Genomic DNA, 56,910 nt, shown 5'->3' with positions numbered 1-56,910 from the left:
CCACGGTCATGAAGAAGATCGACGCCGATGTGCGCGCCGGCGGCAAGAACCTGCAGGGGTGGGCGAACGCCGCGGGCGTGTCCGCTGCCGAGTTCGCGGAGGCCTGGAAGGGCAGCCCGGCGCAGGCGATCGACATGCTCGTGAGTGGCCTCGGCGAGGCTGGAGCCGCGGGCGAGGACATGAATGCGACCCTCGCCGACCTCGGGGTGAAGGGCATCAGGGAATCCGACACCCTGATCCGTCTCGCTGGCGCCTCTGGGCTCGTCGGCGAGGCTGTGGCCGCCGGCAACGAGGCGTGGGAAGCTAACTCCGCCCTGATCGCGGAGGCATCGAAGCGGTATGAGACCGCGGAGTCGAAGATCCGGATCGCGTGGAACCGGATCAAGGACACTGCGATCACCGCCGGCGGAGCGATCCTCCCTGCCGTGGCCGGGATCGCCGGAGCGGTCGCTGACACCGCGGATTTCTTCGCGCAGCTCCCCGCCCCGGTGCAGAAGGCCATGGGCCTGATCTCCGGGGTCGGCGGTGCCGCGGCGGTCGCCGCCGGCAGCTTCCTCATGCTCGCGCCCCGCGTGGTCGACACATGGGACGCGGCCCGACGCTTGTCCGGAAGCGTCCCCGCCCTGAGCCGCGGCATGGACGCGTTCGCGGCCGGGGCGGAGAAAGCGGCAGGCAAAGTCGGCGGCCTGGGCAAGGCGCTCGGTGGCATCGCCACCGCCGGCGCCGTGGGCATCGGCATCGGCTCCCTCGTGTCGACGGGTGAGCTCGCCGAGGTTGACTCGGTCACCGCGGCGCTGATCAACCTCTCCGGAGAGGCGGAGGCTGCCGCGCTCGGCATCGAGCAGCTGGATTCCGCGTTCATGGGCAAGGGCAACTGGTTCGACGGGCTGGACGTCAGCGGAATCGAAGAAGCCTTCCGGATCATCGGGAACCCCGACGTCGGTGACAACGTCGACCAGATCACCTCGAAGATCTTGACCTTCGGCACTCGAGGCTCCACGAACATGGAGTTCGTCCGGAAGAACTTCGAGCAGCTGGACGACCAGCTGGCCACGATGGCCAACGGCGGCAGCGCGGCCGCGGCCGCCCAGTCCTTCGAGCTGATCGCACAGAAGGCGGAGGCCGCGGGGGTGCCCTCCGAGCGGCTCGCCGAGATCTTCCCCAGCTACACCGCGGCCATGACGAAGGCCGCCGCTGAGGGCAGGGACCTGGCTATGAGCGTCGAGGACCTGGGTGAGGCGGCTGACGACGCGACGGGCGGCATGGATGCCGTGGCGGAGGCATCCGGGCGCATGTCCCGTGTGGACGAGTCGTCAATGGCGGGCATCACGGCGGCCATGGGTGCCCTGGCGGACGAGTCTCTGGAGGCGTCGGAGAAGCTGGACGCGGTGCTTGACAGCCTCATGGCTATGGGCATCGTGGAGCAGACCGCGATCCAGGCGACGATGGGCTACAAGGAGGCCCTGGACGGGCTGTCCGGCGCGTACGAGGAGAACGGGCGGACCCTGGACATCAACACCGAAGCTGGGCGCGCCAACATGAACGCGATCCTCGGTGTCGCGGCGGCTGGCCGTGAGCTGGTGGACGCGAACGCCCGGGCGGGCGAGTCGCAGGGTGTGCTCCGCGAGAACCTGCTGGGCACCTACCAGGACCTCGTGCGTGCTGCGGAAGGCTTCGGTGCGACGGCCGGTGAGGCCGACCGGCTGGCCCGGCAGCTCCTCGGCATCCCGGAAGGTGTGGACATCCACACTGCGATGGACGACGCAGCATACCTGGTGGCGTCGGCCACAGGCGAGGCCGTGGAGGCCCTCCCGAACCATGTAGGTGTGACGGTGGCCGTCTCGGAGGAAGGCACGGCCGGGTCCGTGCAGGAGCGCATCAACGGCGTGACCGGGAAGACCGAGACGATCTTCGTCACGGACGACGGGTCCATCGTGGATGTGCAGCAGCGAATCGTGAACGTGGCCGGCATCGAACGCACCGTGTGGGTGGATGACGCCGGGACGATCTACGGCACTCAGCAGGAGATCGACGCGATCCGGGACACGGACGTGCTGGCTGAGGTGAAGGCCGTGACGGGGCGGGCCGAGACGGACATCACCCACACAGCGCGGGACAGGGTGACGTCGGTGTCTGCGCTGGCGGATGTCTGGGCGGCGGAGGAGAAGCTGGGAAAGCTGGCCAGGCCGCGGTCGATGTCGATCACCGCGAACGTGGTGGCCGGAATCGGCGGGCGCCTGCTGAAGACGGCCCTGGCCGCGGGTGGCCGTGTCCCGGCCCTCGCTTCCGGTGGCCGGCTCCCGCACACGGGGCTGGGCACGGATCAGATTCTCGGGATCAGCTCGAAGGGGGTGCCGACGGCGTGGGTGGATGACCGGGAGTGGGTCATCAACCGCAAGAGCTCGGACCGGTACGACCGGGTCCTCGGCCTCATCAACCGGGACGACCCGAGCATCCATCACCTGCGGGGGCTCGCAGACGGTGGCAGGCAGGGCCGTGAGTGGTCGGCCGCCTCCCTAGCCCCCCGGGTCACGGTGCAGCCTCCTGCCTCGGTCCAGGTGATCGATTACGAGCGGCTCGGGCAGGTCGCGGCGCGTGCGGCGGCGTCACTGCCGGTGCACGTGGTCCTTGATGGCCGGAAGGTCGGTGCCGGGGTCCGCATGGCGGACTGGACATGAGCGAGATAGGAGGCCCCGGGTGGGTGCATGGATCGGCGACGTCGGTGGTCTCGTGGAGGTGCGGTGTGCCTCGGACGTGGCGATGTCCAGGCCTGACCAGTGGGTAACCACTGAGGCCCTGGACGGGACGGTGGCGGCGCAGCTGCTGCCGCGTCGCCGCCGATCCTGGCAGGTCGGGATCGGGACGGCACGCCCGGAACAGCTGGGCACGCTGGCAATGGTCCCAGCGCGCACGGGGGCCGGGTTGTGGTTCTACGACGAGCTCGCGCTGGTGTCGAACATGCTCACCCCGGAGGCGTCGCTCACGGAGCCGGGGCAGTTCAGTGCCGGGTCTGTGCAAGGACCGGAGGCTGGGGTCTTCGACGGCGCGGACGGGCACCGGCCGCTCTCGCGTGTGGTGCACACCTCCCCGACGGCGGCGGTGATTGCCCCGGTGGGGGTGACCCACCCGGTGCTGGGCGTGGTGACGTGTGCGGTCCCGCAGGACCGGCCGGTCACCGTGTCGGTCTATCTGACCCCATGGGAGGGGCGCGCGGGCGTGCTCCGTGTCGAGGAGCTGGACATGCGCGGGACCGTCATCGCCACATGGGGTTCCCAGACGGCGGGCGCCACGGCCCTGCAGCGGGTGCACCGGACGATCCGTACGGGCATGACGACGGTGGCCCTGCGGGTCTCCGTGCGGGAAGCGCTTGCGTGGGCGTCGCCGGCGGTCACGATGACGGACACCCTCATGCCGTGGGCTGAGGGGCGTGGGGCACGACAGGTGGTGATCCACCGGCCGTCAGATCAGGTGCAGAGAGCGGCGACAAGCCTGTGGGACCGCCGTTCGACGGCGGACTACATGGTCCAGGAGGTGGGTTGACGTGCTGACCAGCATCCCCGGGTACGTGCCGGCCCCGGTCCTGACCCGGCCGTCGGCGTGGATCGTGTGGCGCCGCCGTGTCGTACAGGCGGTGTCGTTCACGGTGTCCCGTGCTGGGTCGTCTGGTGGTGTGGCGGAGGACGGCGGATGGGCAGACGTGGCGCAGGCGTCCGCCACGCTGCAGTTCCAGGCGACGGATCGGCCTGTAATCTCTGGTGCCCTGTCCATGCCGACAGCGGGCCGGGACATCCCGACGCTGGGCGACCCGTGCGACGTGTATCTCGGGGACGACCGGGGCACCCGCCGAGTGCTCAGCGGCGTGATTGGCATGGTCCGTGGTGACGCGGCGTCCCCGGTGATCGAGGTGACGGTCACGGACCGTGCGAAGCGCCTGACCCGGCGCATCACGGTCCCCCCGATGATCCACCGGCACCCGGTGCCGCTGGCCGGGCACGCCCCCGCCCTGCAGGGCGCCCATCAGGTGCATGTGCTGGACCGTGTGGCGCGCTGGTGCGGCTGGTGGGCGACCCCGCAGCGTGAGGCGGACGCGGTGTTGTCGGTGCCGGGTGTGGGGTCTCTCGCCCCGGAGACGGGGGTGCTGGTGCACGGGTCCACCTCTACCGGGGACGGCGCGGTCGCACACTCTGCGGCCCCCTGGGGTGCCGCGGTCATGCGGGCGAATGCGTCGTTCGAGCCGGTGGTAGGCGCGAACCTCGGGCGCGCCCTGTACGTGCGGTTGCTGGTCGCCGGGGAGCAGACCAGCGCCTCGGTCACCGTCCCCCTGCGGTTCTCGGGCGGGGAGACGATCACGATCCGTGTGGGCGAGTCCTCCCTGACCGTGGCCTACGACAACGGGGCCGGTGTCACCGCACAGGTCCCGTGGCCCCTCCCGCCCCCCGCCGGGGCGCAGGGCGAGCGGGACGTGGCTGTCTGGATCGACTCGACCGGCGAGGTCTGGGCGCAGGCAGACGGGCGCCAGGCACGCCTGATCCAGTGGACAAACCTCGTGCCCCGCGTATCCTCCCTGACCAGTGTGGGCCTTGTGACCGGCGACCGCGGCGCACTCATGGCTGGCGGCCTGCAGGTCGGCCACGCGACCGCGCCCCGCCAGCTCACCGGGGACTTCAAGCGCACCCATCTGATCCAGACCTCCGCCTCGGAGGGCGCCCTCCTCGCGGTCCCCTCACTGGTCGGCACCACGGGCCTGGAGCTGCTCAAGGACTGGGCACGGTGCACCCGGTCCGCGGTGTGGATCGACGAGGACGGGCGTCTGCGATGCCGTCACCGGTCCCGTTTGCTCGTGCAGGGATCGAGCACCCGCGTGGTGGGTGCCCGGCATGTGACCGGGGTGCAGTGGGGCACTGGATGGGCGACGGTCGCGGACCGTGTGGAAGTCGCGTGGCGGCGGCCCACGGTGCAGGCAACCGCACACCCCACGATTCTGGTGCATGCCGAGTCCGTGCGTCTGGAGCCTCGGCAGGTGACCGAGGAGCTCCTGTCCCCGCCGGACGGTGAGGACTGGGTGCGCGTGGACACGGCGATCAAGGTGTTGTCCTACGTCGACAGCGCCTCTGGTGCCGCGGACCGTAGCCAGTTCAACAGCCGCCGTGACTCGTGGGTGGCCGGCGTCGTGGACAATGCTGCGGCCGCGGTCACGGAGAACTGGATCGCCGGCGCCTCGAACGTGGCCGCGACGGTGGAGCAGCTCGACCCGGACACGTGGAAGATCGCCCTCACCGCCGGGAGCCTGACCTCGACGCAGGCCCTCGACCTGCATGTCCCGGCTGAGGGCGACTTCACCGCTGGGTCGTCCCGGTGGAACGCCGCCCGGATGGTCAACGCTGCAATCCGTGGCACGGACGGGGTGCTGATCCGGGCGAAGGGCCGCACCCAGTGGGCTGACCAGACCGCGACGGCCGGCCCGGCGGTGGCGAAGCTCGCCGAGCATCAGCACGAGGCGGGCTGGTGGGTGCAGTCGCAGGCGGATGCGGACCGTCTGGCCGCCGACCTGTTGGCCTTCATGTCCCAGCAGGCCCCTGTGATCTACGACCTGCGCATGGTCGTCCCCGACGTGCGCCTGGAGCGGTACGACGTGCTCACCGTGCAGATCGGCGGCTGGGAGGCCCGCGCCTTGGTCCTGGAGATCACGGATGAGGGCACCCTGGACGCCCCGTGGGTGCAGACGCTCTCCCTGCAGATCATCCCCTGATTGATTGGAGGCCCTTGTGGCTACTACCCCTGGCGGCATCCCCCACTCGAAGACCGGCGCGATGATGGGCCTGGTGTCCGCGCGTGCGGTGGACGCCCTACGACCGTACGGAGTGGCCGCATGACGACCCTGATTCTCGACTGGTCGGCTCTGCTGGATCGCCCGGAGACGGGCACGGTCACGGTGGTCCGGAAGGGCTACGAGGCCGCCCCGGAGACTCTGCGGACCCCGTGGAGTACGTGTCTGCGCGTGGACGGAAGGGCCACCCTCGACGTGGACGGCGGAAGCGTAGTGGACGTGACGTGGACCCCGGATGGGGCCACGAGATCTTACCAGCGGACGGTCTTGGTCCCCGCCGAGGGTGAGCACCTGGCGCACCTGCTGGAGCGGGTGGACAAGGCCACCCTGGACCCGCTCCCCGAGGCGGATGCGGTGTCGGCGGCGGAGGCTCTGGCCCGGGCCGAGGGGGCGGCTGCGCGGGCGGGACGGTCCGCTGATGTGGCTGTGGTGTCGGCGGGGCTGGCGGAAGCGGCGGCGGATGCCGCTGTGGTGTCTGCCGGGTCCGCCGAGGATGCGGCGTCCCGTGCGGAGGCTGCCGCACGCCCTGGCCTGATTGTGACCCAGGATCTGGACCTGAACTTGAGGCTGTCCCCTAACCGCGGGGCAGCTGTTTCTCTTGACGCCGAGGCTGGTGTCGTGGTGATGGAGGTGTCCCTGTGACAGAGGCGTATCGTGCAGCAGCAGTGGACGAGCAGGGCCGGATCCTGTCGGCCCGGACTCGGGCTGATGTGGAGGCGCTGGCCCGTGGTGCAGTGGAGGGCCCGGTAGGTGAGGCCGTGTCGGCGGCGGAGGCGGCGATGGTGGCCCGTGATGGGGCGGTGTCGGCGGCGTCGTCGGCGGCGGACTCGGCTGTTGAGGCGGGGTCGGCGGCTGATCGTGCTGTGGGTGCGGCGGACCGGCTGAATGCGGACGCCCGCACCTTTGGTGATGCTGTGCGGTCCGGTGAGTTCAAGGGCGAGAAGGGCGACGTCGGCCCGGCCCCGGACGTCTCCTGGGCGGGGGACCGTCTCACGGTGGGCGGCCAGACCGGCCCGGCCCTGACCGGCCCCCAGGGTGACCGAGGCCCCCAGGGCCTCCAGGGCATCCAGGGTCCCCAGGGCGACCGGGGGCCGCAGGGCCTCAAGGGCGACACGGGCGCGCCCGGCCCGGCGAACACGCTGACCATCGGCACGGTCACGAGCGGGACGACGGCGGGGGCGACGCTCACGGGGGAGGCCCCCGCACAGACGCTCTCCCTGGTGCTCCCGCAGGGCCCGCAGGGCGACCGGGGGCCGCAGGGCCCGCCCGGCGTCGTGTCCAGCGCGTCGGCCTACCTCCTCGTCGGCCCGGGCCGCCCGGACCAGCCGTCCACCACGGCCGGCGTCATCACCGGCGGCGAGCCCGTGGGTGCGGAGTACCGCTCCACGGACGGCGCGGGCGTCGGCGCTGACGTGTGGATCAAGACCTCACGCGGGTGGGTGGTATCTCTCGGCGATACCGGGTGGCGCGGGATGATCGCGGCCACCACGGGAATGTTCCTTAACGTCCGACGCACGCCGGACGGCGTGCGAGTCCACGGCGGATTTCTGTTCTCCGGCGGTGGCACTAAGCCCGCGATCAACACGAAGACGGTGTTGCTGGACGGCATCTACACAGGCGGGCTACTCCCCAACGGATTCCGGCCCGATACCCCGACGCAGGCGAGTACCCGCTCTATCGCATCCCTGTCCGCCGTCGTCCGATCCCGCTCCGACACGGACCCGGCATCAAGCCTGGGGGTGCTGTACGTCGATACGGACAACGGCGACGCCCGCGCCAACGGCAGGGTGGTGATGAAGACCATCGGGGGGGGGTTCGGCGGGGCCATCGTCGAATACCCGACCGCCGAGCCGTGGCCCACCACGCTCCCCGGCACCCCCGCCTGACCCCGACCCCGAGAGGAGGGCCACCATGCCCGCCACCCTGCCAGACCTGACCGACACCGAGACCTGGATGGACGATGACCTCGACGCGCTCCGCGTCGCCGTCCTCGCCGAGCAAGAGCGCCGCCACCGCGCCGCCCAGGCCCCCGCCCAGGCCCCCGCCCAGGTCGCCGACCTGGTGCGCTCCGCCGTCGCCGCCGGGGCAGACCCCGACGCACTCGTCACCGCCGCCCAAGACGCCGCCACCACCTGACCCAACCGCCACACGGCCCCCGCCACCACCGGCGGGGGCCGTCGTCGTCCCCAGCTCGCCCCGTCCACGCCCATGAAGGAGCCCCCTGTGCCTCAACGACTCCTCGACGCGATCTCCCGCGCCTCTTCCCCTGGCCGGCGCCGGCTGGGCCACCGCGGTTCCGCGCTGCTCTCGCTCGGCACCCTCTGGATCGGAATGGGCGTCCTGACGATCCTCGCCCCGGCCCCGCCGGGCATCCACATGCTCGCCCTGGCCCCCACCGTGCGCGGCACCGTGTGGATCCTCACCGGGGCCGCCGCGATCATCATGGCCACCCGCCGCCAAGGCCACGACGCCTGGGGCTTCCTCGCGCTCATGGCCATGGCCGCCTACAGGGCCACCGCCCACATCGCCGCCGTCCTCACCGAGCTCCTCGCCCCCACTCCCGACGGCGACCTCCCCCGCGCGGTCTTCGGTGCCATCGTCTGGGCCACGATCGCCCGTCTCATCGTGCTCATCGCTGGCTGGCCCGAGCCCGTCCGCGCCATCACCCGCGCCGATGTGGAAGCCGCCCTCACCGGCGAGATCCCCACCACGCCCAACCCCGAGGAGGCGCCACCCCGTGGATGACCTCATCCTCGAGCATCTCCCCGAGCCCCTCCGCGTCGCCGTCGCCATCGCCGTCGCTGCCCTCACCCTCACCGGCCTCGGCATCGGCGCACTCCGCTCCTGGGCCGAAGCCCGCAGCCTCAAGACGCCGTCCCCTGCCACGGACACGCCCCCCGCTGACGCGTCCGCCCTCGAGGCCATGGCCAAGGCATTCCAGGCTATGGCATCCCGCGCCGACGACCTCGAGGCCCGCGTCATCACCGCAGAGAAGGCCGCCACCGAGGCGCGACACGCCGCCGAGGGTGCTCAAGCTCGCGCCGAGGCCGCGCAGGCCCAGGTTGAGACCATCCGCGCCCGCCTCGCCGTGCTCGTCGTTGTGTTCACCGATCAGGTCGCTCACATCATCGACTGGATCGACCGCGGGGCCCGCCCGCCTCGGCCGGACGACGTCATCGACTCCCTGCGTGCCCACATCGTCGAGGTCGCCCGCTGGGACGACGACGGCGGCCACTCCTGACCACTACCCCCCCCATCCCACGTCCCGAGGAGGACACCATGGCCTACGAGTACATCACCGCTCACGACTCCCCGAACGTCACGCCCGCTGCGCGGTCGCGCGCGGTGTTCGGCCGGGACCGCAAGGTCGAGTCCATCACCCTCCATCACTGGGGCGTCCTCGGTCAGCGCTTCGAGAGTGTCGTCGGCTGGCTCACGAACCCCGCGGCCGGCACGTCCGCGCACTACGTCGTCCAGGGCGGCCGCGTGGCCTGCATCGTGGACCCCGACGACGTCGCCTGGCACGCCGGCAACGCCCGCGGCAACGCGACCAGTATCGGGATCGAGTGCCGGCCGGAGGCCACGGACGCCGACTACGCCACCGTGGCCGAGCTGATCCGTGACCTCCGCGCGACCTACGGCGACCTGCCCCTGGTCCCGCACTCTCAGTGGCGGGCGACCGCGTGTCCGGGCCGCTGGGATCTGGCCCGCCTGGACCGGCTCGCCCGCGGGCAGGCCCAGCCCCGGCCGGCTCCCGCTGCAGCGGCCGGCACCTACGCGGCCGTCCTCGGGGACTCCCTGTGGTCGGTGTGGTCGAAGCGGGCGAAGGGACGGCTGACGTTCTCTCAGTTCCTCGGCCTGAACGGGAGGGACACCACGAGCGTGCTGCGGGTGGGCGAGACCCTGAAGCTGGGTGGGGTGCCGGCATCGACTCCGGCGCCGGTCGCCCCGGCCCCGGGTGGGCCGCGGTCGGCGGCCGCCACGCACAACGGCCAGCGGATCGCCTACCACGTGTGGGCGCCGTCGTCGCCGCGGGGCTCGTGGTGTACCTCCACGGGGACAACAAACCGTCCGAGACGTCTACGCCCGGCGGCACGCAGGTGGCCGCCATGGCCAAGGCCGCCACGGCGGCCGGGTACGCGTTCGCCCTGGCCGTGTCCCCGACGTCGACCTGGTGGATGCGCGGCACCGCGGACCAGTCCGTGCGCACGGTCGCCCCGCAGACCGCCGCGCTGCGGTCCTTCCTGCCGGCGCTGGCAGCGGAGGTCGGGGTGCGTGCCTCGGAGCTCGTGATCGTCGGGCACTCCGGTGGGGCGGAGGCGATCACCCTGCACCTGGCGCGCACCGGCGTCGCGTGGGCGGGCGGCCGGGCCCGGTTCGTGGCCATCGGGGGCGGCACCCCGAACGCGTCGCACATCATCGACACCCCGGCCGCGTTCCGGGCGGCCTCGCCCATCCTCTTCGCGGGCTCCTCCACCGGGGACGGTGTCGGGGCGACCACGGCCGCCGGCGGCGCGTGGTCTGCGTGGCGCTCTGCGCAGCGGGGCGTGGCCGCCTACCGGCGCGCCGGCCACAAGGCCCGCCTCTGGGACACCGGCGCCCCGAGCCACAACAGCTACGACTTCGCCGGAATCATCGCCCAGGCCCTGAAGGAGATGCCGTGACCCAGACCCCTGCCCCCCTGCGCCGCACGGTCGGGCCCGTCACGGGGGCCGCGACCGCCGGCGGTGTGATCGGCGTGGCCATCGCGCAGATCATCACGCACATCTGGCCCGAGCTGGACCCGATCCAGGACCCGATCGCGGTGCTGCTGACCGCGGCTCTCGCCCTCGTTGGCGGGTGGCTGGTGCCCCCACAGCGCCCGGGCCTCGTCCAGCCGACCCCGGACCCCGACGTCTGGGCCGGGCACGGCCCGGAGGCCCCCGGCGAGACCGTGGCCGTCCCTTCACCGCCGGCTGCTGGTCAGCCCGGCTGACCTCCTCCCCGACGCGAACGCCCCCCTTCCCGGCTCACGCTGGGAGGGGGGCGTTTCGTCGTGTCCGGAGTCAGCGGGCAGCGCCCGCGTCCTCGACCCGGACCGGCACAGGACCGGCACGGACCCTCTGTGCCCCGCATGATCACTAGGGGTAGGACAGAACCCGGCTTACAGCCGATCCGTCCCGCCCCTCTGCCCCGCTCAGAACCCTTCGGCCTCGCTCATGCGCTCGAAGCGCAGCTCCACCACATGCTCGCGGTCGATGCGGTCCGTGAGCCGGTAGCCATAGCTCTCCCCAAGGGACACCACATGGGCCAGAGTGGGGCGGCGGCGGTCACGCGGCCACTCCAGGACGGCGGTGTCCTGCCCCGTGAACGTCCGCTCCCGCAGGCGCAGCTCCACGGCCGAGGCGCGCGTGCGCTGCCGGCCGCTGGAGCGCACCCCCACCACCACGGCCACCACCAGCAGGGCCAGGACGAACGGGAACACGACGCCGAAGACGTTCATGGTGCTCAAGGGCGGCTCCTCACAGGCGGACGGAACAGGGTGGTCCGGGCGTGCCCCAGGCCGCACGGCGCCCAGGGCACGATCCTCTCTGCCACCACTGTGCCAGGTCCGCGCGCGCCGGGGTGCAGGCCAGGTTCCCGGGCCGGCGTCGTGAGCCTCGGCCCCGCAGGTAGCTACGCTGGCCCGGTGCTGATCCTGCTCCCGCCCTCCGAGGGCAAGACCGCCCCGCGCTCGGGCCGTACCCTCGACCTCGACTCCCTCGCCCTGGCCGAGGACGGCGCCATCACCGCCGCCCGCCGCGACCTGATCGACCGCCTCGCCGCGCTCTCCGCCGGCCCCGACGCCCTGGACCTGCTCGGCGTGGGCCCCTCCCTCGCCGGCGAGGTCACCGCCAACACGGCGCTCACCACCGCCCCCACCGCACCGGGCCACCGGGTGTTCACGGGCGTGCTCTTCGAGGCCCTGGACCACGCGAGCCTCTCGGCGGCCGCCAAGCGCCGCGCCCGCTCCCACGCCCTCGTGTTCTCGGCCCTGTTCGGGGTCACCACGCTCGCGGACCGGATCCCCGCGCACCGGCTGTCTGTCGGGGCCACGGTGCCGGGGCTGCCCGGGCTCGCCGCGCACTGGCGGCCCCTGCTCGGCCCCGGCCTGGACGCGCTCGCCGAGGACTGCGCCGGCCCCGTCGTCGACTGCCGATCCGGCGGGTACGCGGCCCTGTGGAAGGCCCCGGCCGAGCGAACGCTCACCGTGGACGTCGTCCAGCTGCGCGCCGGCCGGCGCACCGTGGTCTCCCACTTCGCCAAGCACACCCGTGGCCTCGTGGCACGGGTGCTGCTGGAGGCCGGGTCCCGGGCCACGAACACCCTCGAGCGGACCGCGCAGACCGTCGCTCAGGCCGGTGACGGCTCCGACGACGGCGGGCCGCGGTGGGAGGTCGAACTCATCCCGCCGGCCGGGCGGCAGCCCGGATCCCTGCAGATCATCCTGCCGGAGAAGGGCTGAACCGCACCCCGCCTTCGCCCCAGACAGCCAGGACCGCACGGCTAGCGTTGCGCGGCCAGGACCGTGCCTGCAGGCTCAGGCAGTCAGGCCGGGGCCGCGACCAGCTCCACCTCGAACCCGGCGGCATCCTCGAGGTAGGCGGCGTAGTGGTCCCGGCCGCCGGCGAACGGGTGCCGGTCCGCGAACATCAGCGTGAACCCGTGCGAGACGGCCTCACGGGCGATCCGGTCCACCTCGGCCCGGGAGGGCAGGCGGAAGGCCAGGTGGTTGAGGCCGGGCCGGGTGCGCTCGTGGGAGCCCTCGGCGACGTCCCGGCCGGATTCCAATACGAGGTACTCCCCCGCACCCTGGTAGGTCTGCCCGTCGGCCCACGCATCGCCGGGCACGTAGCCGACCTGTTCGAACAGCCAGCCCAGTCCGGCACGGGCCGCGTCCAGGTCCGCCACCCACAGCTCCACATGGTGCAGCCGCCCGGTCGGCTGGGGAGCGCGCTCCTGCGTCTGCGTCCGAGGCGCTTCCTCCACCTGGGCCTTCTGCGCTTGAGCCTGCGGGGTCGACGTCGTCCCCGACGCAGACGCAGACGAGGACGACGCGACAGCCTGCTCGACCGAGGCCGTCACGGGCACCTCGGAGGCTCCGGCGTCCCACTGGCCGCCACGGGCCCCGGCGTCCATGGCCTCGTTGGAGAGGCGGTCGGCGTCCTTGTTCCGGTTCCGGGGGATCCACTCGTAGGTGACACGGTCGGCCGGGAGCACCTCGCGGGCCTGTGCGGCCAGCCGACGCATGTCCTCATGCTTGATCTTCCACCGCCCGGACATCTGCTCCACCACGAGCTTGGAGTCCATGAGCACGTGCACACGGGCCTCGGGGTCGAGGTCCCGGGCCATGCGCAGGCCCGCGATCAGCCCGGAGTACTCGGCCACATTGTTGGAGGCCCGGCCCAGCGGGGCGGCGTCCGTGAGGAGGATGTCCCCGGTGGCGGGGTCACGCACGAGCGCGCCGTAGCCGGCCACCCCAGGGTTGCCCCGCGAGCCGCCGTCGGCCTCCACCTGCAGCACCCGTCCGCCCATCGCCTGCGCTCCTTCGTCGTCCGACTCGTCACTGCCGGCCCTGGCCGTGCCGGCGGGCCCCCACTGTACCGAGCAGCGCCGGTGCCAGGCCGAGACAGGACGGGCCGAGCCGGGACCTGCTGCCGTCCAGCCCGTCGGCGTCCCCTCAGCCCCGGATCAGGATCAGGCCGGTCTCCGGGTCCTGAGCCACGGCCTCCGGGGGCAGGGCGGTCAGATGGGCGACGTCGGCCGGGGACAGCTCGGTGCCGGCCGCCCCGGCGCGGCGCCCCTGGAGTCGGGCGACGCCGAGGCCCCCGTTGCCGGCGCGGACGGCGTCGTAGAGCTCCACGAGGTCGGCGGGCAGCTGCGCGGTCAGGGCTCCGCGGCGAGCGGTGAGCTCGCGGCCCTCCACGGTGACGGCCTGCCCCTGCGCGCGCAGGGCCTCCGCTTGGGCCCGTGCCGCCTCCTCGGCCTCGGCGGCCGCCGCATGGGCGGAGGCGACCTGCGCTTCGGCGGCGTCGGCGGCGGCCATGGCCTCGAGGGCGGCGTCCTCGTGCTCGGAGAGCAGAGCTTCAAGGGTGCCGAGCTCGTGCTGCAGGGCGGTGAGCTCCTTGGGGCCGCCCTCGCCGGCGTCGAGACGGGAACGGGTGCGGTCTCGCCGGGCACGGGTGGTGGCGGCACGCTCGGAGGCCACGGTGGCGGCGGCGTCGGCGTCCTGCTCGGCGGCCCGGGCCTGCTCCTCGGCCTCGTGGGCCCGGCGCACGGCGGTCTGAGCCTCGGCCAGGGCCGGGTCCTCACGAAGGCGCTGCAGGGTGGTGCGGGCGCGGGCGATGCGGGTGTCCAGCTCCTGCAGCTCAAGCAGGCGTGCCTGCGTGGCAGGGGGCGCGGTCACGGTGCTCATGGGGCGGTCCTCTCGGAGCGGGCGGGCAAGGGTCAGGAGGTGGGGCCGGGAAGGTGCAGGTCCCAGGGGTCGGTGACCTGTGTGGACACGCTCATGCGCACCCGGTGGCCGGCCCGGACGAGCTCGGCGGCCAGGGCTGCGGCACCGTCCTCGAGCCACAGGGACTCGGAAGCCCAGTGGGCGACGTCCACGAGGGCGGGCCGGCCATCCCCCAGCAGGGCGGTCTCCCGTGCCTCGGAGGCCGGGTGGTGCCGCAGGTCCGAGGTCAGGTAGACGTCCGCGTCGGCGCGGCGGACGGCGTCGAACAGGGAGTCCCCGGCCCCTCCGCAGACCGCCACGCGCCGCACCGGCTGCCCCGGATCCCCGGCGGCCCGCACCCCCGCGGCCGTACGGGGCACGGTGTCCGCCACGGTGCGGGCGAACTCGGCCAGGGTCACGGGATCGGCCAGCTCGCCGACCCGGCCGATCCCGGTGTCCGCGCCCTCCTCGGTGGGGGCCAGGGGCCGCAGGTCCTGCAGGCCCAGACGCCGGGCGATCGCATCCGAGACCCCGTCCACGGCAGAGTCCGCATTGGTGTGCGCGGCCACGAGCGCCACACCGTGCTCGATCAGCGTGTGCAGCAGCGCACCCTTGGCGGCACCGGCATGCCCGACGGCGGCCACGGACGAGACCCCGCGCAGCAGCAGCGGGTGGTGAGTCACCAGCAGGTCCGCGCCGACCTCGACGGCCTCCTCCACGACGGCCTGCACCGGGTCCACCGCCCAGAGGATGTGGCGCACCTCGGCACCGGGACGTCCGGCCACCGGACCGACCGCATCCCAGGACTCTGCCAGTCCGCGCGGCCACAGCCGCTCCATGGCCTCCAGCACCTCGGCAAGGGTGGGAGCCGGCCCCGCTGCGGGGGCGTCCTCGGGGGTGTCCGGGCGAGGGTCGACGTCGGTCATGGGCCCATCATGCCTCCCCCGGGCCCGGGATGCACCGCCGGGCGGGGAATGAACCTGCTCACCCCGTTGCTGACCCGGTCATGGCCGAGACCGACCCCACCGCCCGTGTGCGCCCAGATGCCGCCACCGACGTGCGCGAGCTGACCGTCGCCGGCGGCTGCTTCTGGTGCCTGGACGCCGTCTACCGCCGGGTGCGCGGAGTGCTGGAGGTCGAGTCCGGCTACACCGGGGGCACCACCGCGGACCCCGACTACGCCTCCGTGTGCTCCGGCACCACCGGGCACGCCGAGGCCGTGCGCGTGCGGTACGACGCCGCCGTCGTGCCCACCGAGGTGCTGCTGGACCTGTTCTTCACCGGCCACGACCCCACCACCCTCAACCGTCAGGGCCACGACGTCGGCACCCAGTACCGCTCCGCGCTGTTCGCCCGGGACGAAGCCGAGGCCGCCGAGTTCACCGAGGCCATCGCACGGGCCCAGCAGTTCTGGGACCGGCCGATCGTGACCGCCGTGGAGCCAGCCGCCCCCTGGCACCCGGCCGAGCCCGAACACCAGGGCTTCTACGAGCGCCAGCCGCACGCCGGCTACTGCCGTGTGATCATCGACCCGAAGCTCGCGGCCGTACGCCGCCGGCACGCGCACTGGCTGACGCAGTAAGTCCTCCCGCCATCCACCGTGCCCGCCCGCTGGCTAAGCTGTGCCGGGCCCACCCCATCCCCCATCCCGCCCCAGGAGGCCCCCATGGCGACAATCCTCGACAACATCACCCAGGCCGTCGGCAACACCCCGCTGGTGCGCCTGAACCGCCTCGCCGAGGGCCTGCCGGGCTCCGTGGCCGTGAAGGTGGAGTTCTACAACCCCGCGAACTCCGTGAAGGACCGTATCGGTGCGGCCATTGTGGACGCCGCCGAGGCCTCCGGCACCCTGACCCCCGGCGGGACCATCGTGGAGGGCACCTCCGGCAACACCGGCATCGCCCTGGCCATGGTGGGCGCGGCCCGCGGCTACCGCGTGATCCTCACCATGCCGGAGACCATGTCCACCGAGCGCCGAGTGATGCTCAAGGCCTACGGGGCGGAGATCGTCCTGACCCCCGGTGCCGACGGCATGCGCGGTGCTGTGGAGCGTGCCCAGGAGATCGTGCGCACCACCCCCAACTCGATCTGGGCGCAGCAGTTCGCCAACCAGGCCAATGTGCAGGCCCACTACAGCACCACCGGCCCGGAGATCTGGGACGCCACGGACGGCGCGGTGGACGTGTTCGTCGCCGGCATCGGCACTGGCGGCACGATCACGGGTGTGGGCCGCTACCTGCGCGAGCAGAAGCCCGATGTGCGCCTCGTGGCCGTCGAGCCGGCCGACTCCCCCATCCTCACCGGCGGCCAGGCCGGCCCCCACAAGATCCAGGGCATCGGCGCTAACTTCGTCCCGGAGATCCTCGACACCGAGCTCTACGACGACGTCTACGACGCCTCGTTCGAGGAGGCCCTGACCACCGCCCGCGCCCTGGGCACACAGGAGGGCATCCTCGGCGGCATCTCCACGGGCGCGATCGTGGCCGCCGCCTTGAAGGAGGCCGCGAAGCCGGAGGCCGAGGGCAAGCTCATCGTGGCCGTCGTGTGCGACTTCGGCGAGCGCTACATCTCCACCGCCCTCTTCGAGGACATCCGCGGCTGACCCGCCCTGCCGCCCCACGACGGCGCGGCGCACCCCGCCGGTGCGCCGCGCCGTCCACGTCTGACCACCGAAAGGCCTCACCCGTGGGTTTCCTCTCCCGCCTGCAGGAAGACATCTCCACCGTCCGCACGCACGACCCTGCCGCCCGCGGCTCCGTCGAGGTGGCGCTGGTCTACTCGGGCCTGCACGCCGTGTGGGCCCACCGGGTGGCGCACCGGATGTGGCGACACGACCGGCTGCGCACACCGGCCCGTGTGCTCTCGCAGGTGGCCCGCGCCATGACGGGCGTGGAGATCCACCCGGGGGCGACCATCGGCCGCCGCTTCTTCATCGACCACGGCATGGGCGTGGTGATCGGCGAGACCGCGGAGATCGGCGACGACGTCATGCTCTACCACGGGGTGACGCTCGGCGGACGCTCGTTGGAGAAGACCAAGCGCCACCCCACCCTGCGCGACGGCGTGGTGGTAGGGGCCGGCGCGAAGATCCTCGGCCCGGTGGAGATCGGCGAGGGCACGGCCGTGGGCGCGAACGCCGTGGTGGTGAAGGACACGCCCGCGAATGCGATCGCCACGGGCATCCCCGCCACCTACCGGCTGCGCCACTCCGAGCAGGAGAACAAGCCGCTCGTGGACCCGGCGGAGTACGTGGACCCGGCCCTCTGGATCTGAGGGCGCCGCCTCGACGTGAGCACAGACGCTACGTGAGCACAGACACCACGGGGGCGGTGCGGACGCTGTGACGGCGTCTGCACCGCCCCCGTGGGGAGACGGGCTCAGCGTACGGTGCGCTCGGTGGGGTCGCCCTCGGCCGGCTGCGGCATGACGACGGGCGCGCCGTCACCGTCCACCTCGGTGCGGTCCCCGGACCACAGGATGTGGAATGCGCCGTCGCGGTCCGTGCGGCGGTAGGTGTGGGCCCCGAAGAAGTCCCGCTGGCCCTGGATGAGGGCGGCCGGGAGGCGGTCGGCGCGCAGGCCGTCGTAGTAGGCCAGGGCCGAGGAGAACACCGGCACAGGCACCCCGGCGGCGACGGCGGCCGAGACCACCCGGCGCCAGGCCGGCAGCGCCTGGCCGATCGCCTGGGCGAACTCGGGGGCGAAGAGCAGGTTGATCGGCTGCCCCTCGGCGCGTGTGCCCGGGGCGGGGTGGCGGGTGACGTCGCGGCCGCCGAAGGCCTTCATGATCACGTCCAGCAGGTCCGCGCGGATGATGCAGCCGGAGCGCCACAGGGAGGCGATCGTGCCCAGGTCCAGGGACCAGCCGTACTCCTGCGCCGCCGCGGAGAGCATGTCCAGCCCCTGCGCGTAGGCCACGAGCTTGGAGGCGAACAGGGCCTGCCGGACGTCCTCCACGAACGCCTCGCGCTCCTCGGCGGAGAGGGTCGGGGCGTCCTGCACGCCGGCGGCGAGGCTCTGGCGGGCCTGCTCGCGCACGGCGGTCTGGGAAGAGAGGGAGCGGGCGAACACGGACTCGGCGATGGCCGCGACCGGGGATCCGACGTCCAGGCCGGAGATGGCCGTCCACCGACCGGTGCCCTTCTGCCCGGCCTCGTCCACGATCACGTCCACGAGCGGGCCACCGGTGGCGGTGTCCTGCTGGCGCAGCACCTCGGCGGTGATCTCGATCAGGTAGGAGGCCAGGTCCGTGCGGTTCCAGGCGCTGAAGATCTCGGCCTGCTCGGCCGGCTCGATCCCGCCGACCCGACGCAGCAGGTCGAAGGCCTCGCCGATCACCTGCATGTCCGCGTACTCGATGCCGTTGTGCACCATCTTCACGTAGTGGCCGGCGCCGTCGGTGCCGATCCAGGCGCAGCACGGCTCGCCCTCATAGTGGGCGGAGATGCGCTCGAGCATCGGGCCGAGCGCAGCGTAGGAGGCCTCGGGGCCGCCGGGCATGATGGCCGGGCCGTTGAGCGCGCCCTCCTCACCGCCGGAGACGCCCACCCCCACGAAGTGCAGGCCTTTCTCGGCCAGGGCCGCCTCGCGCCGGCGGGTGTCCTCGTAGTGGGAGTTGCCGGCGTCGATCACGATGTCGCCCTCGTCCAGGAGCGGGACGAGCTGGTCGATCACGGCGTCCACAGGGGCACCGGCCTTGACCATGATCAGCACCCGGCGCGGCACGGCCAGGGAGTCCACCAGCTCGGCGAGGGTCTCGGTGGCGATGAACGCACCCTCGTCCCCGTGCTCGGCCACCAGCTGGTCGGTGCGGGCCCGGCTGCGGTTGTGCAGGGCCACGGTGTAGCCGTTGCGCGCGAAGTTGCGGGCGAGGTTGGCGCCCATCACCGCCAGGCCGGTGACGCCGATGTCGGCCTTCCGGTCCTGGGGGGCCGCGGCGGGGGTGGTCTCGGTCATGGGTGGGCGTCTCCTCGTTGCACTCTGGTCTCGCCGCAGGGTCGCGGCGCTCTGCCTGGCGTCCAGCCTAATCTCGCCGGAGGCGCGGGGCCGTTCAGTCCCCGACGGCGTCCCGGCCACGGCGGACGATCAACGGGTCCGGGGTGCCGACGACCTCATGGTCCTTGCCCTCGTACTCGAACTGGGACAGGAAGTAGCGCATGGCGTTCAGGCGGGCGCGCTTCTTGTCGTTGGAGCGGATGGAGATCCACGGGGCGTGGTCGGTGTCCGTGTGCAGGAACATGGCCTCCTTGGCCTCGGTGTAGGCCTCCCAGCGGTCCAGGGACTCGAGGTCCATCGGGGAGAGCTTCCACTGGCGCACGGGGTCGATCTGCCGGATGGCGAAGCGGGTGCGCTGCTCGGTCTGGGTCACGGAGAACCAGAACTTGGTCAGGTGGATGCCGTCGTCCACGAGCATCTTCTCGAACAGCGGCACCTGACGCATGAAGCGCTGGTACTGCTCGTCCGTGGAGAAGCCCATCACCCGCTCCACACCGGAGCGGTTGTACCAGGAGCGGTCGAACAGCACGATCTCCCCGGCCGTGGGGAAATGCTGGATGTAGCGCTGGAAGTACCACTGGCCCATCTCGCGCTCGGTGGGCTTGTTCAGCGCCACCGTGCGGGCGGTGCGCGGGTTCAGGTGCTCGGTGAAGCGCTTGATGGTGCCGCCCTTGCCCGCGGCGTCGCGCCCCTCGAACACGATGATGTGGCGCTGGCCGGTGTCCTCGCCCCAGTACTGCAGCTTGAGCAGCTCGATCTGCAGGCGGTACTTCTCGAGCTCGTACTCCTCACGGGACAGGCGCCTCTCGTAGGGGTAGTCCTCCTTCCACGTCTCCACGGCCCGGCCCTTGGGGTCGATCAGGTCGGGGTCGTTGGTGTGACCGTCCGTGACGGTGTAGCCGCCGTCGCGGAGCTTGTCGATGAACTCGCGCAGGTTCTCTCGGGGGGCGTCGGGCTGCAGCAGCTCCATGGCGTTCTCCTTCACTGACGGGGTCGGCGCGGCGGTGTCGGTGGCCGACGGCACGTCCGCGTTCTCACCCTCCATTATGGTCGTCCCGCCGACGCGGTACGGGGGGTCGGGGTGCCGTCGCAGGTGAACAGCGGGTGAAGAACGAGGCCGGCCGGGGCCGGTCAGCCCAGCCAGGACAGCAGCAGGATGTAGGCGAAGGTGCCGGCCCCGATGGACAGCAGCGTCCGGCGCCCGCACAGCAGGTGGACCGCCACGGTCACCGCGGCCGCGAGCGCCGCGCAGACCAGCCGATGCGCGTTCACGGTGCTGCCGGGGGCCAGGGAGGCCGAGTCCAAGAACATCACGAGGGCGAGGACGGTGAGCACACCGGCGGGCATCCACACGGCGAGCCGACCGACGAGGGCGGATTCGCGCAGGGGGCGCAGGAGGGCGAAGGGCAGGGCGCGCAGGGTGAAGGTGACGAGGCCGGCGACGACGGCCACCGCCACGATGTACCCAGGCTCGACGGCGTTCACGGCCCCACCTCCGGGCTGGTCTCGACGGCGGGGCGAGGACCGTGCTCGCCCCGCCCCAGGGCCAGGTGGGCGGCCACGAGCACCACGAGATAGCAGACGAAGGCCGTCACCAGCACGGCGGAGGGGGCGATGAACAGCCCCACACCCACCGAGGCGGCCGCCGCGAGCACGAGCGGCACCTGCCGGCGGGAGCGTGCCGCGTCCAGGGCCAGCACGATGAACAGGGCGGTGAGGGCGAACTCGAGCCCCTCGACGGGGGCGGGGAGCAGCCCGGCGAGCACGACGCCGGCCACACCTCCGAGCACCCAGTACGCCTGCAGGCTGGCCTGCATGGCCAGCAGGCGGGGCGCGGTCCAGCCCTGCGGGTGGGCGGCGGCGATCGCGTAGGCCTCGTCGATGAGGGCACCCATCGAGTAGATGCGGGCCAGGGGGTGGCGCACCACGTGCAGGGGGAAGGAGAACGCGTAGAAGACGTGCCGGAAGTTCACCAGCAGCACCGTCACCGCGATGGACACCAGGGGCAGGCCGGCGGTGATCAGGCCGATGAGCAGCAGCTCCACGGAGCCGGCGAACACCACTGAGGACAGCAGCGGGGCTGCCCAGCCGGGCAGGCCAGCCTGAAGGACGAGCATGCCGAAGGCCAGTCCCAACGGGAACAGGCCGAGGCCGGCCGGGCCGGAGAGGCGGATGCCCTCGGCGATTTCGGCGCGGAGGGTCGCGGCAGGCTCCGGGGCGGACGGTGAGGGGTGCGGGGGTGGGGCCGGAGTGCTCATGGTGGGGCCAGCGTGCCACAGGGCGGGCCCGCGTTTAGTGTGCGCCGCCGCCGTCTCACTCGGTGGATGCCCTGCCTAGTGAATAATGCTCCACGCCCCGCCGCGTCTTCCCGGCCAGGCCCTGCCCGCCCACCCCGTCCAGGAATGAGTCCCGCCGTGCCCGCAGCCCTGCCGTCCGACGCCTCGCCCGCCAGCTCTCTCTCTCGGCGCCACACCCTCCTGGGGCTGAGCGCGCTGGGCGCCGCCAGTGCCACTGCACTCGCCGGGGCGCCCGGGGCCGCTGCGGCCGCCCTGCCGCTGGTGGCAGGGCAGCCGGCGGTGGCAGGGCAGCCGGCGGTGGTGCGTTCCAGTCTGACCACGGCCTGGCTTCAGCCGGGGCTGGCCCGCCCGGGCGTGGACGATCCGGTGACGGGTGCCGCACCGTCCCCGCAGGCGTGGGTCTCCCGCATGTCCTACGCCCAGCAGGCCTGGCTGGTCGGGCGGGTGGACACCCAGGCTTGGATGGGCTCACGGGTGATCGTCCGGCGCATCTCCGGGGCATGGGCGCTGGTGAGCTTCGCAGATCAGCCGGCGCTGACGCCCTCGCGCCGTCAGACCAGCTGGGTGCCGACCGCCCAGCTCGTGAGGGACACCACCTACATGGCCGCGCAGACCACCCGTCGCCCGGTCCAGGTGGTCCGCCCCAGCGCCCCGCTCTACGCCGATGCGGGCCTCACGCGGGTGCGCGCCCACCTGCCGTTCTCCACGCGTCTGCCGATCCAGGCCTACGACATCGTCCGTGGCCGGGTCTGGGTCCCCGGGGTGGGGGTGGGGTGGCTGCGCCGTCGCGACTTCTCCTACCTGCCGACGACGCCGCCCACCGCCGCACGCGTAATCGCCACCGCCAAGCGCTTCCTCGGCGTCCCCTCCCTGTGGGGAGGCACCAGCCCCTATGGCTTCGACTGCTCCGGATTCACCCACACGGTGTTCCGCTCCCACGCTGTGATGCTCCCGCGAGACTCCGGCCCCCAGTTCTATGCCTCGGGGCTGCCCCGCATCTCCGCGGGGTCCCTGCGTGCCGGTGATCTCGTGTTCTGGTCGCATGTGCCCGGCGGCTCCACCATCCGGCATGTCGCCCTGCACCTCGGTGCCGGGATGGTCATCCACGCTCCCACGGTGGGGGCCGCGGTGGAGATCGCCCCGTTCGCTGCCGTCAATGCGCGCGGCGACTACGCCGGCGCCGTGCGTCCGCAGTACGCGGCCGCCTGATCGAGGCCCACCCTGAACCCACCGAAGGGCCCGGAGGCTCAAGGATTGCTGAGCAGGTCCGCGAGTACCTCATACCCGTGCCCGGTCAGGTGCACGCCGTCCTGGCGCACCAGACCGGGGCCGGACAGGGCGACGGTAGGGTTCACCCACTGGGCACCCGCCGCCGTGGCGGCCTCGCGCAGGGCCTCGTTCGCCTCCGCCGCCTCACGCTCCAGACCGACCAGCGGAGGCACCCCCACGGCGACCACATGGCCAGGCAGGGACCGGTACAGGGTCTCCGCGTCAACGCGCAGGGTATCGGGGCTCCGGCCCTGGAGGACGTCGTTCGAGCCGACGAGCACGAGCGTGCGCCCCGTGCTGCCGGGGACGTCACCTGCCCATCCGGTGACCTCCGCTGTCGTCGCGCCTGCCTGGCCTCGCACCGCCACGGGCTCGTCCAGGAGTTCGGACCACGGCCCGTACTCGGCGTGCGAGTCCCCGATCACCACGGTGTCCGCACCGGGGAGACCGTCGAACTGTTCGCCCGCATACACCTCGTACGCCGGGCGGCGAGGCTCCACCACGCCCATCTGCTCCGCCAGTGACCGCGCACCGACCTGCGACACCAGCCACACACCCCCGATCAGCGCGAGCACGGCCAACAACAGGGACACGGCCAAGACGGCCTTGCCCCGCCTCGACATGCTCCTCACCCTCATGGCCCTCGTCGCCCCTCTTCCACGCCCAGCTCCTGATCACGCCGAAGGGCCCGGAATCTCCACGATTCCGGGCCCTTCGGGGCGGTGGACCCAGAGGGACTCGAACCCCCGACCCTCTCGGTGTAAACGAGATGCTCTAGCCGACTGAGCTATGGGTCCGTGCCGAGGCGGAGACCGCCTCACATGCCACCCTACCGGTAGGCCCGGCTCAGCCGCCTCGCGAGACCAGGCGCACGGCGGACCAGTCCTCAGACACCCCGGCCCGGGTGGTCACGGTGAGCCCGGCGGTGACGGCGGCCTCCTCCACATCCGCCGGCCGGACGTGCCCGGCGCGGCCGGTGCGCGGGGTCAGCAGCCACACCGGGCCGCCGTCGAGCGAGCGCTGGACGTCCACCAGCAGGTCCGCCAGGTCCGTGGCGTCGCCGTCCTCGTGGCGCCACCAGGCCAGCACGGCATCTGCGGGCTCCTGGTCTTCCTCGGCGAGCAGTTCCTCGCCGAGCGCCGCGGCGAGGTCGCCCCGCAGGGTGTGGTCGACGTCGTCGTCCTCGCCCCACTCCTGCACCAGGGCCCCCGGTTCCAGGCCCAACTCCTCCAGCAGCTCCCGGTGCTCCGGGCCCGGCTGCCGCGCCTGCTCCATGTCGTCCGTCCTCCCTGTGGTCCTGCCTCGGGTGCCGACGGGGTCCACACCGACACCGAGTGGTGATACGCGCCACCCTACGTGGTGGCGCTCAGGACATCATGACCTCATGACCTCCACGAGGGCCCCGAGGCCGCTAGGCTGGTGCACGACGCGCGACTGGGCGGCACCCGCTCGGCGCGCAGCGGCGTGCCGGAGCGCTCCGGGCGCCGCAGCACATCGCGGAGCAACCCTCCGCACTGACCCTAGGAGGCACCGTGAGCGCTGCTGAAGAGAGCTCCCAGATCCAGAGCGGCCTGACCAGCCAGCTCCCCGACAAGGACCCGCAGGAGACCGCTGAGTGGGTCGAGTCCTTCGACGGACTCGTCGAGGATCGCGGCACCGAGCGTGCGCAGTACGTCATGCGCACCCTGATGCAGCGCGCCGGCGCGAAGTCCGTCGCTCTGCCGCACGTGACGACCACCGACTACGTGAACACCATCCCGGCCGACCAGGAGCCCGAGTACCCGGGCGACGAGGAGATGGAGCGCCGCTACCGCAGCTACATGCGCTGGAACGCCATGGCCATGGTGCAGCGCGCCCAGCGTCAGGGCATCGGCGTGGGTGGCCACATCTCGTCCTACGCCGGCCAGGCGACCCTCTACGAGGTGGGCTTCAACCACTTCTTCCGTGGCCAGGACCACCCCGGCGGCGGCGACCAGATCTTCTTCCAGGGCCACTCCGCCCCGGGCAACTACGCGCGCGCCTTCCTCGAGGGCCGCCTCTCCGAGGAGGACCTGGACGGCTTCCGCCAGGAGAAGTCCAAGAAGGGCCACGCCCTCTCCTCGTACCCGCACCCGCGCATGATGCCGGACTTCTGGCAGTTCCCGACGGTGTCCATGGGCCTGGGCCCGATGAACGCCATCTTCCAGGCGCAGACCAACCGCTACCTGCACAACAACGGCATCAAGGACACGTCCGACCAGCACGTGTGGGCGTTCCTCGGCGACGGCGAGATGGACGAGCCGGAGTCGCGCGGCCAGCTGCACGTCGCGGCCAACGACAAGCTCGACAACCTGACCTTCGTGGTGAACTGCAACCTGCAGCGCCTCGACGGCCCGGTGCGCGGCAACGGCAAGATCGTCCAGGAGCTCGAGGCGTACTTCCGCGGTGCCGGCTGGAACGTCATCAAGGTCCTGTGGGGCCGCGAGTGGGATCCGCTGCTCGCCGCCGACGACGAGGGCGAGCTCGTTCGCATCATGAACGAGACCCTCGACGGCGACTTCCAGACCTACAAGGCCGAGTCCGGCGCCTTCGTGCGCGAGCACTTCTTCGGCCGGTCCTCGGTGACCAAGGAGCTCGTCGCGGACATGACCGACGACGAGATCTGGGGTCTCAAGCGCGGTGGCCACGACTACAAGAAGGTCTACGCCGCCTACAAGGCCGCCATGGAGCACAAGGGCCAGCCCACCGTCATCCTGGCGCACACCATCAAGGGCTACGGCCTCGGCAAGTCCTTCGAGGGCCGCAACGCGACCCACCAGATGAAGAAGCTCACCGTGGACGACCTCAAGACGTTCCGCGACCGTCACCGGATCCCCGTGACGGACGAGCAGATCGAGAAGAACCCGTACGAGATCCCGTTCTACCACCCCGGCAAGGACGCTCCGGAGATCAAGTACATGATGGAGCGTCGTCGCGAGCTGGGCGGCTTCCTGCCCGAGCGTCGTGACAAGCCGCACGGCATCCCGCTGCCCCCGGAGTCCTCCTACAAGCAGGCCCGCAAGGGTTCGGGCAAGCAGAAGGCCGCCACGACCATGGCGTTCGTCCGCCTGTTCAAGGACCTGATGCGGGACAAGAACATGGGTTCGCGCATCGTGCCGATCATCCCGGACGAGGCCCGCACCTTCGGTATGGACTCGTTCTTCCCGACGGCGAAGATCTACAACCCCAAGGGCCAGAACTACCTCCCCGTGGACCGGGACCTGTTCCTGTCCTACAAGGAGTCCCCGCAGGGCAAGATCTACCACGTGGGCATCAACGAGGGCGGCGCCAGCGCGGCCTTCAACGCCCTTGCCACCGCGTACGCCACGCACGGCGAGCCGATGATCCCGTTCTACATCTTCTACTCGATGTTCGGGTTCCAGCGGACCGCCGACAACATCTGGGCCGCCGCCGACCAGCTCGCGCGCGGCTTCATGATCGGCGCCACCGCCGGCCGCACCACGCTGGCCGGTGAGGGCACCCAGCACATGGACGGCCACTCGCCGCTCATCGCCGCCACCAACCCCGCGGTGAAGCACTACGACCCGGCCTTCTCCTACGAGATCGCCCACATCGTGCGTGCCGGCCTCGAGGACATGTACGGCGACCACCAGGACGGCGATGACCGCCGCAACGTCATCTACTACCTGACGGTCTACAACGAGCCGATCAACCACCTCGACGAGCCGGAGGACCTGGACGTCGACGGTCTGCTCAAGGGCATCTACCGCCTCTCGAAGGGCGAGGGCTCTGGCCCGAAGGTCCAGCTCTTCGGCTCCGGCGCGGGCCTGCCCTGGGCCATCAACGCCCAGAAGAAGCTCGCCGAGGAGTGGGGCGTGTCCGCCGACGTGTGGTCCGTGCCCTCCTACAACGAGCTCTACCGCGACGCCATCGCGGCCGAGAAGGAGGCCCTGGCGGATCCGTCCGCCCCGGCCCGCACCCCCTACATCACTCAGGTGCTGAGCGATGCCGAGGGTCCGATCGTGGCGACCTCCGACTTCTCCACGTCGTGGGCCAACCAGATCCGTCCGTTCGTGCCGGAGCCTCACCGCTTCGCCGTGCTGGGCGCCGACGAGTTCGGCTTCTCGGACACTCGCGCCGCCGCCCGTCGCCACTTCCACATCGACACCGAGTCGATGGTCGTCCGCGCCCTCCAGCTGCTGGAGCAGGACGGCTCCGTGGAGAAGGGCACCGCCGCCAAGGCCTTCAAGAAGTACCGCCTTGACGACGTGAACGCCGGTTCCACCGGCAGCGCCGGCGGCGACGCCTGATCAGCGTCCCGCACCCCACAGCGGCCGGCCGTCTCCTTCGGGAGGCGGCCGGCCGCCGTCGTCTGCGGGACCACCACGTGGCAACCCACCACGACGACGGCGCGCACCGACATGCCCTCTAGGATGCACTGCATGGCCGACCCCCGCACCGCTGCGCCCCGACCGCTGAGCCCCGAGGCCCACGCACGGCTGCGCAGCCACCTCGGGGCGGTGAACACCGCCGTGCTGCAACGGCTGGACGCGACCCTGCCCTGGTACCGCCAGCTCACCCCGGACGAGCGCAGCGCCCTCGGCCTCGTCGCCCAGCGGGCCCTCCAGGGCTTCGTGGCCTCCTTCGAACGGCCCACCACAACCACCGGCCATGTGCTGCGCGACGTGTTCGGCCAGTCCCCCACCGAACTCACCCGAGCCATCTCCCTGCAGCGGGCCCTGCAGCTGATCCGCACCATGGTGGACGTGGTGGAGTCCACCGTGCCGGACCTCGTGCCCGACCGTGACCAGAACAGCCTGCGCGAGCACATCCTGCACTACTCCCGTGAGATCGCATTCGCCCTCGCCGACGTCTACGCCCGCGCCGCCGAGATCCGCGGCGCCATGGACTCCCGCCTCGAGGCCGTGCTGCTCGACGCCGTGCTGCGCGGCCACGACGCCGACGAGATCCGCCACCGCGCCACCGCCCTGGGCTGGCGAGGCGACCACGGGGTGGTCGTGATGGCCGGGGCTGCCCCTGGCGAGGACGGCCCCGGCTTCGTGCGCGGTCTGCGCCGGGCCGCCGCTCGGCTCGAGTGCGACCTGCTCGTCGGCGTGCAGGCCGAACGACTCGTGCTCGTGGCCGGCTCGGTCACCGACCCGAGCGGCGTCGCCGAGGCCCTGACCCCGTGGTTCGGCGAGGGGCCGGTGATCGTCGGGCCCGTGGTCGAGTCCCTCGTGGACGCACACGTCTCCGCCCGGCACGCCCTGGCCGCCCTCAGCGCGGCCCCGGCCCACCCACGCGCAGCCCGCCCCACCCCCTCAGCCGACCTGCTGCCCGAGCGGGCCCTGGCCGGGGATCCCTCCGCCCGCGAAGCCCTCGTGGAGGACGTCTACACCCCGTTGGCGGAGGCCGGGACCGCCCTGCTGGAGACCGTCGACGCCTTCTGCTGCCGCGGCCACTCCCTCGAGGGCACCGCCCGCGAGCTGTTCATCCACGCCAATACGGTGCGCTACCGGCTGCGGCGTGTCGCGGAGATCACCGGCTGGGATCCCCTGCAGCCGCGCGAGGCCTACGTGCTGCAGACCGCTGTGGCCCTGGGCCGGCTGTCCGCGGCCCGCACCCCCGGCTGAGCTGGCCACCCACCCGCCCGCTCCGCCACCAGGTGGACGCAGATTGTAGGAACCCCACAAGGTCGGTCCGGGGCCTTGGTCCCCGTCGCCGGGCACGGCACGGCCCCGCGCCTGGAACGATGGTGGACATGCTTGCGATCGTGTGCCCCGGACAGGGCTCCCAGACCCCCGGCCTGCTCACTCCCTGGCTCGAGACGGAGGGCGCCCGCGAGCTGCTCGCCAGCCTCTCCGCCGCCGCCGGCACGGACCTGGAGCAGCACGGCACCGTCTCCGACCAGCAGACCATCACCGACACCGCCGTCGCCCAGCCCCTGATCGTCGCCTGCGGGATCCTCTCGGCCACCGCACTCGGCCTCGACGGGCTCACCCCCGAGACCACCGTCCTGGCTGGCCACTCAGTCGGCGAGATCACCGCGGCCGCCCTGGCCGGCGTCCTGACCCCGGAGCAGGCCATGGCCCTGGTGAGGGTGCGCGCCGCGGGCATGGCCGAGGCGGCGGGCCTGACACCCACCGGCATGGCCGCCGTCGTGGGAGGGGACCAGGAGGAGGTGCTGGCCGCGATCGAGGCCGCCGGACTCACCCCCGCCAACGTCAACGGTGCCGGGCAGATCGTGGCCGCCGGCTCCCGCGAGGCCCTGCAGGCCCTGGCTGCCGAGCCTCCCGCGCGCGCCCGCGTGATCCCCCTCAAGGTGGCCGGCGCCTTCCACACCGAGCACATGCGCCCGGCCGTCGACGCCCTCACCGCGCACGTGGCTGATCTCACCCCCGCAGACCCCCGTCTGCCCCTGCTCTCCAACCGGGACGGCCAGACCGTGTCCACCGGCGCCGAGGCCCTGAGCCGGATCGTGGACCAGGTCACCCGCCCCGTCCGCTGGGACCTGTGCATGCAGGCTCTCGCCGACCGCGGCGTCACGGGCGTCCTCGAGCTGCTGCCCGGGGGTACGCTGACCGGGCTCGCCAAGCGCGGGCTCCGGGGCACCGCCGTGCTCGCCGTCAAGGGACCGGAGGACCTCGACGCCGCCCGCGCCTTCATGGCCGAGCACACCGCCTGACACCACCGGTCTCCACCGTTGAGAGAAGAGCTCATGACCGTCACCCTGAACCAGCTCGACCGCCCCGCAGCCAGCCGGATCTCCGCCGTGGGCGCCTACCGTCCCTCCCGTATCGTGCCGAATGAGGAGATCATCGGCCCGATCGACTCCTCCGACGAGTGGATCCGCCAGCGCACCGGCATCGTCACCCGCCAGCGCGCAACCGCTGAGGAGACCGTCCTCGTGATGGCCGCCGGCGCCGCCCGCGACGCCCTCGAACGTGCCGGGCTGACCGGGGCTGACCTGGGCGCGGTGATCGTGTCCACCGTGTCCTTCCCGCACGCCACCCCCTCGGCCGCAGCCGCCCTGGCCCACGAGATCGGTGCCACCCCCGCCCCCGCCTATGACGTCTCCGCCGCCTGCGCCGGCTACTGCTACGGCGTGGCCCAGGCGGACGCCCTCGTGCGCTCCGGCATGGCCGAGCACGTGCTCGTGGTGGGTGTGGAACGCCTCTCCGACGTGATCGACCCCACCGACCGGTCCATCTCCTTCCTGCTGGGCGACGGCGCCGGCGCCGTGATCGTCTCCGCCTCCGACGAGCCGGGCATCTCCCCCTCCGTGTGGGGCTCCGACGGCGAGCGCTGGGAGACCATCTCCATGACCCGCTCCCAGCTCGCACTGCGCGACCTGATCGAGCACGCCCGCACCACCGGCGACGCCTCCGCGATCACCGGCGCCGAGGAGATGCTCTGGCCCACCTTGCGCCAGGACGGCCCCTCCGTGTTCCGCTGGGCTGTGTGGTCCATGGCCAAGGTGGCCCGGCAGGCCCTCGAGAAGGCCGGGGTGCGTGCCGAGGACCTCGCCGCGTTCATCCCCCACCAGGCGAACATGCGGATCATCGACGAGTTCGCCAAGCAGTTGAAGCTCCCGGACACCGTGGTGGTGGCCCGGGACATCGCGGAGGCGGGCAACACGTCCGCTGCCTCGATCCCCCTCGCCATGCACCGGCTGCTCCAGGAGAGCCCCGAGCTCTCCGGCGGCCTGGCGCTGCAGATCGGCTTCGGCGCCGGTCTGGTCTACGGCGCCCAGGTGGTGCGCCTCCCCTGAGGCGCCGCCCGTCTGGTTCACTGGCCTCGTACGTCCGTACACCCCCATCGAGAGAAGGAGACGCCCCCATGGCTTCCAAGGAAGAGATCCTGACCGGCCTCGCCGGCATCGTGAACGAGGAGACTGGCCTGGAGACCTCTGAGGTCCAGCCCGAGAAGTCCTTCACCGACGACCTGGACATCGACTCGATCTCCATGATGACCATCGTGGTGAACGCCGAGGAGCAGTTCGGCGTGAAGATCCCGGACGAGGAGGTCAAGAACCTCAAGACCGTCCAGGACGCCGTCGACTTCATCCACGACGCCCAGGCCTGACCGGCCGACGTCGCCGCCCACGCCGGCGGCGACCCCACGGACGGCCTGGGGCGCGTACCACGCGCCCCCGGCCTGCCCCACTGACTCACCTCACCCCACGTCGCCCCGCGCCCGCGAGGCCCGAGCACCACCACGAGGCCCCCCATGACCCGCACCGCAGTGATCACCGGACTCGGCGTCACCACGCCGATCGGCGGCGACGTCCCCACCTTCTGGGCCAACGCCCAGAAGGGCGTCTCCGGCGCAGCCACCCTCGAGCACGACTGGGTGGAGCGCTACGAGATCCCCGTGACCTTCGCCGCCGAGCTCACGGTTCCCACCGCCGAGGTGCTCACCAAGGTTGAGACCAAGCGCCAGGACCCCTCCACCCAGATGGCCACGGTGGCCGCCCGTGAGGCCTGGAAGGACGCCGGCCTGGACGAGGCCGAGCTCGACCACGACCGCCTGGCCGTGGCCTTCGGCACCGGTATCGGCGGCGTGTGGACCCTCCTGGACGGCTGGGACACCCTGCGCGAACGCGGCCCGCGCCGTGTGCTGCCCATGACCGTGCCCATGCTCATGCCCAATGGTGCCGCCGGCGCCCTGTCCCTCGAGTACGGTGCCCGCGCCGGGGCCCGCACCGTGGTCTCCGCCTGTGCGGCCGGCACCGAGGCCCTCGACATGGCGCTCATGCTCATCCGCTCCGGCCAGGCCGACGTCGTGCTTTGCGGCGGGGCCGAGGCCGCGGTGCACCCGCTGCCGATGGCCGCGTTCGCCGCCATGCAGGCGCTGTCCAAGCGCAACGACGACCCCCAGGCCGCTTCCCGCCCCTACGACGTCGACCGCGACGGCTTCGTGCTCGGTGAGGGCGCCGGCGTGCTCGTGGTCGAGTCCGCCGAGCACGCCGCGGCCCGAGGGGCCCGCGTGTACGCCGAGCTCGCCGGCACCGGCGTGACCGCTGACTCCCACCACATCACCGCCCCCGAGCCGGAGGGCCTGGGCGCCACCCGGGCGATGCGCCGCGCCCTCGCCGACGCCGGCCTCGAGCCCGGGGATGTGGCCCACGTGAACGCCCACGCCACCTCCACCCCCAAGGGTGACGCCCCCGAGTACCTGGCCATGCGCTCCGTGTTCGGTGACCACCTCGACGACGTCCTGGTCTCCGCCACGAAGTCCCAGACCGGTCACCTGCTCGGGGCCTCCGGGGCGATCGAGTCCGTGCTCTCCGTGCTCGCCGTGCACCACGGCCGCACCCCCGTGACCATCAACCTGGACCACCAGGACCCGCAGATCCCGCTCAACGTGGTCACCGGCGCCCCCGCCGAGCTGCCTGCCGACCGGCGCGTGGCGCTGAAGAACTCCTTCGGCTTCGGCGGCCACAACGCGGTGGCGGTCTTCAAGGGCGTCTGATTTCACGGGCGTCTGAGCGCCTCCGCACTCCGCCGCACCGGGCGGTCGGCCGGCCCCTCGAGGGCACGGGCGGCCGCCCGGCGTCGTTCCGGGGGCCGGGGTGGCAAGCGCGGGCGGGGGGCCCGGTGAGGCTGTGGGAGGGTCAGCCCGCCCGGTGAAGCCAGCGGATGGGGGCCCCGGCCGCGGCCAGGCGGAACGGCTCGAGCTCTTCGTCCCAGGCCTCCCCCAGGGCGAGGGAGAGCTCGTGGAACACGACGCTGGGGTCACCGCGTCCGGCCTCGTAGGCGTGGCGGATCCGGTCCTCGGAGACCATGATGTTCCCGGAGACGTCCGTGGTGGCGTGGAAGATGCCCAGGTCCGGGGTGTGCGACCAGCGTGAGCCGTCGGCTCCGGCGGAGGGCTCCTCGGTGATCTCGAACCGCAGCCGCGGCCAACCCCGGAGGGCGGAGGCCAGGCGAGCACCGGTGCCCTGCGGGGCGGTCCAGCGCAGCTCCGTGCGGTGTTCGCCGGGCGCGGCCGACTGGCGCTGCCACTCCACGGGGGTGTCGAGGCCGAGCACGGAGCCCAGCGCCCACTCGACGTGGGGGCACAGCGCGGTCGGCGCGGACAGGATGTGGACCGTGCCGCGCGTGAGCGTGGTGGACATGCGGACCTCCGGAGGCGATGCGGTGCGTCTTCCCCTACGACCGCGCCGTGCCCGAGGGGTCGGTCCCAGTCTGGCCGAGCAGGACGCCGGGGGCAACGATGCGCGGCTGCGACACGCCGTGGGCGTCCTCCCGATCCGCCGCAGGTGCCGGCGGGCGCGGGAAAGGGCCCGGAGGTCAGGCCCGGGGGTGGGCCTGCCGGTAGCCCTCGCGCAGACGGTCGATGGACACATGGGTGTACACCTGAGTGGTCCGCAGGGAGGCGTGGCCGAGCAGCTCCTGGACGCTGCGCAGGTCCGCGCCGCCGTCGAGCAGATGGGTGGCCGAGGTGTGGCGCAGGGCATGCGGTCCGCTGGCGGCGGTGTCCCCGAGGGCCTGCAGGCCGCGGTCCACGACCTCGCGCAGCTGGCGCACCCCGATCCGGCCGCCCCTGACCCCGAGGAACAGGGCGGGCCCGCTGTCCGGGCGGGCCAGCAGCGGCCGGGCCACGCGCACCCACCGGTCCACGGCCTCGGCGGCGGGGGCGCCGAAGGGCACGGTGCGCTGCCGGTCTCCCTTGCCGGTCAGGCGTGCCGTGCGGCGGGCGAGGTCGACGTCGTCCACGTCCAGGGCGGCGATCTCGGCGACCCTCGCCCCCGTGGCGTAGAGGAGTTCGAGGACGGCGACGTCGCGGGCGGCTGCGGCGGCACCGGGCAGGTCCTCGGCCCGGCGGCGCTCCTGCACCCGCTCCTCAGCCCAGTCCAGCAGCCGTTCGGCCTGCCCGCGGTGGAGAACGGCGGGCAGGGTGGCATCTGGGGCGGGCCCGCGCAGGCGCAGGGAGGGGTCCTCCGGGCGCAGGCCCTCCCGGTGGGCCCAGGCGAAGAAGGTCCGGGCTGCGGCGACCCTGCGCGCGAGCGTGGCCCGGGAGAGTCCGCCGGAGCGCATGCGGGCCAGCCAGGAGCGCAGGTCCTCGACGTCGAGTTCAGCGAAGGCGTCCCGGGCCGTCACGGACCCGCCCTGCGGCACCGCTGAGGCGGACAGGTGGGCAGCCAGGGCCCGCAGGTCGGTCACGTACGCCCTGACGGTCTGGGGGCTGCGGTTGCGCTCGTGGGTCAGGTGGACGGCGAACTGCTCGAGCCAGGCTTCGTCCCGCAGCGAGGCGTGCGGGGTGGGCCGGCCCACGGTCGGCTGTTCGGAGGAGGCCATGGCCCCACTCTGCCACCCTCGGTGCCCGGCCCAGACAGGCACTCCCGGCTCAGCTCTCCAAGGCAGTCCGGGCCCTCCCGACCCGGACCTGGGCCGGACCCGAGTCAAGCCAAGGTCAGGCCCGCGCCCGGCGCCAGCGATCGTCGATGCGTTCGGCCAACCCACGCCGCTGCAGCCGGGTGAGGGCGGCGAGCACGCTGGGCGGGGCCAGTCCGGCACTCACGGTGAGCCGGTCCACGGTGGTGGCCTGCCGCAGCGGCAGGGCCTCGTGCACCAACAGCTCCTCCATGCTCAGCCCGTCCACGGCCCGGGCCCGACTGTCGGTCTCCTCGGCCGCAGGCTCCGGTGCGGGGGCGGAGGTTGCCGTCCCCGCCGCCCGGTCCGAGCCCTGGGCCGGAGCCGGCAGCAGGGCCAGTGCCTGGGCGGGGTCGGTCAGCAGCCGGGCGGGGGTCTCCTGCAGCAGACGGTGGCAGCCGGCGGAGGAGGCCGAGGTGATCGGCCCGGGGACCACCCCCAGCTCCCGGCCGAGCCCGAGGGCGTGCCCGGCGGTGTTCTGGGCCCCGGAACGCCACCGTGCCTCCACCACCACGACCGCCCCGCACAGGGCCGCGATCACCCGGTTCCGGTGCAGGAATCGGTGCCGGGTGGGGCTGGCTCCCGGCGGCATCTCCGAGACCAGCAGGCCGTGGGCCATCACCTCCCGCAGCAGTTCCTCGTGCCCGGCCGGGTAGAGCCGGTCCAGGCCGCCGGCGAGCACCGCCACGGTGGGCACCGGCGACGTGCCCGTCTGTGCCCCGGCCCTCAGCGCGGCACGGTGGGCGGCCCCATCGATCCCGTAGGCACCACCGGAGACCACGCATACCCCGGCGTGCACGGCGGCCTCGGCGACGGCGGCGGTCACCGTGCGGCCGTAGGCGGTGGCCTCCCGACTGCCCACCACCGCGAGCGCCCTCGCCGTGGTGGGCAGAGCCCCGGTGCCGCGGAACCAGAGGCCCAACGGGGCGGCGGGGCCGAGATCGTCGAGGCCGGTGGGCCAGGCCTCGTCCTCGGGAATCAGCAGCCCCCCGCCGAGCCGGTGCAGGGACACGAGGTCCCGTTCGGGGTGCAGCTGCGCGGCTCGGGGCGCCCAGCGGGCCAGTCCGGCGTGCCAGCGGCGGGCGATGGCCGGGGCGGATCCGAGGGTGTCGGCGAGCAGGTCCTGCTCGGCGGGCTGGAGGCGGTCGGCGCCGGTGAGCACGGCCAGGGCCCGTTCAGGGCCGAGGGCGGCGACGGTGCCGACGGCGAGGTCGTCGCCAGGTTCCACGAGCCGGGTGAGAGCCGCCCGTGCCAGGCGGGGCCCGTCGGGCCGGGCGGAGGCCAAGTGGGCCCCCTCCGGCGGGGAGTCGCAGGCACCCTCGGGGGGCACGGGGCCGGGTCCGGTGGTGTTGCTCATGATTCCTCCTCTTGGCGGCGCCGCAGGGCCAGGGCGGCGTCGACGTCGTCGGCCTCGGGGCGTTCGGCCCCGCGCAGGTCCGCGAGGGTCCAGGCCAGGCGGAGCACCCGGGCGTGCCCGCGGGCGCTGAGCTCGGCGTGGTCCACGGCGAGGTCGGCGGGGCGCCGGGCCGCGGGCGGCACCTCGGCCGGGCCACGCCGCAGGGCGGGGGCCGGGGCGTGGGCGTTGCGCCGGACCTGCTCCCCCACGAGTCCGGCCTGCCGGGCCTCGGCCCACCGGGCGTCCTGGCGGGCGACGGCGGCGGCCACCCGGGCGGCCACGCGCGCCGAGTCCTCGGCGGCCACCGCTCCGGTGAGGTGACGGGCCTCGACCGGCCGGACGGTCACCTGCATGTCCACGCGGTCCAGCAGGGGCCCGGAGAGGCGTTCGGCGTAACGGCGGCGCTGCAACGAGGTGCACCGGCAGCGGCTTCCGGTGCCGCCGCCAAGTCCGCAGGGGCAGGGGTTGGCGGCGAGCACGAGCTGGAAGCGGGCCGGGTAGGTGACCGCGCCGTGGCCCCGGTGCAGGACCACCTCCCCCGACTCCAGGGGCTGGCGCAGGGCCTCCAGGGAACGGCGGTCGAACTCGGGGGCCTCGTCCAGGAAGAGCACGCCGCCGTGGGCGAGGGACACCGCCCCGGGGCGGGCGAGCCCGGTGCCGCCGCCCACGAGGGCCGTCATGGACGCCGAGTGGTGGGGTGCCTCGAAGGGCGGGGTGCGGTCCAGGCCGCGGTGCTCGACCCCGAGGGCCCGCAGCGAGCGCAGGGCGGCGGTCTCCAGGGCGGTGCGGTCGTCCATGGGCGGCAGGATCCCCGGGAGCCGTTCGGCGAGCATCGTCTTGCCCGCCCCGGGAGGTCCGCTCAGCAGCAGGTGGTGGCCTCCGGCGGCGGCGACCTCCAGGGCGAACCGGGCCTCGGCCTGGCCGGCGACGTCGGCGAGGTCCGGCACCGTCCGGGCGGCGGGCTCAGCGGCCCGGGCACCCGCCCGCGGGGTCGCCGGAGGTGCCGGCGGCGGGCCCTCGGGCTCACCGCCGAAGGCGCGGATCACCTCGTACAGGTGGGTGAACCCGCGCACCTGTGCCCCGGGGACCAGCCGTGCGTCCGGCACGGCGGCTGCGGCGACGACCACCTCGGGCAGCCCGGCGTCCACGGCGGCCATCACCATGGCGACAGTCTCGGGGGCCCGGTGCAGGGCTCCATCCAGGCCCAGCCCGGCCAGGAACACCGGCCGGTCCACCCCGCGCACCTTGCCGTCGGCGGCGTAGGCGGCCAGGACGATGGCCAGATCGTGGGCGGCGCCGCGCTTGTGCAGGCCCGCCGGCAGCAGGTTCACCGTGAGGTGGCGGCGTGTCAGGGGCAGGCCGGCGTTGCGGGCGGCCGAGCGGATGCGGTCCCGGCTCTCCTGCAGGGCGGCGTCCGGCAGGCCCAGGAGGGTGAACCCGGGCAGGGACTGGGCGATGTCCGCCTCGACGTCCACGACCTCCCCGCGCAGACCGGCCAGGGACACCGAGCGGGTGCGTCCGATGCCGCTCACGGCCGCACGTCCTGCACGTGGTCCACCCGCACTCCCCCACCGCGGGGCACGAGCACGGCGACGGCGTCCACCCGCCACGGGTCCCGGGCGCGGACGCCGAGCCCGATCGGGGAGGCGTGCTCGTGCATCCAGGCGGCCATGAGCCGGTGTAGCCGGCGCAGTTTGGCCGGGGTCACGGCCTCGAGCGGATCCCCGAACCCGGTGCCGGAGCGGGTCTTCACCTCCACGGCCACCCACCAGCCGGCGTGGCGGGTCACCAGGTCCAGTTCCCCGGCAGGCCCCCGCCAGTTGCGGGCCACCACCTCGTGCCCGCGGGCCTGGAGCCAGCGTGCGGCGACGTCCTCCCCGTAGCGGCCGAGCGCGGTGTGCGCCCGGCTGCCGCCCCGGCGTCCTGCCGGAGCTGTGTCCATCTGTCTGGTGCCGGTCATGGCGACCACCTCCTGGGCCCAGACTGGCCCACCGGGGGCCGGGGCCGTCGGGCCGGGACCCGACTGTGAGGGGGCGGAGGCCTGTGCAGGAGTGGACGGCGACGGACTCAGCGCCCGCGCTCGAGCTCCCCGTCCTGGGGCACCTGGAGGTCGTCCTGGGGCAGCTCCTCGATGTTCACGTCCTTGAACGTGAGCACCCGGACGCGCCGGATGAACCGGGCAGTGCGGTACACATCCCACACCCAGGCGTCCTCGAGGACCAGTTCGAAGAACACCTCCCCGTCGGTCTGGTGCGGGGTCAGGGTGACCTCGTTGGCCAGGTAGAAGCGCCGCTCGGTCTCCACCACGTAGCGGAAGAGCCCGACCACGTCGCGGTACTCCCGGTACAGCAGCAGCTCCGCCTCGGCCTCGAAGTCCTCGACGTCGTCCGCGCTCATGCCCGGTCCTCCTGTCCGCATCGGTCTGCTCTGCCCGGTGCGTGCGGCACCGGCCCGGTCCATCCTGCCCCTCCGGCCCCGAGGAGTCGAATGGGCGACCCCGCTCAGCCGAACAGGGTGGGGGTCTGCACGGGGGCGGCGGGCACCCCCAGATTCCACGAGAGGCGGTGGTGCGGGGAGGGGCCCACCCGGGCGATGGCCTCGCGGTGCACCGCCGCCCCGTAGCCCTTGTTCCGGTCCCAGCCGTAGGCGGGGTGCTGCGCGTGCAGGGCGATCATCAGGTCGTCGCGGTGGACCTTGGCCACAATCGAGGCCGCCGCCACCGTGGCGCAGCGGTCCTCGGCCTTGACCACCATGGTGGGTACCGGCGGCACCGGCCCCGGGCCCTCGGCCACCGCCCCGCCGCGGCGGGCATGACGGGTCCAGTCGTCCGAGCCGTCCAGCACGAGCGCCACCGGCTCCCGGGGCAGGAGGGAGCACAACTGCTCCCAGGCGCGGCGGCCGGCCAACGCGAGCGCCGCCGTCACCCCCCAGCGGTCCACCTCGGCGGCGGTGGCCTCACCGATGCACGCGGCCGCGGCCCAGGCATGGATCTGCGGCACCAGGGCGCGGCGCCGCGCGTCGGAGAGCGCCTTGGAGTCCCGCACCGGCGGGATCTCGCCCTCGGCGGGCAGGCGGGCGGCCGCCACCCCGACGACGACGGGCCCGGCCAGCGCGCCCCGGCCCACCTCGTCCATGCCGGCCACGAACACGTCCTGCTCCCCGGGCGCGCGGGCCTCGGCAAGCGAGCGTTCGAGGTCGAGGCCCGGCCGGGGCGGGGCCGGCCGGGCGGTTCCGGTGCGCACGGTTCCGGTGCGCACGGTGCCGGCGCGACCTGCGGCGGCCCGTGCCCGCGTGGTGCGGGCCGGCGTCATGATGCCGCTCCATCAGCGGTGAGGAGGCCCACACGGTCGAGGGGCCACACGACGGCCACCGCGCGCCCGAGCACGTCTTCCTCAGCCACGAAGCCGCCGCCGGGGCCCTCGCGGTGCTGGCGGGAGTCCTGCGAGACGGCCCGGTGATCGCCCAACACCCACAGCCGCCCCTCCGGGACGGTCACATCGAAGCCGGGCCCCTCACCGGCCAGACCATTCGCGAGGTAGGGCTCGTCCAGGTCGGCCCCGTTGACCTGCAGGTGCTCCCAGCCCGGCTGCCAGCGCACCGTGTCCCCTGGAAGGCCCACCACACGCTTGACCACGTGCCGCCGGCCCTGGTCGGCGCCCACGAGGGACGCTGCCACCCGCAGCGGGTCCGCCCAGCGGGCGTCGTCGCCGGTGAGCCAGCCCTTGGTGTCTGTGAAGACCACCACGTCGCCGCGGTGCAGGCCCCCCGGGGCGGGGGGCAGCAGGCTCACGGCGATCCGGTCGCCGGGCTCGAGCGTGGGCTCCATCGAGGCCGAGGGCACCAGGAACATCCGCACCACGAACGCCTGCAGCAGGGCGAGCACGGCCAGGGTGGTCAGGGCCGCCACAAGCACCGCACGCCACGGCCGGCGCCGCCGGCGGGGGGTGCCGGCACCCTGTACGCCACCGGCGTCCGTGCCTGTGACCCTCACGTCAGCGTCCTGCATGGGCCTCTCCTGCGGTGTCGGCGGCACCGGCCGGGACCGGGCCGCGCCGGTCCAGGGGCCAGACGACGGCGTCCACGCTCCCGAGCACGGAGTCCACCGGCACGAGCCCTCCCCCGGGAGCGCCGAGCAGGTCCCGTGAGTCCCGGGACGCGGCCCGGTTGTCCCCCAGCAGGACCATCCGACCCTCGGGCACCGCGAACTCCCAGCGGCCGGCGGAGGCCGGGGCTGCAGCGGTGACCGCCCGCCCCAGCCAGGGCTCGTCCAGGGGGCGGCCGTCCAGCAGGAGCCGGCCGTCGTCGGCGCAGCAGGCCAGGGTGTCCCCAGGCAGGGCGAGGACCCGCTTGACGAACACGTCCTCGCGCCCGCCCAGCCCCCAGGAGGCGGCGACGTCCTCGAGGGCGGCGGTCAGCTCGCTGCGGGGGCGGTAGGGGGCCAGCGAGCCGGAACCGTCCACCACCACGACGTCCCCGCGGGCCAGGCCCGCCCCACCGGCGGCGGAGGTGTCCACATGCACGCGGTCCCCGGGCAGCAGGGTGGGCTCCATGGAGCCGGAGGGGATCAGGTAGACGGGCCCGGTGAGCACGCGCAGCAGCGCGGCGGCGACGACGGCGGCCGCCACGGTCAGCCCGGCCGCCGCCCACCAGCGCCGGGGCCCGGGCGCGACGGAGCCCCGCGACCGACGGGGGTCACGGGGCTCCGAGGCGTGCATGGCGACGTCAGCGGGCCGCGACGGGGCGGCCCGTGAGGATCACTTGGCGTCGGCGCGCTTCTCGCGGATGCGGGCGGCCTTGCCGTGGCGGTCGCGCATGTAGTACAGCTTCGCGCGGCGGACGTCACCCTTGGTGACGACCTCGATCTTGTCGATCACCGGGGAGTGCACCGGGAAGATGCGCTCCACGCCCACGCCGAAGGACACCTTGCGGACGCGGAAGGTCTCGCGGACGCCGTCGCCCTGGCGGCCGACGACGTAGCCCTGGAACACCTGGACGCGGGCGGTCTTGCCCTCGACGATGTTCACGTGCACCTTCACGGTGTCGCCGGGGGCGAACTCCGGGATGTCGGTGCGCAGGGTGGCCTTGTCGAAGGAATCGAGGATGTGCATGCTCTGATCTCCTGGCGGACGCCACAGGTCATCCGCGTGATCGGCGGGGTGGGGGTCGGCCGATGCCGTGACCCGTCCCCGAAGCGGTGGGCCGGGCCGTCCGCCTGTGCGGGGCCCGGGGTCCTGCCGTCGACGTCCGCCCCCTGTGGCAGGTCGGGCGTCCGGCGGACACGAGGAACGATTATGCCATATGCCGGGCCCACAGGTCGGGGCGGCGCTCCTGAGTCCGCTCCTCCTGCTGGGCCCGCCGCCAGGCGGCGATCCGGCCGTGGTCGCCGGAGAGCAGCACCTCGGGCACCTCGCGGCCACGCCACTGCGCGGGCTTGGTGTACACGGGGTACTCGAGCAGCCCGTCCTCATGGGACTCCTCCACGAGGGAGGCGGGGTTGCCCACCACGCCCGGCACCAGGCGTCCGACGGCCTCGATGACCGCCAGCGCGGCCACCTCCCCGCCGTTGAGCACGTAGTCCCCGAGGGAGAACAGGCGCACGTCGTAGAGCTCCTCGGCCCAGCCGAACACGCGCTCGTCGATGCCCTCGTAGCGACCGCACGCGAACACCACGTGCCCCGCGCCGGCCAGCTCGCGGGCCGTGGCCTGCGTGAAGGGGGTGCCGGAGGGAGTGGGGACCATGAGCACGGGGCGGGCCGGCGGGGCCAGCGGGGTGGCCGCGGCCACTTCCTCCAGGGCCAGGGCCCACGGCTCGGGCTTCATCACCATCCCGGCGCCGCCGCCGTAGGGGGTGTCGTCCACCGTGCGGTGGCGGTCCGAGGTGTGCTCGCGCAGGTCGTGCACGTGGACGTCCACGAGGCCCTCGCGCCGAGCACGGCCCAGCAGGGAGACGTCCAGCACGGACAGGTACTCGGGGAAGATCGTCACCACGTCGAAGCGCACAGGCTCAGCCCTCCTGCTCGGCGGACGGGCGGCCCGCAGGCGCGGAGGCGTCCTCGTCGGCGAGCTCCAGCAGCCCCGGCGGCGGGGTGAGGGTCACGACGCCGGCCTCGACGTCCACCTCGGGGACGATCTCCTCCACGAAGGGCACCAGGGCCTCGGCGCCGCCGTCGTCCAGACGGACCTGCAGGCGGTCCTGCACGTCCCCGGTGACCAGGCCCGTCACGACGCCCACCCGGGCGCCGTCCACGTGGACCTCGAGGTCGAGCAGGTCGTCCTCGTACCATTCGTCGTCCTCGACCTCCTCGAGCGGGGCGGCGAAGAGCTGGGCCCCGCGCAGGGTCTCGGCGGTGTTCCGGTCCGGGGACTCGGCGAACGCGACCACGAGGATCTGCTTGTTCCAGCGGGCCCGCGACACCGTGAGGGCGGCGGGGGCTCCGGCCGGGCCACCGCGCAGGACGAGCGAGGCGCCGGGGGCGAAGCGGGTCTCAGGGTCGTCCGTGAAAACCTGGACGGTCACCTCCCCGCGGATGCCGTGGGGCTTGCCGATGCGGGCGACGCGGACGAGGTCCGCGGCGTCGGTGTGCGGGGCGGGGGTCATGGGCTCTCCTGGGAGGACGGGCGGGACGGGGGACGGCGACGGCCCGCGCCCGTCCCGAAGCGGGAGGGGGCGGGCCGTCGTCAGGCGCAGGGCGGCGTCAGCGCACGCGGTCGGTCTCCACCACGTCCACGCGGACGGGGTGGCCGGCCAGGCCGTCGAGGACGGTGCGCAGCGCGGACGCGGTGCGTCCCTGCCGACCGATCACACGACCGAGGTCCTCGGGGGCCACACGGACCTCCAGCATCTCGCCGCGCCGCTGGGCGCGGGCGTCCACACGGACGGCGTCCGGGTGGTCGACGATGCCGCGCACCAGGTGCTCGAGGGCCTCGGTCAGCATGGTCACTCGGACTTCTCGGCGTCCTCGGCGGGAGCCTCGGCCTCAGCGGTCTCGCCCTCGGCCTCAGCCTCGGCGGCCTCGGACTCGGCCGGGGCCTCCTCCTTCTTCGGCTCCTCGGGGAGGATGACCGAGCCCTTCTCGGGGGCCACGAAGGCCTCCTTCTCGGCCTTGGCCTTGAGGGTGCCCTCGGCACCGGCCTCGCCCTTGAACTTCTGCCAGTCGCCGGTGATCTTCAGCAGGGCGGCGACCTGCTCGGTGGGCTGGGCACCCACGGAGAGCCAGTACTGGGCCCGCTCCGAGTCGATCTCGATGAACGAGGGCTCCTCGGTGGGGTGGTACTTGCCGATCTCCTCGATGGCACGGCCATCGCGGCGGGTGCGCGAGTCGGCGACGACGACGCGGTAGTACGGGGCGCGGATCTTGCCGAAACGCTTCAGACGGATCTTGACAGCCACGGGTGTGGTTCTCCTTCAGGGGGTCTGGGGTCCGGCCGGCGGCGCCGCGTGGGGGCAGGGCACCGGACGTCCGGGAGACGGAACGGAGCGCGCGGAGGATAGAGGGTCGTCCGGGCTCACGCTCAGTACCGGGCCATTCTGCCAGATCGGCCGGCACCCCGCACCTCGCGGCGCGCCGGCCCTCTGGGAGACGGGCTCAGCGGCCGCCGTTGAGGTACTTCTCGAAGCCCGCCGGCAGGTTCAGCTGCGAGGGGTCGATGCCCGAGAGGTCCGGCATGCCGCCCTGACCGAACGCGGCCCCCTGGCCCGAGCGCGCCTGGCGCTCCTCCAGGGCCCGACGCTCGGCGGCCGCCTTGGCGGGGTTGCCGGACTTCACCTTCTTCTTGGCGGCCTTGCCCTTGGCCTTGCGGGACTGGCCGCCAGGCGTCCCGGGCATGCCCGGCATCCCCGGGAAGCCGCCGCCGGCGGAGAGCTTCTTCATCATCTTCTGGGCCTCGGCGAAGCGTGTGAGCAGGTCGTTCACCTGGGACACGCTCGAGCCGGAGCCCTTGGCGATGCGGGCCCGGCGGGTGCCGTTGATGATCTTCGGGGCGGCCCGCTCATGGGGGGTCATCGACTGGATGATCGCCTCCACCCGGCCCAGCGAGGACTCGTCGAACTGCTCGAGCTGCTGACGCATGCCCTGGGCTCCGGGCATCATCATGAGCATCTTCTTGAGCGAGCCCATCTTCTTGAGCTGGTTCATCTGGACGAGGAAGTCGTCCAGGGTGAAGTCCTCCTGGTCGGCGAACTTCTGGGCCATCTTCTCGGCCTCGGCCCGGTCCCAGTTCTGCTCGGCCTGCTCGATGAGCGAGAGCACATCGCCCATGTCCAGGATGCGGGAGGCCATGCGGTCCGGGTGGAAGACCTCGAAGTCCTTCAGGCCCTCACCGGTGGAGGCGAACATGATGGGCTTGCCGGTGACGTGGCGGACGGACAGGGCCGCACCGCCGCGGGCGTCGCCGTCGAGCTTGGTGAGCACCACGCCGGTGAAGCCCACACCCTCGTTGAAGGCCTGGGCGGTGGCGACGGCGTCCTGGCCGATCATCGAGTCGATGACGAACAGGACCTCATCCGGGTTCACGGCGGCGCGGATGTCCGCGGCCTGCTGCATGAGCTCGGCGTCCACACCGAGGCGGCCGGCGGTGTCGATGATGACGACGTCGTGGTAGCGGGCGTTGGCCTCGGCGACGCCGTCGCGGGCCACCTGCACCGGGTCCCCCGTGGGGGCCTCGAACTCGGAGGCGACGCCCGGGTGCGGGGCGAACACGGGCACGCCGGCGCGCTGGCCGGTGACCTGGAGCTGGGTGACCGCATTGGGGCGCTGCAGGTCTGCGGCCACGAGCAGCGGGGTGTGCCCCTGGGTCTTGAGCAGGTGGGCGAGCTTGCCGGCCAGGGTGGTCTTGCCCGCACCCTGCAGACCCACGAGCATCATCACGGTGGTGCCGGTCTTAGCGTGCCGGATGTGGCGGGTCTGCCCGCCGAGGATCGTCACGAGCTCCTCGTTGACGATCTTGACGATCTGCTGGCCCGGGTTCAGGGCCTGGGAGACCTCCGCGCCGAGGGCGCGTTCCTTGACCTGCGCGATGAACTGGCGGACGACGGGCACGGCGACGTCGGCGTCCAGCAGAGCGCGGCGGATCTCCCGCGCGGTGGCGTCGATGTCCGCCTCGGTGAGCCGCCCCTTGCCCTTGAGGCTGCGGAACGTGGCTGTGAGGCGGTCGGACAGGGAGGTGAACACGGCGGCTGGGATCCTTCGCGGAGGGGGAGATCGCTGGGACGATGCCCGGGCTCGGCGGGCCCCGTGCGGGGCCCGCCGGCGCCGGCGTCGGTCCAGCCTAGCAACCGGGCCGCAGACGGTCCGACTCCGGACTCAGCGCACAGCGGACGCGGTGCCGGCCGAGGGCTGCTCGGGCAGGCGGTCCTCCGGGTCGGTCTCGTAGGCGGTGCCCAGGCCGTAGTCGTACGCGGACTCCGAGTGCAGGGCCTGGTCCACGCCGCGCAGCTCGTCCTCCGTGGAGACGCGCAGGCCCATCGCGGCCCGCAGCCCGAGGGCGATCAGGGCGGTCACGACGCCGGTGAACACCACGGTGAACACGGTGGCCACGGACTGGCTCAGCAGCAGGGCTCCCCCGCCGCCGTGGAACAGGCCGGCCCGGCCCTCCTCGGCGAGCAGCTCGGGGCGGCCGAACAGGCCGATCATGAGCGTGCCGACGATGCCGGCCACCAGGTGCACGCCCACCACGTCCAGGGAGTCGTCGAAGCCGAGCTTGAACTTCAGGTTCACGGCCAGGGCCGCGGCGACGCCGGCGACCGCACCGATCACCAGGGCGCCGACCGGGTCCACGAACGCGCAGGCCGGGGTGATGGCCACCAGGCCGGAGACCACGCCGGAGGCGGTGCCGATGGAGGTCGGGCGGCCGTGACGGGCCAGCTCCACCATGATCCAGCCGAGCATGGCCGCTGCGGGTGCGACGAGGGTGTTGACCCAGATCAGGCCGGCGGTCTCGATGTCCGTGGCGGCGCCGCCGTTGAAGCCGAACCAGCCGACCCACAGGACGGTCATGCCGAGCATGACGAACGGGATGTTGTGCGGCCGGTGCCGGGGGTCGGCGTCGAAGCCGTGGCGCTTGCCCATCATGATCGCCAGAACCAGGGCCGCGGTGCCGGCCGCCGTGTGGACCACGAGCCCGCCGGCGAAGTCCACGGCCTCGCCCACGGCCGCGCCGATCGCGCCTTCCGCGGTGAGCAGGCCGCCGCCCCAGACCATGAAGGCCATCGGGCAGTAGACGAGGGTGGTCCAGACCGGCACGAAGAGGCACCAGGTGCTGAAGCGGGCACGGTCGGCGACCGCACCGGAGATCAGGGCCACGGAGATGATGGCGAAGGTGGCGCTGAAGCCGATGCCGGCCATGTCCGCGGTGCCCACCGCGCCGTACAGGCCCGGGTCGGCGAACGGGTTGCCCACGACGCCGAGGACGCCGTCGCCGCCGGTCATCGCGAAGCCCCACAGGACCCAGACGACCGCGACCAGGCCCATGGCCACGAAGGACATCATCATCATGTTCACGGAGGCCTTCGCGCGGGTCATGCCTCCGTAGAAGAAGGCCAGGCCCGGGGTCATGAACAGCACGAGGCCGGCGCAGACCATCGTCCACACCGCCCCGGCGTCCAGAGGTGTGAGTTCAGCTGGCATGGTGGCCCATCCTCTCGCTCGGCGCGTCCCGCCTCGGCGCGGCGGGGCGTCGGCCCCGAGTCTGCCGAGGCGATGTTTCCTCACGCGCGCCCGGGTGTTTCCGCTGTGTGAACGCCCCGGTCGGCGCCGGCGGCGACCACGGGGCAGACGACGACGGACCCCCGCCTCCGGAGCGGAGACGGGGGCCGTGGGGGTCGGCCCGGGGCCGTGGGGGCCGGATCGACCGGCCGGGGGCTCACTCGGCCAGGAGTGCGTCCACGAAGCCCTCGGCGGAGAAGGGGGCGAGGTCGTCGGGGCCCTCGCCGAGGCCGATGAGCTTGACCGGCACGCCGAGCTGGCGCTGGATGGCCACCACGATGCCGCCCTTGGCGGTGCCGTCGAGCTTGGTCAGCACGATGCCGGTGACGTCCACGACCTCCGCGAAGACCTTGGCCTGGGTCAGGCCGTTCTGGCCGGTGGTGGCGTCCAGGACCAGCAGGACCTCGTCCACGGCGGCCTGCTTCTCGATGACGCGCTTGATCTTGCCCAGCTCGTCCATCAGGTTGGCCTTGTTCTGCAGGCGGCCGGCGGTGTCCACGAGGACGACGTCGGCCTCTTTCTCGATGCCGACCTTGACGGCCTCGAACGCCACGGAGGCCGGGTCTGCACCCTCGGCCTGGGAGCGGACCGTCTCCACCCCCACCCGGGCGCCCCACGTGGCCAGCTGCTCGGAGGCGGCGGCGCGGAAGGTGTCCGCGGCGCCGAGCACCACGGTGCGGTCCTCGGCCACGAGCACGCGGGCCAGCTTGCCCACGGTGGTGGTCTTGCCCACCCCGTTGACGCCCACGACCATCGTGACGGCGGGCAGCTCTCCCTTGCGGGTGGCGGCCAGGCGGCGGTCCATCGAGGGGTCCACCATGGCCAGCAGCTCCTCGCGCAGGAGTGCGCGGACCTGCTGCGGGTCTCGGGTGCCGTCCACGGTCACGCGGGCCTTGAGGCGGTCCACCAGCTCCATGGTCGGCTCGGTCCCGAGGTCCGCCAGCAGCAGCGTCTCCTCGATCTCGTCCCACACGTCCTCGTCGATGCGGTCCTGCGAGAGCAGGGACAGCAGCGCGTTGCCGAAGACGTTGTTGGACTTCAGCAGGCGGGCGCGCAGGCGCTGCAGCCGGGTGCCGGCCGCCTCCGGGCGCTCGAGCTCGGGGCGGGTCTGCACGGGCTGCGCCGGCTCCTCGACCGGCTCGACCTGCTCGACCGGCGCGGGGGCGGCGTGGCGCGGGGCGGGCGCCTCCTCCCGCTCGGGCGCCAGGGCGTGGGACCCCCCGGAGTCGGTGCCGGCCGGCACGGCGCCCGGCGCCGGGTCGTCGGCGTCGCGCAGATCGGTGTACGTGCCCTTCGGCGGACCGGCCGGGCGGTCCAGCAGACCGACCAGGACGGCACCCACCAGCAGGGCGAGGGCAACGGCGATGATCAGGGTGATATCCACGGGGTCCAGTCTCGCACAGGGGGTGGACGCCGCACGGGCGCGGACGCGGGCCGACGGCGCCCACCGGGCCCCGGTGGGAGGATGGGGCCATGTCCGCCGCGTCCCGCCGTCGTCGTCCCCCGCTCCCCCGCGACATCCGCGTGCTGGTGGCCGCGGCGTTCGTGATCGCGATGGGCTTCGGGATCATCGCACCCCTGCTGCCCCAGTACGCCACCACGTTCAACGCCTCGGCGACGGCGGTGGCCGCCGTCGTCTCCGCGTTCGGCCTGACCCGACTGCTGTTCGCCCCGCTGTCCGGGCGGTTGACCAACCGGCTCGGGGAGACCCCCGTGTACATGACCGGCGTGCTGATCGTGGCGACCTCCATGTTCCTGATCGCCTTCGCGCAGTCCTACGGGCAACTGTTGGCCTTCCGCGCCCTCGGCGGGATCGGGTCCACCCTCTTCACGGTCTCCGCGATGGCCTTCCTCGCCCGCAAGTCGCCGCCGACCATGCGGGGCAGGGTCTCGGGCGCCTACGCCTCCGCGTTCCTGATCGGCAACATCGCCGGCCCGATCGTGGGCTCGGCGCTGTCCGTGTTCGGCTTCCGGGTGCCGTTCCTGATCTACGGCTCCTCGCTGGTCCTGGCCGCGCTGATGGTGTTCGTACTGCTGCGGGAGACCCGCCGGGCAGACCGCGCCTCGACCGACCCGCGGCCGAGCATGCCGCTGCGCGAGGCCTGGGACCACCGCGCCTACCGGGCGGCACTGGTCTCCTTCGCCGCCAACGGCTGGGCCACGATCGGCGTCCGCAACTCCGTGACCCCCCTGTTCGCCGCGAGCGCGTTCGGCGGCACCGTGGTGCTGGGCTGGACACTGGAGGGCCCGCTCATGGCGGGGCTGGCGCTGTCCCTGTTCGCCGCAGGCAACGTGGTGGCGGTGACCTTCAGCTCGCGGCTGTCGGACGTGCACGGGCGCAAGCCGCTGATCCTCACCGGGCTGACAGTCACAGCCCTGGCCACGGGGGTGCTCGGCGTGCTGGGCCACCCGGTGCCGTTCCTGCTGGCCTGCATGCTGGCCGGGGCGGGCACCGGCACGCTGAACGCCCCGCAGCAGGCCTCGATCGCGGACCTGGTGGGCCCGGGCCGCAGCGCCGGCCCGGTGATGTCCACCGCACAGATGGCCGGGGACCTCGGGGCGATCGCCGGGCCCCTGCTGGTGGGGCTGGTGGTCGACGCCGGCGGCTACGGCTGGGCGTTCGCGCTCACCGGTGCGGTGCTCGCCGTCGGGGCCCTGGCCTGGTGCCGGGCCCCGGAGACGAACCTGCCGATCGCTCCGGGCGGGCCTCGGACCGGCTCGCTGCCGCGGATCCAGGCCCCGGAGGAGGTCGGTCAGCCGCACCGCACGGTCGAGTGACGCCTGTGCCTGCGCCGGCGCAGACGGGGCGGAGGCGCAGGCGGGCTCAGGGGGCGTCGGCCGCCGTCGCCGGGACGATCTCGCGCGGATGGTACGAGGCGCGGGTGGCCTCGAGGAGCTCCTCGGCGGCCTCGATCCGCTGCTCGCCCAGCAGGGCGGTGAACCGGCCGTAGCGCTCCATCACACGGGCCGTGGGCCCCTCCATGACGGGGCGCCCGTGGTCCAGCCAGAGCACCTTGTTGGCGGAGTCGCGGATGGTGCGGTCGTCATGGCTGACGAGCACCACGGCACCGGCGTTGCGCTTGAGCTCCTGCATGCGCTCGCGTGCCCGCGCCCGGAACTGGGCGTCGCCCACGTTGAGGGCCTCGTCGATGACGAGCACCTCCGGGTCCCGGCTCGTGGCGATCGCGAAGCGCAGCCGGGCGCTCATGCCCGAGGAGTACGTCTCGATCGGCAGGTCCACGGCGTCACCGAGCCCGGTGGCCTCGGCGATCTCGGGCAGCCGGCGGCGGACCTCCTCACGCTGCATGCCCAAGGCCAGGCAGCCCAGCACGATGTTCTGCCGGCCCGACATCGCCGGCACGAGGGCGGCGTTCACGCCCAGCAGCATGGGGCTGCCGGCAGTCAGCACCCGGCCGGCAGTGGGCATCAGGGTGCCGGCGATGATCTTCGAGAGCGTGGACTTGCCCGAGCCGTTGCGGCCCACGAGCCCGAGCGTGCGGCCGCGCTCGACCACGAGGGACACCTCGTCCAGGGCGTGCACATCCACCCGGGGCGGGCGGCGCAGGGCCCGGGCGAGCATCCGGCGGCCCCGGGGGAGGTCGGCGAGGGCGCGGTCCCCCGTGGAGGGGACCTGGTAGGTCATCGAGACGCGGTCGACGACGATGGCGTAGGCGGCGGGATCCTGGTTCATCGGTGCAGGTTCCGTCCGTAGCGCTCCTCGCCCTGCCAGATCACGAGGATCCCTACGACGAACGAGCCCACCGCCCAGGCCGTGAGCGAGGCCCACGTGCCCAGCGCGGGAGTGTGCCCGTACAGCAGCAGGCTGCGGGAGAGGTCCAGGACCTGGTACATCGGGTTCGCCTCCAGCACGGCGAGCACCCGCGGGTGGTGCACGAACCTGTCGAACGAGTAGAACACCGCGGACCCGTACATCCACAGGCGCAGCAGGAAGCCCACGAGCTGGCCGATGTCCCGGACCCGGGAGACCATGCGGGCCAGTACCAGGCCCACGCCCGTGACCAGCAGGACCTGCAGCAGCACCACGGCCGGGAACAGCAGCCACCGCCACGTCAGCTCCGCATGCGGGGGGATCACGAGGATCACGAACAGCATGGCCGCCAGCGTGAACCCGTACATCAGGGTCTCGCGCAGCAATGCCCCGATGGGCAGCACGGCGTGCGGCAGCTGGAAGGCATCGGCCACATTGCGCCGGGCCGTCAGGGCCCGGGACATCGCGGTGACCACCCGCGAGGTGAACGTGAACATGAACACCCCGATGGTCAGGTAGCCCAAGAAGTTCGGCACGCCCCGGGAGGTCTGCAGCAGGACACCGAAGATCAGGAAGTACGTGGCCCCGTTCAGCAGGGGTGTCAGCACCAGCCACACATTGCCGAGGCGGTGGCCCCGGTTCATGGCCTGGACGCCGGCGCCGGCGTCGTAGGCCAGATAGTGGCGGCAGCGCCACAGGCGCTGCAGGTACTCCCCGAGCGAGGGGCGCCGCCCCACGCGCTGCAGGCGCGAGACGTCCACGGGGATGCGCTGGCTCGCGGCCGACTCAGTTGGGTGGGGCATCGGGATGCTGGCCTCCGTCGACGGGTGCTCTGGTGCTGCCGACGTCGCTGCGGGCGGACCCGGGGGCTCACGCCGATTGCCCACAAGTATACGAAGACCGCGGACCGGCCAAGACCGTCACACCGGCCCGCCCCTCCCGCCGCCCCCGACTAGGCTGACAGCGGCGAGGCACCAGCGCCCGCCCCCTCGATCCCCAGGAGCTCGCATGCCGAAGAAAGTGATGCCGGTCTACGGCACCCGCCCGGAGGCCATCAAGGTCGCCCCGATCGTCAAGGCCCTCGCCGCCGATGAGCGCTTCGAGTGCGTCGTGGCCGTCACCGGACAGCACCGGGAGATGCTGGACCAGGTCAACGAGCTCTTCGGGATCGTCCCGGACCACGACCTGAACATCATCCGGCCACGCCAGACCCTCAACGGCGTGTTCGCCCGCACCCTGGACGGGCTCGACGAGATCCTCGAGCGCGAGGCCCCGGACGCCGTCGTGGTCCAGGGCGACACCACCACCTCCACCGCGGCGGCCGTGGCCGCCTTCAACCGCGGGGTGCCCGTGGTGCACGCCGAGGCCGGCCTGCGCTCGTTCGACATCCACTCCCCCTTCCCGGAGGAGGCCAACCGCAAGATCACCAGCCAGCTGGCCGCCCTGCACCTGGCCCCCACCTCCGTCAGCCGGGACAACCTGCTGCGCGAGGCCGTCACCGAGGCCGACGTCTACGTGACCGGCAACACCGTGATCGACGCCCTCCTGGAGGCCGTCCGCGCGCAGGTGCCCTTCGAGGACCCGCGCCTGGCCGAGCTCGCCTCCTCCGGGCGCCGGATCGTGCTGGTGACCACCCACCGGCGCGAGAACCAGGGCGACGCGATGCGCGGCGTCGGCCGGGCCCTGGCCCGACTGGCCCGCGCCCAGCAGGACGTGACCTTCGTGCTGCCGGCCCACCGCAACCCCGTGGTGCGCGAGGCCGTGCTGCCCGCCCTCGAGGGCCTGGAGAACGTGCTCGTCACCGAGCCGCTGGCCTACGGCGAGTTCACCCACCTGCTCTCCCTGGCCGAGGTCGTGCTCACCGACTCCGGCGGCGTCCAGGAGGAGGCCCCCTCCCTCGGCAAGCCGGTGCTCGTGATGCGCGAGAACACCGAGCGCCCCGAGGCGGTCTCCGCCGGCACCGTGCGCCTGATCGGCACCGACGAGGACCGTGTGGTCGAGGAGGTCACCCGCCTGCTCGACGACGCCGACGCCCACGCCGCCATGGCCAACGCGGTGAACCCCTACGGCGACGGCCGTGCCGCCGAGCGCACCGTCTCCGGCATCGCGCAGCTGCTCGGCGTCGGCGAGCGTCTGCCCGAGTTCCGCGGCGCCTGATCTCGGAGGACACCGAGCCTCGACCACGGGGCTCCCCCACGACGACGGGGCGGGCCAGGGATCTCCCGGCCCGCCCCCCGTCGTCGTACGGTCCCGCGATGCGGGCTCAGCCCTCCGAGACCGGACCGGGGGTCGGCTCCGGTGTGGGCTCAGGCGGGGCCACCTCGCGCACGAGCGCCGACCAGCGGTCCAGGACCGCCGCGCCGTCGAAGCGCTCGGCCACCTCCGCTGCGGCCTGCGCGGAGCGGGCCGCGAACACCTCCGGGTCCGCCAGAGCGAGGACGTCCTCGGCGATCGCCTCCGTGGAGGCGTGCAGCCAGGTGTCCGGGAAGAGCCGGTCCGCGCCGGGCCAGGCGAGCACGGCCGGGACCGCGCCGTTCATGGCCCCGTCCGCCACAGTGAAGTGGAAGGACTCGAAGTCCGACACGGACAGGGCGACGCCGATCGAGGCGTACCAGCGCTCGAGCTCGGCCCGATCAGAGGAGAAGCCGTCCAGGTGCACGGCACCCTCCAGGTGCGGGTCCTCAGCGATCCGGCGCCACTGCTCCTCATAGAAGGCCATCTCCTCAGCCCTGGCGAGCATCCACGGGTAGTCCGCGGGCATGCGCCCCTTGACGCGCAGGGTGAAGCGCTCGTCCCGGGCACGCAGGCGGGCGAGCACGTCCAGGGCGCGGTCGAGGCGCTTGCCGCGGGGCACCACACCCACAAGACCGAGCACAAACCGGGACTCCGGGTCCCGGGGCAGGCCGGCACCGGGGCGGACGATGTTCGGGATGACCTCATCCGGGCGGGCCCCGACGCCGCGGAACCGGCGGGCTGCGTCGCGGATGTGCGGAGCCACGTACACGAACCGGTCCACGGCGGCCAGGCGCATGCGGCTGAGCCAGGGGCGGAAGAGCTCCTGCGAGTGGACCCGCACGATCAGCCCCTGCTCCGGGCGCACATGCGTGGAGTACCAGACCGCGTTGCCCAGACCCCACTCACACACGACCACCTCAGCCCACTCGAGCAGGGCGGTGCTGGCCTCCTCGTCGTGGTCCTGGTGGGAGGCCCACTGGTCCACCCGCACCTCGTGGCCATCGGCGCGCAGCCGGTCCATGAGCTCACCGGCGAACTTGAGGTCGTGCCCGGCGACCACTACGCGCAGCGGCCGGGGCGCCGTCTCGACGGCGGCCACGGCGGACCCGTGGATGCGCTCGGCCAGCAGGCCGCGGCGCAGCACCGCATGGGGGCCGTCCGCACCGGTGCGGCGGGCCCGCACCAGCGGGGCCTCCGGTTCGGGGGCGCCCGTGCTGACCAGGGGGGTGCCCAGGTCCGTCACGGCGGCGGTGTCCAGGCTGACGGAGCCGAGGCCGGCGTCGACCAGGACCTCCACGACGTCCTCCACGACGACGCGGTCCAACGCCTGCCCCGTCCACTCGATCTCGACGTCCGCGCTCGAGGACGCGGCCTCGGCCGCGGAGAGCACGCGGATTCCGCTGCCCTGCAGGGCCTCGACGGCGGACCCCTCGGCGACGACCTCCGCCACAGGCAGGGTCTGGGCGGCCAGACCGGTCCAGTCCGCGCCGGCGGCGTCCCCGGTCAGGCGCACGCGCACGCACGGGTCCCCGGTCGCCCTCACCGGCACGCCCAGCCGCCGCAGCACCGGCAACAGACGGTGTTCGAGGGTGTGGGAGCGGCGGATCATGCGCCGCAGGTTCCAGCCCTGCACATTGCGCAGCTCCGGGTCCGCCAGGACGGCGTCGAACGCCCGCCCCGCGGCGTCCTTGCGGCCGATGGTCGGCACAAGCCCGCGGAACATGTGGTTGACCGCAGCCGAGGGGCCGGAGGCCACCACACCGCCGGAGCAGCCGATCTCCACCACGCGCCGGGAGAACATCGTCTCGGACTCGGTGACCGAGTTGACGTTCACGTGCACCGGGTAGCGCCGGTAGGCCCGCACCATCTCCGAGTACGGCAGGCCGCCCTCGACGAACGGCTGCAGCGCCTCCGGGAACCGGTACGGCGAATCCGGCAGGTCCGCCTGGCGGTCGAAGATCGTCACCCCGTGCGGGCGGGCCGCGTCCAGGAGCATCTCCAGCACCGCCGAGCGGTCCTTGTAGCGGTCCCCGTAGTAGGAGCCGGCGTACATCACGGGCCGGTCCGTGACGGCCGGGGCCTCGGTGACGGGGTGATGCAGGGCCGGATGCGCGAAGAACGGCAAGGAGGCCACCTGCTGCCGGCCCCGCTCGGTGCGGGCCAGGTAGCGCGGGATGGACCGGTTGTCCGTGGTGAGCACGAGGTCGAACAGTGCCGCGTTGTCGATGAACCGGGCGAAGTGGACCGGGTCCTCCTTGTTCCAGAAGACCGTCGGCACGCCGCGCTCGCGGCAGGACGCCACCAGCGCGCGCAGGTCCGCGGACTCCTCGTCCGAGTAGTGGCCGACGCCGCGGGTCCACTGGCCGTCGTTGCCGGACCAGGCCGACTCCACGAACACGAGGTCCAGGGGCTCGGCGTCCAGCTGCTCGCGCCAGCGGGTACGGTCCAGCACGGTCACCCGGGTCTGCAGGGCCAGGGTGGAGGTGGTGAAGGTGTCCGCGATCAGGCCCACGCGGATCTGATCGAGCGGGCGGGCCTGCGGGGTGTCCGCCGCGTCCACGTCCGCCCCGGCGGCCAGCACGGCCTCGGCCAGCTGCGCCCCGAGCACGTCCCAGCGACGCCGTTGCACGGCCCAGGCGCGGCCGGCCCGGCCCAGCTCGCCGCGGCGCTCCGGATCGTCCAGCAGGTCGCCGAGCACACCGGCGAGGGCGGCCACGTCACCGGCGGGGAAGGTCACCGCTCCCCCGCACTCCTCGCGCAGGCTCGTGAGGACGGGCAGGTCGGAGAGCACCACGGGGATGCCGGAGGCCAGTGCCTCCAGGGGCTTGAGCGGGCTCACCAGGCGGGTCACGGGCGTGGACACGCGTGGGCAGGCCACGATGTCCACCTCGGCCAGCAGGGCGGGGATGTCGTCCGCGGGGATCCGGCCGAGCACGCGGTGCTCGAGGTCCTGGCCGCGCTCGCGCAGAGTCTCCTGGATCCGCGGCAGCGCGGGCCCGTCCCCGGCGAGCACCAGCTGGAAGTCCTCGCGCTCGTCGGCCAGGCGCAGGCAGGCCTCGACGAGATCGTCCAGGCCCTCGTAGTCCACGAAGGAGCCCACGTAGCCGACGACGGCCCGGTCCGGGTCCAGCCCGAGCCGGCGGTGCACCTCGCCCACGGCCGGCAGCGGCTGGAACTGCTCCGGGTCCACGCCGTTGGGGGTCACGGTGAGCCGCTCGGCGGGCACCCCGCGCGTGACGAGCTCGTCACGCATCTCGGCGGTCAGCACGCACACGTGGTCCGCCTCGGCCATCACGAGATCCTCGAGGACGGTGGCCAGGGCCCTGCGCTCCTGCACACCTTCCTGGCCCTCGGCCAGCCCGTACTCCCAGAACCCACGCACCTCGTAGGTGAAGGGCACCCCGGCCAGGCGTGCCGCGATCAGCGCCGGGAGGGCGGTGATGTGGTTGGAGGCGGCGTGCACCCGCTCGGGGCGCTGCCGGGCGATCACCGCGCTGTACGCGTCCACCGCCGTCTCCAGGTAGGAGGCCAGCGCCTGCATCTTCAGGGACGGCCCGTAGGAGAAGACGTGCTCGATCCCGTCCACGAGCTGGGCGAAGGAGTGCTTCTTCGGGGCCCGACGGATGGACGCCGCGTCCCAGGGGAAGCCGGGGCGTGCCGCGACGACGACGTCGTGGCCGGCGTCGCGCAGGCCCCCCACGATCCCGCGCGTGCGGATCGCGTAGCCATTGGACTGGTAGGGGTGCACGCCGTGGGCGCAGTAGAGGATCCTGCCCCGCTCCGGGCGGTGGGCCGGGCCAGCACCGCGGGCGGGCACCGCCGGCGGGGCGTCCAGCAGGCGAGCCTGCTCCACAATCGACGCCGCGAGCCGACGCTGGCCGGCGCTGCCCTCGGCCACCAGCTCGGGGTGCGCGAGGATCAGGTCCCGCGGCTCCCTGAGGGCGCCGTCGTCATAGAGGGCCTTGATCAGGGGCAGCAGGGCTGCCGCGTCCGCCTGCTCGGCCCAGGCGGCACGCCGCTCAGCCAGGGAGGGGGCGCCGGCGGCGGGGCCGGACGGACGCGCCACCGCGGGCTCGGACTCCACCGGGGTCGAGGCCCGGCGGTCCTGCGCCGAGGTCAGCAGGGAGCGGACCCGGTCCCGGGTCCGTGCGGTCCAGCGACCGGAGGAGGTCACGGCCGAGGCCAGGCGGGCGCGCACCTGACGCGCCGGGGCACGGCGGGCGTGGTAGAGCCGGCGGCGCACCTCCCGCAGCAGGCCCGAGTTCAGGTGGCGCAGCCGCCAGGAGCCCTCCGGGGCGGGGGCTGCGTCCACATCGGGGGCGGGCTGCTCGTCGACGATGGACGGCTGCTCGGCCCCATCGGGGTCCGCCGGGCAGGCCGGGGCCAGGCCGTGGACCGTGACCGTCCCGTCCCGGTGCCGGACGATCAGGCTGGTGGCCCGGCTCGTCCAGAGGGCCGTCTCATCAAGGTGTCGCACTCATGCTCCTCATGCTGGTCCGCGGGGGTCGGTGGGTCCGCGGCGGAAGGGTGGGCAGACGGCGGCGAACGCCGGGGCGGCGGCCCCCCCCCGCCCCCGGCGACGGGGGGGGACCGGGACCGCCCCCGGCCCCC

The 56,910-nt window shown here is 73.2% G+C and carries 53 protein-coding genes, 1 tRNA gene and 1 pseudogene (1 of these 55 only partly in view); 24 read left to right on the top strand and 31 right to left on the bottom strand.

Annotation, left to right across the window (positions count from 1 at the left end; translation table 11 throughout):
• The 11 genes and pseudogenes from SPI96_RS00375 to SPI96_RS00325 all read left to right on the top strand — a co-directional run.
• Positions 1-2,678 carry the 3' portion of a phage tail tape measure protein gene (locus SPI96_RS00375; RefSeq protein ID WP_321080382.1) on the top strand. The gene continues 1,006 nt to the left of window position 1, outside the view, so 2,678 of the gene's 3,684 nt are visible here — the last part of the coding sequence; its start codon lies beyond the left edge, outside the window; its stop codon occupies positions 2,676-2,678.
• A gap of 19 nt (positions 2,679-2,697) precedes the next feature.
• The gene (locus SPI96_RS00370) at positions 2,698-3,540 is read left to right on the top strand and encodes a hypothetical protein (RefSeq protein ID WP_321080381.1); all 843 of its coding nucleotides are present in this window, start codon (positions 2,698-2,700) and stop codon (positions 3,538-3,540) included.
• 1 nt (position 3,541) lies between these two features.
• Positions 3,542-5,749 carry a hypothetical protein gene (locus tag SPI96_RS00365; protein WP_321080380.1) on the top strand — a complete coding sequence of 736 codons (2,208 nt, stop codon included), beginning with the start codon at positions 3,542-3,544 and terminating at the stop codon, positions 5,747-5,749.
• A 120-nt stretch (positions 5,750-5,869) separates the two neighbouring features.
• Entirely contained in the window at positions 5,870-6,469 is a 600-nt protein-coding gene (locus tag SPI96_RS00360) for a hypothetical protein (RefSeq protein ID WP_321080379.1), read from the top strand.
• Between the two features lie 116 nt (positions 6,470-6,585).
• The gene (locus SPI96_RS00355) at positions 6,586-7,713 is read left to right on the top strand and encodes a hypothetical protein (protein WP_321080378.1); all 1,128 of its coding nucleotides are present in this window, start codon (positions 6,586-6,588) and stop codon (positions 7,711-7,713) included.
• A gap of 25 nt (positions 7,714-7,738) precedes the next feature.
• Positions 7,739-7,963 carry a hypothetical protein gene (locus tag SPI96_RS00350; protein WP_321080377.1) on the top strand — a complete coding sequence of 75 codons (225 nt, stop codon included), beginning with the start codon at positions 7,739-7,741 and terminating at the stop codon, positions 7,961-7,963.
• A gap of 87 nt (positions 7,964-8,050) precedes the next feature.
• The gene (locus tag SPI96_RS00345) at positions 8,051-8,572 is read left to right on the top strand and encodes a hypothetical protein (RefSeq protein ID WP_321080376.1); all 522 of its coding nucleotides are present in this window, start codon (positions 8,051-8,053) and stop codon (positions 8,570-8,572) included.
• Positions 8,565-9,068 carry a hypothetical protein gene (locus tag SPI96_RS00340; protein WP_321080375.1) on the top strand — a complete coding sequence of 168 codons (504 nt, stop codon included), beginning with the start codon at positions 8,565-8,567 and terminating at the stop codon, positions 9,066-9,068. Before SPI96_RS00345 ends, SPI96_RS00340 begins: the two co-directional genes overlap by 8 nt.
• A 38-nt stretch (positions 9,069-9,106) precedes the next feature.
• Positions 9,107-9,511: pseudogene (locus tag SPI96_RS00335) on the top strand (N-acetylmuramoyl-L-alanine amidase); the annotation flags it as partial.
• A gap of 329 nt (positions 9,512-9,840) precedes the next feature.
• Positions 9,841-10,491 carry a hypothetical protein gene (locus tag SPI96_RS00330; protein ID WP_321080460.1) on the top strand — a complete coding sequence of 217 codons (651 nt, stop codon included), beginning with the start codon at positions 9,841-9,843 and terminating at the stop codon, positions 10,489-10,491.
• Positions 10,488-10,802, top strand: a complete 315-nt coding sequence (locus SPI96_RS00325) for a hypothetical protein (RefSeq protein WP_321080374.1) — start codon at positions 10,488-10,490, stop codon at positions 10,800-10,802. The genes SPI96_RS00330 and SPI96_RS00325 overlap by 4 nt, the downstream gene beginning before the upstream one ends.
• A gap of 201 nt (positions 10,803-11,003) precedes the next feature.
• Here SPI96_RS00325 and SPI96_RS00320 read toward each other — a convergent pair whose 3' ends face one another.
• Positions 11,004-11,309, bottom strand: coding sequence for a hypothetical protein (locus tag SPI96_RS00320; protein WP_321080457.1), 306 nt, complete (start codon positions 11,307-11,309; stop codon positions 11,004-11,006).
• A gap of 186 nt (positions 11,310-11,495) precedes the next feature.
• Between SPI96_RS00320 and SPI96_RS00315 the strand changes: the two genes are divergently transcribed.
• A complete protein-coding gene (locus SPI96_RS00315; RefSeq protein ID WP_321080373.1) occupies positions 11,496-12,311 on the top strand; it encodes a peroxide stress protein YaaA in 816 nt (271 codons plus the stop codon).
• Between the two features lie 83 nt (positions 12,312-12,394).
• Here SPI96_RS00315 and SPI96_RS00310 read toward each other — a convergent pair whose 3' ends face one another.
• From SPI96_RS00310 to SPI96_RS00300, 3 genes are all read right to left on the bottom strand, one after another.
• A complete protein-coding gene (locus SPI96_RS00310; protein WP_321080372.1) occupies positions 12,395-13,381 on the bottom strand; it encodes a reverse transcriptase-like protein in 987 nt (328 codons plus the stop codon).
• 145 nt (positions 13,382-13,526) lie between these two features.
• Positions 13,527-14,261 (bottom strand): DNA-binding protein, encoded by a 735-nt coding sequence (locus tag SPI96_RS00305; RefSeq protein WP_321080371.1) that lies wholly within the window; start codon positions 14,259-14,261, stop codon positions 13,527-13,529.
• Between the two features lie 32 nt (positions 14,262-14,293).
• The gene (locus SPI96_RS00300) at positions 14,294-15,205 is read right to left on the bottom strand and encodes a Nif3-like dinuclear metal center hexameric protein (RefSeq protein ID WP_321080370.1); all 912 of its coding nucleotides are present in this window, start codon (positions 15,203-15,205) and stop codon (positions 14,294-14,296) included.
• An 80-nt stretch (positions 15,206-15,285) separates the two neighbouring features.
• On the opposite strand from SPI96_RS00300, the gene msrA reads away from it, so the two are divergent.
• The 3 genes from msrA (at position 15,286) to epsC (ending at position 17,552) form a co-directional block, all read left to right on the top strand.
• Positions 15,286-15,861, top strand: a complete 576-nt coding sequence (gene msrA / locus SPI96_RS00295) for a peptide-methionine (S)-S-oxide reductase MsrA (RefSeq protein WP_321080369.1) — start codon at positions 15,286-15,288, stop codon at positions 15,859-15,861.
• Between the two features lie 84 nt (positions 15,862-15,945).
• Positions 15,946-16,881, top strand: coding sequence for a cysteine synthase A (gene cysK / locus SPI96_RS00290; protein ID WP_321080368.1), 936 nt, complete (start codon positions 15,946-15,948; stop codon positions 16,879-16,881).
• Positions 16,882-16,964: 83 nt separating this feature from the next.
• Positions 16,965-17,552: a serine O-acetyltransferase EpsC gene (epsC, locus tag SPI96_RS00285; RefSeq protein ID WP_321080367.1), complete on the top strand. Its 588-nt coding sequence runs from the start codon at positions 16,965-16,967 to the stop codon at positions 17,550-17,552.
• 104 nt (positions 17,553-17,656) lie between these two features.
• On the opposite strand, the gene gndA is transcribed toward epsC, so the two are convergent.
• The 4 genes from gndA to SPI96_RS00265 form a co-directional block, all read right to left on the bottom strand.
• Positions 17,657-19,234 carry an NADP-dependent phosphogluconate dehydrogenase gene (gene gndA, locus SPI96_RS00280; protein ID WP_321080366.1) on the bottom strand — a complete coding sequence of 526 codons (1,578 nt, stop codon included), beginning with the start codon at positions 19,232-19,234 and terminating at the stop codon, positions 17,657-17,659.
• Positions 19,235-19,328: 94 nt separating this feature from the next.
• Positions 19,329-20,243 (bottom strand): polyphosphate kinase 2, encoded by a 915-nt coding sequence (gene ppk2, locus SPI96_RS00275; protein WP_321080365.1) that lies wholly within the window; start codon positions 20,241-20,243, stop codon positions 19,329-19,331.
• Between the two features lie 161 nt (positions 20,244-20,404).
• Positions 20,405-20,758, bottom strand: a complete 354-nt coding sequence (locus tag SPI96_RS00270) for an AzlD domain-containing protein (protein WP_321080364.1) — start codon at positions 20,756-20,758, stop codon at positions 20,405-20,407.
• The gene (locus tag SPI96_RS00265) at positions 20,755-21,531 is read right to left on the bottom strand and encodes an AzlC family ABC transporter permease (RefSeq protein ID WP_321080363.1); all 777 of its coding nucleotides are present in this window, start codon (positions 21,529-21,531) and stop codon (positions 20,755-20,757) included. Before SPI96_RS00265 ends, SPI96_RS00270 begins: the two co-directional genes overlap by 4 nt.
• A gap of 156 nt (positions 21,532-21,687) precedes the next feature.
• Here SPI96_RS00265 and SPI96_RS00260 point away from each other — a divergent pair, with 156 nt between their 5' ends.
• Positions 21,688-22,779: a C40 family peptidase gene (locus tag SPI96_RS00260; protein ID WP_321080362.1), complete on the top strand. Its 1,092-nt coding sequence runs from the start codon at positions 21,688-21,690 to the stop codon at positions 22,777-22,779.
• A 38-nt stretch (positions 22,780-22,817) separates the two neighbouring features.
• On the opposite strand, the gene SPI96_RS00255 is transcribed toward SPI96_RS00260, so the two are convergent.
• From SPI96_RS00255 to SPI96_RS00245, 3 genes are all read right to left on the bottom strand, one after another.
• Positions 22,818-23,462: a GDSL-type esterase/lipase family protein gene (locus SPI96_RS00255; RefSeq protein WP_321080361.1), complete on the bottom strand. Its 645-nt coding sequence runs from the start codon at positions 23,460-23,462 to the stop codon at positions 22,818-22,820.
• 100 nt (positions 23,463-23,562) lie between these two features.
• Positions 23,563-23,636: transfer RNA gene (locus SPI96_RS00250), tRNA-Val, on the bottom strand.
• A 49-nt stretch (positions 23,637-23,685) separates the two neighbouring features.
• Positions 23,686-24,114 carry a DUF3052 domain-containing protein gene (locus SPI96_RS00245; protein WP_321080360.1) on the bottom strand — a complete coding sequence of 143 codons (429 nt, stop codon included), beginning with the start codon at positions 24,112-24,114 and terminating at the stop codon, positions 23,686-23,688.
• A gap of 257 nt (positions 24,115-24,371) precedes the next feature.
• Here SPI96_RS00245 and aceE point away from each other — a divergent pair, with 257 nt between their 5' ends.
• The 6 genes from aceE (at position 24,372) to fabF (ending at position 32,292) form a co-directional block, all read left to right on the top strand.
• Positions 24,372-27,128, top strand: coding sequence for a pyruvate dehydrogenase (acetyl-transferring), homodimeric type (gene aceE, locus SPI96_RS00240; RefSeq protein WP_321080359.1), 2,757 nt, complete (start codon positions 24,372-24,374; stop codon positions 27,126-27,128).
• Positions 27,129-27,260: 132 nt separating this feature from the next.
• Positions 27,261-28,451 carry a helix-turn-helix domain-containing protein gene (locus SPI96_RS00235; protein WP_321080358.1) on the top strand — a complete coding sequence of 397 codons (1,191 nt, stop codon included), beginning with the start codon at positions 27,261-27,263 and terminating at the stop codon, positions 28,449-28,451.
• 128 nt (positions 28,452-28,579) lie between these two features.
• Positions 28,580-29,503, top strand: a complete 924-nt coding sequence (locus SPI96_RS00230; protein ID WP_321080357.1) for an ACP S-malonyltransferase — start codon at positions 28,580-28,582, stop codon at positions 29,501-29,503.
• A 33-nt stretch (positions 29,504-29,536) separates the two neighbouring features.
• Positions 29,537-30,589, top strand: coding sequence for a beta-ketoacyl-ACP synthase III (locus SPI96_RS00225; RefSeq protein ID WP_321080356.1), 1,053 nt, complete (start codon positions 29,537-29,539; stop codon positions 30,587-30,589).
• A 68-nt stretch (positions 30,590-30,657) separates the two neighbouring features.
• Complete coding sequence (locus SPI96_RS00220) at positions 30,658-30,903, top strand: acyl carrier protein (RefSeq protein ID WP_321080355.1); 246 nt, start codon at positions 30,658-30,660, stop codon at positions 30,901-30,903.
• Positions 30,904-31,047: 144 nt separating this feature from the next.
• The gene (gene fabF / locus SPI96_RS00215; RefSeq protein ID WP_321080354.1) at positions 31,048-32,292 is read left to right on the top strand and encodes a beta-ketoacyl-ACP synthase II; all 1,245 of its coding nucleotides are present in this window, start codon (positions 31,048-31,050) and stop codon (positions 32,290-32,292) included.
• A gap of 142 nt (positions 32,293-32,434) precedes the next feature.
• On the opposite strand, the gene SPI96_RS00210 is transcribed toward fabF, so the two are convergent.
• From SPI96_RS00210 to ftsY, 17 genes are all read right to left on the bottom strand, one after another.
• A complete protein-coding gene (locus SPI96_RS00210; RefSeq protein ID WP_321080353.1) occupies positions 32,435-32,938 on the bottom strand; it encodes a DUF3145 domain-containing protein in 504 nt (167 codons plus the stop codon).
• Between the two features lie 175 nt (positions 32,939-33,113).
• Entirely contained in the window at positions 33,114-34,121 is a 1,008-nt protein-coding gene (locus tag SPI96_RS00205) for a tyrosine recombinase XerC (RefSeq protein ID WP_321080352.1), read from the bottom strand.
• Positions 34,122-34,236: 115 nt separating this feature from the next.
• On the bottom strand, positions 34,237-35,553 hold the full coding sequence (gene dprA / locus SPI96_RS00200) for a DNA-processing protein DprA (RefSeq protein WP_321080351.1): 1,317 nt from the start codon (positions 35,551-35,553) through the stop codon (positions 34,237-34,239).
• Complete coding sequence (locus SPI96_RS00195) at positions 35,550-37,124, bottom strand: YifB family Mg chelatase-like AAA ATPase (protein ID WP_321080350.1); 1,575 nt, start codon at positions 37,122-37,124, stop codon at positions 35,550-35,552. Before SPI96_RS00195 ends, dprA begins: the two co-directional genes overlap by 4 nt.
• On the bottom strand, positions 37,121-37,552 hold the full coding sequence (locus SPI96_RS00190) for a YraN family protein (protein WP_321080349.1): 432 nt from the start codon (positions 37,550-37,552) through the stop codon (positions 37,121-37,123). The genes SPI96_RS00195 and SPI96_RS00190 overlap by 4 nt, the downstream gene beginning before the upstream one ends.
• 107 nt (positions 37,553-37,659) lie before the next feature.
• Entirely contained in the window at positions 37,660-37,989 is a 330-nt protein-coding gene (locus SPI96_RS00185) for a DUF2469 domain-containing protein (RefSeq protein WP_321080348.1), read from the bottom strand.
• 104 nt (positions 37,990-38,093) lie between these two features.
• Positions 38,094-38,903: a ribonuclease HII gene (locus tag SPI96_RS00180; protein ID WP_321080347.1), complete on the bottom strand. Its 810-nt coding sequence runs from the start codon at positions 38,901-38,903 to the stop codon at positions 38,094-38,096.
• The gene (lepB, locus tag SPI96_RS00175; RefSeq protein ID WP_321080346.1) at positions 38,900-39,598 is read right to left on the bottom strand and encodes a signal peptidase I; all 699 of its coding nucleotides are present in this window, start codon (positions 39,596-39,598) and stop codon (positions 38,900-38,902) included. The genes SPI96_RS00180 and lepB (SPI96_RS00175) overlap by 4 nt, the downstream gene beginning before the upstream one ends.
• Entirely contained in the window at positions 39,585-40,307 is a 723-nt protein-coding gene (lepB, locus tag SPI96_RS00170) for a signal peptidase I (protein ID WP_321080345.1), read from the bottom strand. Before lepB (SPI96_RS00170) ends, lepB (SPI96_RS00175) begins: the two co-directional genes overlap by 14 nt.
• Positions 40,308-40,346: 39 nt before the next feature.
• Positions 40,347-40,700 (bottom strand): 50S ribosomal protein L19, encoded by a 354-nt coding sequence (rplS, locus tag SPI96_RS00165; protein ID WP_321080344.1) that lies wholly within the window; start codon positions 40,698-40,700, stop codon positions 40,347-40,349.
• Between the two features lie 181 nt (positions 40,701-40,881).
• On the bottom strand, positions 40,882-41,592 hold the full coding sequence (gene trmD / locus SPI96_RS00160) for a tRNA (guanosine(37)-N1)-methyltransferase TrmD (protein WP_321080343.1): 711 nt from the start codon (positions 41,590-41,592) through the stop codon (positions 40,882-40,884).
• A gap of 4 nt (positions 41,593-41,596) precedes the next feature.
• Positions 41,597-42,190, bottom strand: a complete 594-nt coding sequence (rimM, locus tag SPI96_RS00155; RefSeq protein ID WP_321080342.1) for a ribosome maturation factor RimM — start codon at positions 42,188-42,190, stop codon at positions 41,597-41,599.
• Positions 42,191-42,287: 97 nt separating this feature from the next.
• Positions 42,288-42,527, bottom strand: coding sequence for an RNA-binding protein (locus SPI96_RS00150; RefSeq protein WP_321080456.1), 240 nt, complete (start codon positions 42,525-42,527; stop codon positions 42,288-42,290).
• A gap of 2 nt (positions 42,528-42,529) precedes the next feature.
• On the bottom strand, positions 42,530-42,982 hold the full coding sequence (rpsP, locus tag SPI96_RS00145) for a 30S ribosomal protein S16 (RefSeq protein ID WP_321080341.1): 453 nt from the start codon (positions 42,980-42,982) through the stop codon (positions 42,530-42,532).
• Between the two features lie 196 nt (positions 42,983-43,178).
• Positions 43,179-44,762, bottom strand: a complete 1,584-nt coding sequence (ffh, locus tag SPI96_RS00140) for a signal recognition particle protein (RefSeq protein ID WP_321080340.1) — start codon at positions 44,760-44,762, stop codon at positions 43,179-43,181.
• A gap of 132 nt (positions 44,763-44,894) precedes the next feature.
• Positions 44,895-46,217 (bottom strand): ammonium transporter, encoded by a 1,323-nt coding sequence (locus SPI96_RS00135; RefSeq protein WP_321080339.1) that lies wholly within the window; start codon positions 46,215-46,217, stop codon positions 44,895-44,897.
• 235 nt (positions 46,218-46,452) lie between these two features.
• Positions 46,453-47,679, bottom strand: a complete 1,227-nt coding sequence (gene ftsY / locus SPI96_RS00130) for a signal recognition particle-docking protein FtsY (RefSeq protein ID WP_414601878.1) — start codon at positions 47,677-47,679, stop codon at positions 46,453-46,455.
• Positions 47,680-47,768: 89 nt separating this feature from the next.
• On the opposite strand from ftsY, the gene SPI96_RS00125 reads away from it, so the two are divergent.
• Positions 47,769-49,073: an MFS transporter gene (locus SPI96_RS00125; RefSeq protein WP_321080338.1), complete on the top strand. Its 1,305-nt coding sequence runs from the start codon at positions 47,769-47,771 to the stop codon at positions 49,071-49,073.
• Between the two features lie 46 nt (positions 49,074-49,119).
• On the opposite strand, the gene SPI96_RS00120 is transcribed toward SPI96_RS00125, so the two are convergent.
• Together SPI96_RS00120 and SPI96_RS00115 are read right to left on the bottom strand one after the other, a co-directional pair.
• Positions 49,120-49,986: an ABC transporter ATP-binding protein gene (locus tag SPI96_RS00120; protein ID WP_321080337.1), complete on the bottom strand. Its 867-nt coding sequence runs from the start codon at positions 49,984-49,986 to the stop codon at positions 49,120-49,122.
• Positions 49,983-50,867 carry an ABC transporter permease gene (locus tag SPI96_RS00115; RefSeq protein ID WP_321080336.1) on the bottom strand — a complete coding sequence of 295 codons (885 nt, stop codon included), beginning with the start codon at positions 50,865-50,867 and terminating at the stop codon, positions 49,983-49,985. Before SPI96_RS00115 ends, SPI96_RS00120 begins: the two co-directional genes overlap by 4 nt.
• A 205-nt stretch (positions 50,868-51,072) precedes the next feature.
• Between SPI96_RS00115 and wecB the strand changes: the two genes are divergently transcribed.
• Positions 51,073-52,221 carry a non-hydrolyzing UDP-N-acetylglucosamine 2-epimerase gene (gene wecB / locus SPI96_RS00110; RefSeq protein WP_321080335.1) on the top strand — a complete coding sequence of 383 codons (1,149 nt, stop codon included), beginning with the start codon at positions 51,073-51,075 and terminating at the stop codon, positions 52,219-52,221.
• Between the two features lie 106 nt (positions 52,222-52,327).
• Here wecB and SPI96_RS00105 read toward each other — a convergent pair whose 3' ends face one another.
• Positions 52,328-56,776 (bottom strand): glycosyltransferase, encoded by a 4,449-nt coding sequence (locus tag SPI96_RS00105; RefSeq protein ID WP_321080334.1) that lies wholly within the window; start codon positions 56,774-56,776, stop codon positions 52,328-52,330.
• Positions 56,777-56,910: the final 134 nt, after the last annotated feature.

It is taken from the genome of Micrococcus sp. (genome assembly GCF_034179925.1).
Classification (GTDB): Bacteria; Actinomycetota; Actinomycetes; order Actinomycetales; family Micrococcaceae; genus Micrococcus.
Note: the sequence above shows the minus strand (reverse complement) of the source record. Positions and strands in the feature narration are given on the sequence as shown.

Coding starts and splice junctions, on each gene's coding strand:
- SPI96_RS00320 (WP_321080457.1), bottom strand. CDS start 11,309: ATGAACGTCTTCGGCGTCGTGTTCCCGTTCGTCCTGGCCCTGCTGGTG.
- SPI96_RS00255 (WP_321080361.1), bottom strand. CDS start 23,462: ATGTCGAGGCGGGGCAAGGCCGTCTTGGCCGTGTCCCTGTTGTTGGCC.
- SPI96_RS00245 (WP_321080360.1), bottom strand. CDS start 24,114: ATGGAGCAGGCGCGGCAGCCGGGCCCGGAGCACCGGGAGCTGCTGGAG.
- lepB (WP_321080346.1), bottom strand. CDS start 39,598: ATGCAGGACGCTGACGTGAGGGTCACAGGCACGGACGCCGGTGGCGTA.
- fabF (WP_321080354.1), top strand. CDS start 31,048: ATGACCCGCACCGCAGTGATCACCGGACTCGGCGTCACCACGCCGATC.
- SPI96_RS00235 (WP_321080358.1), top strand. CDS start 27,261: ATGGCCGACCCCCGCACCGCTGCGCCCCGACCGCTGAGCCCCGAGGCC.
- cysK (WP_321080368.1), top strand. CDS start 15,946: ATGGCGACAATCCTCGACAACATCACCCAGGCCGTCGGCAACACCCCG.
- SPI96_RS00210 (WP_321080353.1), bottom strand. CDS start 32,938: ATGTCCACCACGCTCACGCGCGGCACGGTCCACATCCTGTCCGCGCCG.
- wecB (WP_321080335.1), top strand. CDS start 51,073: ATGCCGAAGAAAGTGATGCCGGTCTACGGCACCCGCCCGGAGGCCATC.
- SPI96_RS00180 (WP_321080347.1), bottom strand. CDS start 38,903: ATGACGCCGGCCCGCACCACGCGGGCACGGGCCGCCGCAGGTCGCGCC.
- SPI96_RS00150 (WP_321080456.1), bottom strand. CDS start 42,527: ATGCTGACCGAGGCCCTCGAGCACCTGGTGCGCGGCATCGTCGACCAC.
- SPI96_RS00185 (WP_321080348.1), bottom strand. CDS start 37,989: ATGAGCGCGGACGACGTCGAGGACTTCGAGGCCGAGGCGGAGCTGCTG.
- SPI96_RS00230 (WP_321080357.1), top strand. CDS start 28,580: ATGCTTGCGATCGTGTGCCCCGGACAGGGCTCCCAGACCCCCGGCCTG.
- SPI96_RS00115 (WP_321080336.1), bottom strand. CDS start 50,867: ATGCCCCACCCAACTGAGTCGGCCGCGAGCCAGCGCATCCCCGTGGAC.
- SPI96_RS00120 (WP_321080337.1), bottom strand. CDS start 49,986: ATGAACCAGGATCCCGCCGCCTACGCCATCGTCGTCGACCGCGTCTCG.
- SPI96_RS00190 (WP_321080349.1), bottom strand. CDS start 37,552: ATGACCGGCACCAGACAGATGGACACAGCTCCGGCAGGACGCCGGGGC.
- rplS (WP_321080344.1), bottom strand. CDS start 40,700: ATGCACATCCTCGATTCCTTCGACAAGGCCACCCTGCGCACCGACATC.
- SPI96_RS00310 (WP_321080372.1), bottom strand. CDS start 13,381: ATGGGCGGACGGGTGCTGCAGGTGGAGGCCGACGGCGGCTCGCGGGGC.
- SPI96_RS00125 (WP_321080338.1), top strand. CDS start 47,769: ATGTCCGCCGCGTCCCGCCGTCGTCGTCCCCCGCTCCCCCGCGACATC.
- SPI96_RS00360 (WP_321080379.1), top strand. CDS start 5,870: ATGACGACCCTGATTCTCGACTGGTCGGCTCTGCTGGATCGCCCGGAG.
- SPI96_RS00305 (WP_321080371.1), bottom strand. CDS start 14,261: ATGAGCACCGTGACCGCGCCCCCTGCCACGCAGGCACGCCTGCTTGAG.
- SPI96_RS00265 (WP_321080363.1), bottom strand. CDS start 21,531: ATGAGCACTCCGGCCCCACCCCCGCACCCCTCACCGTCCGCCCCGGAG.
- ppk2 (WP_321080365.1), bottom strand. CDS start 20,243: ATGGAGCTGCTGCAGCCCGACGCCCCCCGAGAGAACCTGCGCGAGTTC.
- msrA (WP_321080369.1), top strand. CDS start 15,286: ATGGCCGAGACCGACCCCACCGCCCGTGTGCGCCCAGATGCCGCCACC.
- SPI96_RS00225 (WP_321080356.1), top strand. CDS start 29,537: ATGACCGTCACCCTGAACCAGCTCGACCGCCCCGCAGCCAGCCGGATC.
- dprA (WP_321080351.1), bottom strand. CDS start 35,553: ATGAGCAACACCACCGGACCCGGCCCCGTGCCCCCCGAGGGTGCCTGC.
- SPI96_RS00350 (WP_321080377.1), top strand. CDS start 7,739: ATGCCCGCCACCCTGCCAGACCTGACCGACACCGAGACCTGGATGGAC.
- SPI96_RS00135 (WP_321080339.1), bottom strand. CDS start 46,217: ATGCCAGCTGAACTCACACCTCTGGACGCCGGGGCGGTGTGGACGATG.
- lepB (WP_321080345.1), bottom strand. CDS start 40,307: ATGCACGCCTCGGAGCCCCGTGACCCCCGTCGGTCGCGGGGCTCCGTC.
- rimM (WP_321080342.1), bottom strand. CDS start 42,190: ATGACCCCCGCCCCGCACACCGACGCCGCGGACCTCGTCCGCGTCGCC.
- SPI96_RS00300 (WP_321080370.1), bottom strand. CDS start 15,205: ATGACCGACGTCGACCCTCGCCCGGACACCCCCGAGGACGCCCCCGCA.
- SPI96_RS00220 (WP_321080355.1), top strand. CDS start 30,658: ATGGCTTCCAAGGAAGAGATCCTGACCGGCCTCGCCGGCATCGTGAAC.
- SPI96_RS00205 (WP_321080352.1), bottom strand. CDS start 34,121: ATGGCCTCCTCCGAACAGCCGACCGTGGGCCGGCCCACCCCGCACGCC.
- gndA (WP_321080366.1), bottom strand. CDS start 19,234: ATGACCGAGACCACCCCCGCCGCGGCCCCCCAGGACCGGAAGGCCGAC.